Source organism: Chromobacterium sp. LK11 (assembly GCF_001043705.1).
GTDB lineage: Bacteria > Pseudomonadota > Gammaproteobacteria > Burkholderiales > Chromobacteriaceae > Chromobacterium > Chromobacterium alkanivorans.
On record NZ_LDUR01000009.1, the window covers coordinates 1 to 56,805 of the forward strand.

Annotated in this window: 50 protein-coding genes, 1 other RNA gene and 1 pseudogene (1 of these 52 only partly in view); 23 read left to right on the top strand and 29 right to left on the bottom strand. The window is 62.6% G+C overall.

Annotation, left to right across the window (positions count from 1 at the left end):
* Window positions 1-106 precede the first annotated feature (106 nt).
* Window positions 107-3,286 carry an EAL domain-containing protein gene (locus VK98_RS04635; RefSeq protein WP_048412933.1) on the bottom strand — a complete coding sequence of 1,060 codons (3,180 nt, stop codon included), beginning with the start codon at window positions 3,284-3,286 and terminating at the stop codon, window positions 107-109.
* A 106-nt stretch (window positions 3,287-3,392) separates the two neighbouring features.
* On the opposite strand from VK98_RS04635, the gene rnpB reads away from it, so the two are divergent.
* From rnpB to purD, 6 genes are all read left to right on the top strand, one after another.
* An RNA gene (gene rnpB / locus VK98_RS22690) (RNase P RNA component class A) lies at window positions 3,393-3,856 on the top strand.
* Between the two features lie 127 nt (window positions 3,857-3,983).
* Complete coding sequence (dusB, locus tag VK98_RS04640; RefSeq protein WP_048412934.1) at window positions 3,984-5,027, top strand: tRNA dihydrouridine synthase DusB; 1,044 nt, start codon at window positions 3,984-3,986, stop codon at window positions 5,025-5,027.
* 30 nt (window positions 5,028-5,057) lie between these two features.
* Window positions 5,058-5,294: a DNA-binding transcriptional regulator Fis gene (gene fis, locus VK98_RS04645; protein ID WP_019100932.1), complete on the top strand. Its 237-nt coding sequence runs from the start codon at window positions 5,058-5,060 to the stop codon at window positions 5,292-5,294.
* A 73-nt stretch (window positions 5,295-5,367) separates the two neighbouring features.
* Entirely contained in the window at window positions 5,368-6,945 is a 1,578-nt protein-coding gene (purH, locus tag VK98_RS04650) for a bifunctional phosphoribosylaminoimidazolecarboxamide formyltransferase/IMP cyclohydrolase (protein ID WP_048412935.1), read from the top strand.
* 64 nt (window positions 6,946-7,009) lie between these two features.
* On the top strand, window positions 7,010-7,570 hold the full coding sequence (pagP, locus tag VK98_RS04655) for a lipid IV(A) palmitoyltransferase PagP (protein WP_039754322.1): 561 nt from the start codon (window positions 7,010-7,012) through the stop codon (window positions 7,568-7,570).
* Window positions 7,571-7,623: 53 nt separating this feature from the next.
* Window positions 7,624-8,901 carry a phosphoribosylamine--glycine ligase gene (purD, locus tag VK98_RS04660; RefSeq protein ID WP_048412936.1) on the top strand — a complete coding sequence of 426 codons (1,278 nt, stop codon included), beginning with the start codon at window positions 7,624-7,626 and terminating at the stop codon, window positions 8,899-8,901.
* Between the two features lie 69 nt (window positions 8,902-8,970).
* On the opposite strand, the gene rfbC is transcribed toward purD, so the two are convergent.
* The 16 genes from rfbC to VK98_RS04725 form a co-directional block, all read right to left on the bottom strand.
* Window positions 8,971-9,516 (bottom strand): dTDP-4-dehydrorhamnose 3,5-epimerase, encoded by a 546-nt coding sequence (gene rfbC / locus VK98_RS04665; protein WP_048412937.1) that lies wholly within the window; start codon window positions 9,514-9,516, stop codon window positions 8,971-8,973.
* 16 nt (window positions 9,517-9,532) lie between these two features.
* Window positions 9,533-10,420: a glucose-1-phosphate thymidylyltransferase RfbA gene (rfbA, locus tag VK98_RS04670; protein ID WP_048412938.1), complete on the bottom strand. Its 888-nt coding sequence runs from the start codon at window positions 10,418-10,420 to the stop codon at window positions 9,533-9,535.
* Window positions 10,417-11,343: a dTDP-4-dehydrorhamnose reductase gene (gene rfbD / locus VK98_RS04675; RefSeq protein ID WP_048412939.1), complete on the bottom strand. Its 927-nt coding sequence runs from the start codon at window positions 11,341-11,343 to the stop codon at window positions 10,417-10,419. The genes rfbA and rfbD overlap by 4 nt, the downstream gene beginning before the upstream one ends.
* A complete protein-coding gene (gene rfbB, locus VK98_RS04680) occupies window positions 11,336-12,397 on the bottom strand; it encodes a dTDP-glucose 4,6-dehydratase (protein WP_048412940.1) in 1,062 nt (353 codons plus the stop codon). Before rfbB ends, rfbD begins: the two co-directional genes overlap by 8 nt.
* Window positions 12,398-12,642: 245 nt before the next feature.
* On the bottom strand, window positions 12,643-13,875 hold the full coding sequence (locus VK98_RS04685; protein ID WP_048412941.1) for a capsule biosynthesis protein: 1,233 nt from the start codon (window positions 13,873-13,875) through the stop codon (window positions 12,643-12,645).
* Window positions 13,876-13,885: 10 nt separating this feature from the next.
* Window positions 13,886-15,928 carry a capsular polysaccharide biosynthesis protein gene (locus VK98_RS04690; protein WP_048412942.1) on the bottom strand — a complete coding sequence of 681 codons (2,043 nt, stop codon included), beginning with the start codon at window positions 15,926-15,928 and terminating at the stop codon, window positions 13,886-13,888.
* Window positions 15,925-16,797: a UTP--glucose-1-phosphate uridylyltransferase GalU gene (gene galU, locus VK98_RS04695; RefSeq protein ID WP_048412943.1), complete on the bottom strand. Its 873-nt coding sequence runs from the start codon at window positions 16,795-16,797 to the stop codon at window positions 15,925-15,927. The genes VK98_RS04690 and galU overlap by 4 nt, the downstream gene beginning before the upstream one ends.
* Complete coding sequence (locus VK98_RS23200) at window positions 16,781-17,782, bottom strand: acyltransferase (RefSeq protein ID WP_082158752.1); 1,002 nt, start codon at window positions 17,780-17,782, stop codon at window positions 16,781-16,783. Before VK98_RS23200 ends, galU begins: the two co-directional genes overlap by 17 nt.
* A gap of 39 nt (window positions 17,783-17,821) precedes the next feature.
* Window positions 17,822-20,107 carry a CDP-glycerol glycerophosphotransferase family protein gene (locus tag VK98_RS23205; RefSeq protein WP_082158753.1) on the bottom strand — a complete coding sequence of 762 codons (2,286 nt, stop codon included), beginning with the start codon at window positions 20,105-20,107 and terminating at the stop codon, window positions 17,822-17,824.
* A 44-nt stretch (window positions 20,108-20,151) separates the two neighbouring features.
* The gene (locus tag VK98_RS23210; RefSeq protein WP_082158754.1) at window positions 20,152-21,222 is read right to left on the bottom strand and encodes a stealth family protein; all 1,071 of its coding nucleotides are present in this window, start codon (window positions 21,220-21,222) and stop codon (window positions 20,152-20,154) included.
* Window positions 21,219-21,647 (bottom strand): SLBB domain-containing protein, encoded by a 429-nt coding sequence (locus VK98_RS24000; RefSeq protein ID WP_197082961.1) that lies wholly within the window; start codon window positions 21,645-21,647, stop codon window positions 21,219-21,221. Before VK98_RS24000 ends, VK98_RS23210 begins: the two co-directional genes overlap by 4 nt.
* Window positions 21,610-22,716 carry a polysaccharide biosynthesis/export family protein gene (locus tag VK98_RS04705; RefSeq protein WP_197082962.1) on the bottom strand — a complete coding sequence of 369 codons (1,107 nt, stop codon included), beginning with the start codon at window positions 22,714-22,716 and terminating at the stop codon, window positions 21,610-21,612. Before VK98_RS04705 ends, VK98_RS24000 begins: the two co-directional genes overlap by 38 nt.
* A 163-nt stretch (window positions 22,717-22,879) precedes the next feature.
* Complete coding sequence (locus VK98_RS04710) at window positions 22,880-23,998, bottom strand: hypothetical protein (RefSeq protein ID WP_197082963.1); 1,119 nt, start codon at window positions 23,996-23,998, stop codon at window positions 22,880-22,882.
* On the bottom strand, window positions 23,982-24,653 hold the full coding sequence (locus VK98_RS04715) for an ABC transporter ATP-binding protein (RefSeq protein ID WP_048412945.1): 672 nt from the start codon (window positions 24,651-24,653) through the stop codon (window positions 23,982-23,984). Before VK98_RS04715 ends, VK98_RS04710 begins: the two co-directional genes overlap by 17 nt.
* On the bottom strand, window positions 24,650-25,423 hold the full coding sequence (locus VK98_RS04720; protein ID WP_048412946.1) for an ABC transporter permease: 774 nt from the start codon (window positions 25,421-25,423) through the stop codon (window positions 24,650-24,652). The genes VK98_RS04715 and VK98_RS04720 overlap by 4 nt, the downstream gene beginning before the upstream one ends.
* Before the next feature lies 1 nt (window position 25,424).
* Window positions 25,425-26,312 carry an SIS domain-containing protein gene (locus tag VK98_RS04725; protein ID WP_197082964.1) on the bottom strand — a complete coding sequence of 296 codons (888 nt, stop codon included), beginning with the start codon at window positions 26,310-26,312 and terminating at the stop codon, window positions 25,425-25,427.
* A gap of 665 nt (window positions 26,313-26,977) precedes the next feature.
* On the opposite strand from VK98_RS04725, the gene VK98_RS04730 reads away from it, so the two are divergent.
* The 3 genes from VK98_RS04730 (at window position 26,978) to yedA (ending at window position 29,212) form a co-directional block, all read left to right on the top strand.
* Window positions 26,978-27,568, top strand: a complete 591-nt coding sequence (locus VK98_RS04730; protein WP_082158755.1) for an L-threonylcarbamoyladenylate synthase — start codon at window positions 26,978-26,980, stop codon at window positions 27,566-27,568.
* Window positions 27,569-27,603: 35 nt separating this feature from the next.
* Complete coding sequence (tolQ, locus tag VK98_RS04735) at window positions 27,604-28,263, top strand: protein TolQ (RefSeq protein ID WP_368651269.1); 660 nt, start codon at window positions 27,604-27,606, stop codon at window positions 28,261-28,263.
* Window positions 28,264-28,348: 85 nt separating this feature from the next.
* A complete protein-coding gene (gene yedA / locus VK98_RS04740; RefSeq protein WP_048413195.1) occupies window positions 28,349-29,212 on the top strand; it encodes a drug/metabolite exporter YedA in 864 nt (287 codons plus the stop codon).
* A gap of 142 nt (window positions 29,213-29,354) precedes the next feature.
* On the opposite strand, the gene VK98_RS04745 is transcribed toward yedA, so the two are convergent.
* Window positions 29,355-29,882 (bottom strand): cytochrome b, encoded by a 528-nt coding sequence (locus VK98_RS04745; RefSeq protein ID WP_053077229.1) that lies wholly within the window; start codon window positions 29,880-29,882, stop codon window positions 29,355-29,357.
* A 199-nt stretch (window positions 29,883-30,081) separates the two neighbouring features.
* Window positions 30,082-31,245 (bottom strand): lytic polysaccharide monooxygenase, encoded by a 1,164-nt coding sequence (locus VK98_RS04750; protein WP_048412948.1) that lies wholly within the window; start codon window positions 31,243-31,245, stop codon window positions 30,082-30,084.
* A gap of 439 nt (window positions 31,246-31,684) precedes the next feature.
* On the opposite strand from VK98_RS04750, the gene VK98_RS04755 reads away from it, so the two are divergent.
* The 6 genes from VK98_RS04755 to gap all read left to right on the top strand — a co-directional run bounded on the left by VK98_RS04755 (window position 31,685) and on the right by gap (window position 40,192).
* Window positions 31,685-32,419: a GntR family transcriptional regulator gene (locus VK98_RS04755; protein WP_019101073.1), complete on the top strand. Its 735-nt coding sequence runs from the start codon at window positions 31,685-31,687 to the stop codon at window positions 32,417-32,419.
* On the top strand, window positions 32,416-33,537 hold the full coding sequence (nagA, locus tag VK98_RS04760) for an N-acetylglucosamine-6-phosphate deacetylase (RefSeq protein ID WP_156187765.1): 1,122 nt from the start codon (window positions 32,416-32,418) through the stop codon (window positions 33,535-33,537). Before VK98_RS04755 ends, nagA begins: the two co-directional genes overlap by 4 nt.
* Window positions 33,530-34,540 carry an SIS domain-containing protein gene (locus VK98_RS04765; RefSeq protein ID WP_048412949.1) on the top strand — a complete coding sequence of 337 codons (1,011 nt, stop codon included), beginning with the start codon at window positions 33,530-33,532 and terminating at the stop codon, window positions 34,538-34,540. Before nagA ends, VK98_RS04765 begins: the two co-directional genes overlap by 8 nt.
* A 119-nt stretch (window positions 34,541-34,659) precedes the next feature.
* The gene (ptsP, locus tag VK98_RS04770) at window positions 34,660-37,164 is read left to right on the top strand and encodes a phosphoenolpyruvate--protein phosphotransferase (protein ID WP_048412950.1); all 2,505 of its coding nucleotides are present in this window, start codon (window positions 34,660-34,662) and stop codon (window positions 37,162-37,164) included.
* Window positions 37,165-37,309: 145 nt separating this feature from the next.
* Window positions 37,310-38,986: an N-acetylglucosamine-specific PTS transporter subunit IIBC gene (nagE, locus tag VK98_RS04775; RefSeq protein WP_082158756.1), complete on the top strand. Its 1,677-nt coding sequence runs from the start codon at window positions 37,310-37,312 to the stop codon at window positions 38,984-38,986.
* 192 nt (window positions 38,987-39,178) lie between these two features.
* Complete coding sequence (gap, locus tag VK98_RS04780; protein WP_048412951.1) at window positions 39,179-40,192, top strand: type I glyceraldehyde-3-phosphate dehydrogenase; 1,014 nt, start codon at window positions 39,179-39,181, stop codon at window positions 40,190-40,192.
* A 55-nt stretch (window positions 40,193-40,247) separates the two neighbouring features.
* On the opposite strand, the gene VK98_RS04785 is transcribed toward gap, so the two are convergent.
* From VK98_RS04785 to VK98_RS04805, 6 genes are all read right to left on the bottom strand, one after another.
* Window positions 40,248-40,664 carry a PaaI family thioesterase gene (locus VK98_RS04785; protein ID WP_048412952.1) on the bottom strand — a complete coding sequence of 139 codons (417 nt, stop codon included), beginning with the start codon at window positions 40,662-40,664 and terminating at the stop codon, window positions 40,248-40,250.
* Between the two features lie 9 nt (window positions 40,665-40,673).
* Window positions 40,674-41,837, bottom strand: a complete 1,164-nt coding sequence (locus VK98_RS04790) for an ABC transporter substrate-binding protein (RefSeq protein WP_048412953.1) — start codon at window positions 41,835-41,837, stop codon at window positions 40,674-40,676.
* Between the two features lie 11 nt (window positions 41,838-41,848).
* A complete protein-coding gene (locus tag VK98_RS23640; RefSeq protein ID WP_156187766.1) occupies window positions 41,849-42,004 on the bottom strand; it encodes a hypothetical protein in 156 nt (51 codons plus the stop codon).
* Window positions 41,998-43,158, bottom strand: coding sequence for an acyl-CoA dehydrogenase family protein (locus tag VK98_RS04795; protein WP_048412954.1), 1,161 nt, complete (start codon window positions 43,156-43,158; stop codon window positions 41,998-42,000). Before VK98_RS04795 ends, VK98_RS23640 begins: the two co-directional genes overlap by 7 nt.
* A 162-nt stretch (window positions 43,159-43,320) precedes the next feature.
* Window positions 43,321-44,127, bottom strand: coding sequence for an IclR family transcriptional regulator (locus VK98_RS04800; RefSeq protein ID WP_048412955.1), 807 nt, complete (start codon window positions 44,125-44,127; stop codon window positions 43,321-43,323).
* Between the two features lie 242 nt (window positions 44,128-44,369).
* Entirely contained in the window at window positions 44,370-44,813 is a 444-nt protein-coding gene (locus tag VK98_RS04805; RefSeq protein WP_048412956.1) for an Lrp/AsnC family transcriptional regulator, read from the bottom strand.
* Between the two features lie 430 nt (window positions 44,814-45,243).
* Here VK98_RS04805 and phoB point away from each other — a divergent pair, with 430 nt between their 5' ends.
* The 3 genes from phoB (at window position 45,244) to tal (ending at window position 48,485) form a co-directional block, all read left to right on the top strand.
* Window positions 45,244-45,933 carry a phosphate regulon transcriptional regulator PhoB gene (phoB, locus tag VK98_RS04810; protein ID WP_048412957.1) on the top strand — a complete coding sequence of 230 codons (690 nt, stop codon included), beginning with the start codon at window positions 45,244-45,246 and terminating at the stop codon, window positions 45,931-45,933.
* A 6-nt stretch (window positions 45,934-45,939) separates the two neighbouring features.
* Complete coding sequence (phoR, locus tag VK98_RS04815) at window positions 45,940-47,247, top strand: phosphate regulon sensor histidine kinase PhoR (protein ID WP_048412958.1); 1,308 nt, start codon at window positions 45,940-45,942, stop codon at window positions 47,245-47,247.
* 176 nt (window positions 47,248-47,423) lie between these two features.
* Entirely contained in the window at window positions 47,424-48,485 is a 1,062-nt protein-coding gene (tal, locus tag VK98_RS04820; protein WP_048412959.1) for a transaldolase, read from the top strand.
* A gap of 72 nt (window positions 48,486-48,557) precedes the next feature.
* Here the strand turns inward: tal and VK98_RS04825 are convergent, their stop codons facing one another.
* The gene (locus VK98_RS04825) at window positions 48,558-49,091 is read right to left on the bottom strand and encodes a hemerythrin domain-containing protein (protein ID WP_048412960.1); all 534 of its coding nucleotides are present in this window, start codon (window positions 49,089-49,091) and stop codon (window positions 48,558-48,560) included.
* 234 nt (window positions 49,092-49,325) lie between these two features.
* Between VK98_RS04825 and VK98_RS24125 the strand changes: the two are divergent.
* Together VK98_RS24125 and ampD are read left to right on the top strand one after the other, a co-directional pair.
* Window positions 49,326-49,751 (top strand): annotated as a pseudogene (locus VK98_RS24125) (GNAT family N-acetyltransferase); the annotation flags it as partial.
* Between the two features lie 6 nt (window positions 49,752-49,757).
* Window positions 49,758-50,345 (top strand): 1,6-anhydro-N-acetylmuramyl-L-alanine amidase AmpD, encoded by a 588-nt coding sequence (gene ampD / locus VK98_RS24130; protein ID WP_231589216.1) that lies wholly within the window; start codon window positions 49,758-49,760, stop codon window positions 50,343-50,345.
* A gap of 208 nt (window positions 50,346-50,553) precedes the next feature.
* Here ampD and kup read toward each other — a convergent pair whose 3' ends face one another.
* Entirely contained in the window at window positions 50,554-52,419 is a 1,866-nt protein-coding gene (gene kup, locus VK98_RS04835) for a low affinity potassium transporter Kup (protein WP_048412962.1), read from the bottom strand.
* 309 nt (window positions 52,420-52,728) lie between these two features.
* Here kup and VK98_RS04840 point away from each other — a divergent pair, with 309 nt between their 5' ends.
* A complete protein-coding gene (locus VK98_RS04840; RefSeq protein WP_048412963.1) occupies window positions 52,729-54,438 on the top strand; it encodes a proline--tRNA ligase in 1,710 nt (569 codons plus the stop codon).
* 7 nt (window positions 54,439-54,445) lie between these two features.
* On the top strand, window positions 54,446-55,081 hold the full coding sequence (locus VK98_RS04845) for a lytic transglycosylase domain-containing protein (protein ID WP_048412964.1): 636 nt from the start codon (window positions 54,446-54,448) through the stop codon (window positions 55,079-55,081).
* Between the two features lie 92 nt (window positions 55,082-55,173).
* Here VK98_RS04845 and VK98_RS04850 read toward each other — a convergent pair whose 3' ends face one another.
* Window positions 55,174-55,671 (bottom strand): MarR family winged helix-turn-helix transcriptional regulator, encoded by a 498-nt coding sequence (locus VK98_RS04850; RefSeq protein ID WP_043589515.1) that lies wholly within the window; start codon window positions 55,669-55,671, stop codon window positions 55,174-55,176.
* Between the two features lie 132 nt (window positions 55,672-55,803).
* Entirely contained in the window at window positions 55,804-56,232 is a 429-nt protein-coding gene (locus VK98_RS04855) for a carboxymuconolactone decarboxylase family protein (RefSeq protein ID WP_048412965.1), read from the bottom strand.
* A gap of 116 nt (window positions 56,233-56,348) precedes the next feature.
* Here VK98_RS04855 and VK98_RS04860 point away from each other — a divergent pair, with 116 nt between their 5' ends.
* Window positions 56,349-56,805 carry the 5' portion of a LysR family transcriptional regulator gene (locus VK98_RS04860; RefSeq protein WP_048412966.1) on the top strand. It continues 437 nt past the right edge of the window, so the window shows 457 of its 894 coding nt (coding positions 1-457); its start codon is at window positions 56,349-56,351; its stop codon lies off the right edge, out of view.

Here is a 56,805-nt window from a genome sequence, read left to right on the forward strand (position 1 = left end):
AGGCGAAAACTAGCGAAAAAGCGGCGTGTACTAGTGGTGCATGAGCATTTTGAGCGGGTACTCGCCGGCAAGGCTTCACGAAGGGCAGCAGACCTTGAACCGCTTCTTAGACGGACAGGCGCTGCCGCAAGGCATCCATCCTTTGCTCCATCGCCTCGGCGGACAGCGGCGCGCCCAGCAGATAGCCCTGCATCGCCGAGCAGCCCAGCTTGCCCAGATAGGCCTGTTGCTGCGGGTGTTCGACGCCCTCGGCCAGGGTGTCCATGCCCAGCGCGTTGGCCAGGTGGACGATGGCGGAGACGATGGCGGCGTTTTCTTCGTCCTGCGGCAGGTCGATGATGAAGGAGCGGTCTATCTTGATGGTGTCCGGCGCGAAGCGCTTCAGATAGGCCAGGCTGGAGTAGCCGGTGCCGAAATCGTCTATCGACAGCCGCACTCCCATCGCCTTGATCACCGCCAGCTGGCGCGCGGCGAAGTCCGCGTCCTCCATCAGCGTGCTTTCGGTGACTTCGATCTCCAGGCAGTAGCCGGGCAGGCCGCTGCTTTGCAGCGCGTCGCGCACGTCGTCGACGAAGTCCGGCCGCGTCAGCTGCCGCGCCGAGACATTGACCGCCATCCGCACCGGGCGCAGGCCGCTGTCGTACCATTGCGCCGCCTGGCGGCAGGCTTCGCCGAGCACCCAGCGTCCCAGCGGCACCACCAGGCCGGTGTCCTCGGCGATGGGAATGAAGCGGGAAGGCATGATCAGGCCGTGCTCCGGGTCGCGCCAGCGCACCAGCGCTTCGCAGCCGAGCAGGCGTTCGCCGCTCATATTGAATTGCGGCTGATAAACCAGATAGAGCTCGCCGTGCTCGATGGCGCGGCGCAGCCGGGTTTCCAGATGCAGCCGTTCGGCCACCTCCACGTTCATTTCCCGGGTGTAGAAGCGGAAGGTGCTGCGGCCGTGCGCCTTGGCGTGGTACATGGCCAGATCGGCGTTCATCAGCAGGTTCTGCAAATCGCGGCCGTCGTCGGGCATCAGGCTGATGCCTATGCTGCAACTGACGTTGAGCTGGTGGGCGCCGATGTCGAAGGGGCGTTGCATCGCCGCCAGCACGCGCTCGGCCACCTGCGCCGCTTCGCCGGGCTGGTCGATGGACGGCAGGATCAGCACGAACTCGTCGCCGCCGGTGCGGCCGACGGTGTCCAGCGCGCCCACCGCGGTGCCGAGGCGGCCGGCCGCCTGTTTCAGCAACTCGTCGCCCAGGCCGTGGCCCAGGGTGTCGTTGATGTTCTTGAAGTGGTCCAGGTCGACGAAGAGCACCGCCAGCTGGCCCTGACGCAACTCGGCCTGGCGGATGGCCTGCTGCAGCCGGTCGTTGATCAGCACGCGGTTGGGCAGGTCGGTCAGCGCGTCGTACTCGGCCAGGTGCTGCACCCGCGCCTCCTGTTCCTTGCGCTCGGAGATGTCGGTGAACAGCGCCACGTAGTGGCTGATTTCGCCCTGCTCGTTCTGCAGCACGCTGATGTTCAGCCATTCCGGGAAGATGTCGCCGTTCTTGCGGCGGTTCCAGATCTCGCCGGACCACTGGCCGCGCTGGGTCAGCTGCTGCCACATGTTTTCGAAGAAGGCCGGCTCGTGACGGCCGGAGGCGAGCAGGGCCGGGGTCTGGCCCAGCGCTTCGGCCTCCTCGTAGCCGGTGATCGCGCAGAAGGCGCGGTTGACCGCCAGGATGCGGTTGTCCGGGTCGGTGACCAGGATGGCTTCGTTGCTGGATTCGAACACCTTGGCGGCCAGCCGCAGCTGGCGGTCGGTCTGACGGCGCGCGGTGATGTCGCGGCCGGTGGCGCACAGATAGTCTTCGCCCTGGTAGTTGAGCGGGCTGACGGTGACTTCCAGCCATTGTTCCTCGCCGCAGCATTGCAGCCGGGTGTCGAAGGTGTGGGGCAGGGTGTCCGCGGCCGGGCGGAACAGCGCGCGGGTCAGCGCCGCGGCGTCGCAGCCGCAGTCCAGCCGCTGGCGCGCCGCCTGGTTGCAGTAGACGATGTCGCCGGCGGCGTTGCGCAGCGCGATCAGGTCGGTGGCGTTGTCCACCATGAAATGGCTGAGGCGCAGGTCGCGCGAGCGCTGCTCCAGCGACAGGTGGCTTTGCTGCAGATCCTGGCGGTAGCGCTGCACCAGCGCGTTGAGCCAGCGCAGGAAGCACCAGCAGAAGGCGGCGGCGACCAGCAGGGCCGCCAGGGTCAGCAGCAAGGTGGCGGCGATGCGTTCGCGCAGGCTGCGCTCCAGTTCCTGGCGCGCGCGCTGGCTGCTGTCTTCGATGGATTGCACGCGCAGGCTGGTGACCAGGGTCCAGTCCCAGCCGGGCAGCTGGCGCGCGTAGGACAAGTAGCGCTCGCCCTGCGGCGCGTCCAGGCTGCTGATCAGGTATTCCATGAAGCCGCCCTGCTTGCCGCGGCGGATCAGTTCGGCGATGCGGCCGCGGTCGGCGCCGGGCAGGGCGGAGTAGTGCTTGCCGTTCATCGCCGGGTTGGACGGGTCCAGCAGGATCACGCCGTGGCGGTCTATGATCATGAAGTCGCCGCTGTCGTGGCCGAAGCGCATCCGCGCCAGCATCTCCAGGCCCTGCTTCTGCATGTCGGTTTCGACGTTGTTCAGGTACTCGCCGCTGCCTATCAGCCAGTCGTAGGGGCCGAAGCGGCGGGCGTAGGCGACTTTCTCGCTCATCTCGCTGCGGCCCGGCTGGTACCAGCGGTAGGAGCTGAAGCCGCGCTGTTGCGGGTTGTCCACCGATTCGATCAGCGCGCGCATGATGTAGCGGCCCTGGTCGTCGCGATTGGCCAGCAGCGAGCCGCCTTCCAGTTGCGGCGCGGTGGGCAGCAGCACGCAGCGGCCGTCCAGGCCGTCGATGAAGAAATAGCCGCGGCCGTCGAAATAGCGCAGCGGCCGCAGCGCTTCCGCGATCAGCCGCTGCACCTGATGCGGCGGGCGGCGCAGGCGTTCCTGGCGCCAGATGGCGTCGGCCAGGTTCCAGGCCTGGTCCACCTGTTCGCGCAGTCTTTGCTTCAGGGTGTCGTTGGTGCGTTCGCGCAGCGCGGACAGGGTTTGCGCGGCGTGGTCGGCGTAGGACCGCAGGTAGTCGCGCGCGCGCGCGTAAGCGTCCTGGCGTATGGTGTGCTGGCGGGTCTGGAAGTCGTTCCAGCTGCTCAGCAGGAAGTAGCTGGACAAGGTCAGCGCCAGCATGAACACAATGGCGAGCGTGCCAAACAATTGCAGACGGGACAGCTTGGCCTGATTCAACTCCATGTTTTTGTCGTTATCGCTCGGTGGACCCGCCAGTATAAGGGATTATCGCGTTTGTCATGGCAAAATGTCGGGCCGGCCGGGGCGGAATCGGGTAGAATGGCGCCCGGAAGTTGGCCAGGCAGTCGCTGCGTTCGTTCGCAAGAACGGACGGGGAGGAAAGTCCGGGCTCCGCAGAGCAGGATGCCGGTTAATGGCCGGACGTCGTGAGGCGATGGAAAGTGGCGCAGAGAGCTGAACCGCCGATGGCCGGAGGAAGCGTTCGCAAGAACGCGGACTCTTGATTTCGCCGCGCAAGCGGCGGGACGGATCAGGCAAGGGTGAAAAGGTGTACTGGCCGGGCGAGAGTCCGGTCGGACAGATAGGGTGTGGTGCCCTATTCTGCGGTAAGAGCGCACCGCGGACGTGGTAACACGGACGGCAGGCAAAACCCCATCCGGAGCAAGACCAAATAGGGGGAATTGACGTTGCTCGCGTATATCCCCGGGTAGGTCGCTTGAGCCTGTCGGTAACGGCAGGCCTAGAGGAATGACTGTCCAACGACAAGACCCGGCTTATCGGCCAACTTCCACCTCATCCCCGCGCCCCATGGCTTGACGCTATGGGGTTTGCTCAAAAAATAAGCAAAAAAAATCCACGTCCCTGGGAAAAAGCTTTACAATACCGGCCCTTCAGTCAGCTATCCCAGAGTTTCGCAAGCATGCGCATTGGTTCGTACACATTGAAAAACCGGCTGATCGTGGCGCCCATGGCCGGGGTGACGGATAGACCGTTCCGCATGCTGTGCAAGCAATTGGGCGCCGGCATGGCGGTATCGGAAATGATCACCTCCAACAAGGCGCTGTGGACCACGGCCAAGACCTTGCGCCGCGCCGACCACGCCGGCGAGGTGGAGCCGATTTCGGTGCAGATCGCCGGTTCCGATCCGGCGCAGATGGCGGAGGCGGCGCGGCTCAACGTGGAGCGCGGCGCGCAGATCATCGACATCAATATGGGCTGTCCGGCCAAGAAGGTGTGCAATGTGGCCGCCGGCTCGGCGCTGCTGCGCGACGAGGCGCTGGTGGGCCGCATTCTGGAGGCGGTGGTCAAGGCGGTGGACGTGCCGGTGACGCTGAAGACGCGCACCGGCTGGAGTCCGGAGCACCGCAACGCCTTGCGGGTGGCCAGGTTGGCCGAGGATTGCGGCATCGCCGCGCTGGCCTTGCACGGCCGCACCCGCGAAGACATGTACCGCGGCGCGGCCGAGTACGACACGATACGCGAGGTGAAGCGGCAGATCCGGATTCCGCTGATCGCCAACGGCGACATCGATACCCCGCAGAAAGCACAGTGGGTGCTGGAACATACCGGCGCCGATGCCATCATGATAGGACGGGCGGCTCAGGGCCGGCCGTGGATTTTCCGCGAAATCCAGCATTTTCTGGAGAACGGCGAATGCCTGCCGCCGCCGGAAGTGAGCGAGATTCGCCAGCTCTTGCTGGGGCATCTGGATGAGCTATACCAGTTTTACGGCGAATACTCGGGCTGCCGCATCGCCCGCAAGCACATCGCCTGGTACACCAAGGGACTGCAGGGCGGCAACGCGTTCCGCCAGCAGATGTACCAACTCGAGTCTACGGCGGAGCAGCGCTTGGCCGTGGCGGCCTATTTCGACCGTTTGGCCGGGGACTCCGAACGGCTGGTGTATTTGGATGGCGCAGGGGAAGCGTTGGACCACGACCCGGAGACGGTGGTGGATGGCTAATTCCAATCAGACTTGGACAGAATAATAACCATGCAGAACAATGACCATATCTCGCAGTCGGTGAGGCTGGCGATGGAACAGTATTTCAGGGACCTGGATGGCGAGAACCCCTCCGCCATCTACGACATGGTGTTGGCTTGCGTGGAAAAGCCATTGCTCGAGGTGGTGCTGATACACACCCAGGGCAATCAGACCCGGGCGGCGGAGTTGCTGGGATTGAACCGCAACACCCTGCGCAAAAAGATGAAGTCTTATGATTTGATATGAAGACAAACCGGCCATACCGAACAGGGTGGCCGGTTTTTTTTGTGTTTCTTTTTAGTTAACGCGGTAGAGAACCATGAGCAAAATCGAACGCGCGCTGATCAGCGTCTCCGACAAGAGCGGCATTCTGGAATTCGCCCAGGCCCTGGCCTCCCAAGGCGTGCACATCCTGTCCACCGGCGGCACCGCCAAGCTGCTGGCCGACGCCGGCGTGCCGGTGACCGAGGTGTCCGACTACACCGGCTTCCCGGAAATGCTGGACGGCCGGGTCAAGACCCTGCACCCGAAAGTGCACGGCGGCATCCTGGGCCGCCGCGACCTGCCGGAACACGTGGCCAAGATGGCCGAGCATGAGATCGGCAACATCGATCTGGTCTGCGTCAATCTCTACCCGTTCGAAGCCACCATCGCCAATCCGGACTGCGCGCTGGAAGACGCGATCGAGAACATCGACATCGGCGGGCCGACCATGGTGCGTTCCGCCGCCAAGAACTGGGCGCACGTGGCCATCGTCACCGACGCCGCAGACTACGCGGCGCTGGCCGAGGAAATGCGCGCCAACGGCGGCGCCTTGTCCAAGGCCACCCGCTTCGAGCTGGCCAAGAAGGCCTTCACCCACACCGCCGCCTACGACGGCGCGATTTCCAACTACCTAACCAGCCTGGCCGACGGCGCGCTGGCGGGCAAGCCGGAACGCGTGGCCTTCCCCAAACGCCTCAACGCCCAGTTCGTCAAAGTGCAGGACATGCGTTACGGCGAGAACCCGCACCAGGCGGCCGCCTTCTACCGCGATCTGGATCCGGCGGCCGGCTCCATCGCCAATTACCGCCAGCTGCAGGGCAAGGAACTGTCCTACAACAATATCGCCGACGCCGACGCGGCCTGGGAGGCGGTGAAGACCTTCGACGACACCGCCTGCGTCATCGTCAAGCACGCTAACCCCTGCGGCGTGGCGGCTGCGGGCGACACGCTCAGCGCCTACCGGCTGGCCTTCGCCACCGACACCACCAGCGCCTTCGGCGGCATCATCGCCTTCAACCGCCCGGTGGACGCCGCCACGGTGGAAGCGGTGACCGGCCAATTCCTGGAGGTATTGATCGCGCCGTCCTTCACCGAGGAGGCCAAGGCCGTCATCGCCGCCAAGAAAAACGTGCGCGTGCTGGAAATCCCGCTGGAAGCCGGCGCCAACCGCTTCGAACTGAAGCGCGTCGGCGGCGGCGTGCTGGTGCAGACGCCGGACATTCGCAATGTGGGCCTGGACGAGTTGCGGGTGGTGACCCAGCGTCAACCGTCGCCGCAGGAGCTGTCCGATCTGCTGTTCGCCTGGCGCGTGGCCAAATATGTGAAGTCGAATGCAATTGTTTTCTGTAAAAATGGTCAGACTGCCGGTATCGGCGCCGGTCAGATGAGCCGCGTCGACTCCACCCGCATCGCCGCGCGCAAGGCGGCCGACGCCGGCTTGAGCCTGCAGGGCGCGGTGGCGTCGTCCGACGCCTTCTTCCCGTTCCGCGACGGCATCGACGTGATCGCCGAGCAGGGAATCAAGGCCATCATCCAGCCAGGCGGTTCGATGCGCGACGAGGAAGTGTTCGCCGCCGCCGACGAGCACGGCATCGCGATGGTGCTCACCGGGGTGCGTCACTTCCGCCACTGAGTGGTTCCGATTAACCGGAGGAGGCCGGCATGCCGGCTTCTTTGCATGGGTTTGTTGTTTTTCGATGAGAGCAATTGTCTGTTGGCTGGGCGCCGGCTTGTTGGCGTTCGGCAGTCTGACGGCGCGGGCCGAAGAGTCCGCCGCCGAGTCGCAAGGTTTCTGGCAACGCGGCCGCGCCAATATCGAGGCGGCCTGGCGTTCCGACCAGTATGAGCTGTACGTGCCGGCGGTGACGTGGCACAACCGCGCCTTCTACGATAGAGAGAAGATCCAGCAGTTCAACGAACGGCCGTGGGGCCTGGGAGCGGGGCGCTATCGCTACGACGCCGACGGCGACTGGCACGCGGTGTACGCGATGGCCTTTCTCGATTCGCACAATGACGTCGAGCCCTTCGTCGGCTACGCCTTCCAGAAAGTATGGCGTCCGCTGGACGGCTGGCGGCTGGGCGCGGGCTTCACCGCCGGCGTCACCGCGCGCTCGGACTACAGCTATGCGCCGCTGCCGGCGGTGCTGCCGCTGGTGTCGGTGGAATACCGCCGGCTGGCCTTGCAGGCCACCTATATCCCGGGCGGGCACAACAACGGCAATGTATTGTTCGCCTGGCTGCGTTGGCAGTTGAGTTGAGTGAAGAATCCGGCGCGTTGCGGCGCGCCGCAAAAACGAGTGGAGCATCGCACATGAAAGTACTGGTTATCGGCTCCGGCGGGCGCGAGCACGCGCTGGCCTGGCGCATCGCCAAGTCGCGCCGGGTGTCCAAGGTCTTTGTCGCGCCCGGCAACGCCGGCACCGCGCTGGACTCCAACCTGACCAACGTCGAGCTCGGCAGCGTGGCGGAGTGGGTGGCTTTCGCCAAGCAGGAGAAGATCGAACTGACGGTGGTGGGCCCGGAAGCGCCGCTGGCGGCCGGCGTGGTCGACGCCTTCCGCGCCGAGGGGCTGCGGATTTTCGGCCCCACTCAATACTGCGCGCAGTTGGAAAGCTCCAAGGATTTCGCCAAGGCCTTCATGAAGCGCCACGGCATCCCCACCGCCGCGTATGAAACCTTCAGCGACGCCGCCGCCGCCCATGCCTATGTCGACGCCAAGGGCGCGCCCATCGTGATCAAGGCCGACGGCCTGGCCGCCGGCAAGGGCGTGGTGGTGGCGCTGACGCTGGACGAGGCGCACGCCGCCATCGACGACATGCTGGTGGGCAACAAGATGGGCAGCGCCGGCGCGCGAGTGGTGATCGAGGACTTCCTGCAGGGCGAGGAGGCCAGCTTCATCGTGATGGTGGACGGCGACCACGTGCTGCCGATGGCCACCAGCCAGGACCACAAACGGCTGCTGGACAACGATCAGGGCCCGAACACCGGCGGCATGGGCGCGTACAGCCCGGCGCCGGTGGTGACGCCGGCGGTGCACAACCGGGTGATGCGCGAAATCATCCTGCCCACGGTGCTGGGCATGAAAAAGGACGGCCACAGCTATACCGGCTTCCTTTACGCCGGGCTGATGATAGACGCGCAGGGCAATCCCTACACCATCGAGTTCAACTGCCGTTTCGGCGATCCGGAAACCCAGCCCATCATGGCGCGGCTGAAGTCCGATTTCACCGTGCTGCTGGAAGCCGGCGTCAACGGCCGCTTGAACCAGGTGGAAGCGGAATGGGACCGACGCGTGGCCTTGGGCGTGGTGCTGGCGGCCGAGGGCTATCCGGAAGCGCCGCGCAAGGGCGATTTGATCAGCGGCCTGCCGCCGGAAGGCGAGGACGGCATGGTGTTCCACGCCGGCGTCAGCCTGGACGCGGACAAGCAGCTGCGCAGCAACGGCGGCCGGGTGTTGTGCGCGGTGGGCCTTGGCGACAGCGTCAAGATGGCGCAGGGCAAGGCTTACGCGCTGGCCGACCAGATCCAGTTCGCAGGCAAGCAGCTGCGGCGGGACATCGGCGCGCGCGCGATCGGCCGCAAACATTAGCGTTTTGCCGTTTGATAGAGAAACAGCGCCGCTTGCGGCGCTGTTTTCATTTCCGGGCTTGGATCCCGCTCAGCCCAGTTCGGCCTGGCGCAGGCCGGGCGCGGCCGCGTCCTTGGGCGACAGCTGCGGCTCGCCGTCCAGCGGCCAGGCGATGGCCAGCTCCGGATCGTTCCAGGCGATGGCGCGTTCCAGGTCCTTGAACCAGTAGTCGGTGGTCTTGTACAGGAACTCGGCGCTGTCCGACAGGGTGAGGAAGCCGTGGGCGAAGCCCGGCGGCACCCACAGCTGGCGCTTGTTGGCGGCGGACAGGTGCGCGCCCACCCACTGGCCGAAACTGGCGGAGCCGCGGCGGATGTCGACGGCGACGTCGAAGACCTCGCCGGCGATCACCCGCACCAGCTTGCCCTGGGCGTGCGGCGCCAGCTGGTAGTGCAGGCCGCGCAGCACGCCCTTGGCCGAGCGGCTGTGATTGTCCTGCACGAAGGGCGCGGCGCAGCCGACGGCGGCTTCGAAACGCTGTTGATTGAAGCTTTCGAAAAAGAAGCCGCGTTCGTCGCCGAATACGGCGGGTTCGATGATTTTGACGTCGGGAATGCTGGTGTCGATGATGTTCATGTGTCGCTCGTCAAGATCAATAGACCGGCTGATCCAGCATCGCCAGCAGATAGCGGCCGTAGCCGGTCTTCTGCAGCGGTTTGGCCAGTAGGCGCACCTGCTCGTCGCCTATCCAGCCGGAGCGGTAGGCCACTTCTTCCGGGCAGGCCACTTTCAGGCCCTGACGGCTTTCGATGGTGGCGATGAACTGGCTGGCTTCCAGCATGGATTCATGGGTGCCGGTGTCCAGCCAGGCATAGCCGCGGCCCATGGTCTGCACCGACAGCTGGCCCTGCTGCAAATAGACGTTGTTGACGTCGGTGATCTCCAGTTCGCCGCGCGGCGAGGGCTTGATCGCCTTGGCGATGTCCACCACCTGCTCGTCGTAGAAGTACAGGCCGGTCACCGCGTAATTGGACTTGGGCTGCGCTGGTTTTTCCTCGATGGACAGCGCCTTGCCGTCGGCGTCGAAGGCCACCACGCCGTAGCGCTCCGGGTCGTTGACGCGGTAGGCGAACACGCTGGCGCCGCTGCGCTTGGCGTTGGCGTCTTGCAGCAAGGCGGAAAAGTCGTGGCCGTAATAAATGTTGTCGCCCAGCACCAGCGCCGACGGCGCGCCGGCCAGAAAGTCCTCGCCGATGATGAAGGCCTGGGCCAAGCCGTCCGGGCTGGGCTGCACCGCGTATTGCAGCCGCAAGCCCCATTGGCCGCCGTCGCCCAGCAGCTGTTCGAAGCGCGGCGTGTCCTGCGGGGTGGAGATGATCAGGATCTCGCGGATGCCGGCCAGCATCAGCGTGGTCAGCGGATAGTAGATCATCGGCTTGTCGTAGATGGGCAGCAATTGCTTGCTGACCGAAATGGTGGCCGGGTAGAGCCGGGTGCCGGAGCCGCCGGCCAGGATGATGCCTTTGCGTGCCTGAGTCATTGGATGTCTTTCTGTTGCGGCTGGGCGCCGAGTTCGGCCAGCACTTGTTCAACGCCGCTTTCCCAGCGAGGCAGCGCGAGGCCGAAGGTTTGCTGCAGCTTGGCGCAGTCCAGCCGGGAGTTGGCGGGACGGGGCGCCGGCAAGGGATAGTCGGCGGTGGCGATTGGCGCGATGTCGGCGGGCGACAGCCGCAGCGCGTAGCCTAGTCTGCCGGCCTCGGCGACCAGGAAGCGGGCGTAGCCGTGCCAGCTGGTTTCGCCCTGCGCCGCCAGGTGGTAGCTGCCGTAGGCGAAGCCGGCCGGATTGCGCAGATAGTCGCGCAGCAGCGCCGCGGTGACTTCGGCGATCAGCGCGGTGGAGGTGGGAGCGCCTATCTGATCGGCCACCACTCTCAGGCTGTCGCGCTCTTGCGCCAGACGCAGGATGGTTTTCAGGAAATTGCCGCCGTGGGCGCCGAACACCCAACTGGTGCGCAGGATCAAATGCCGCGGCGCGGCGGCGCGCACCGCCTCTTCGCCTTCCCATTTGCTCCGACCGTAGACTGAGCGCGGCCGGGCCGGATCGTCCTCGCGCCAGGGCCTCTCGCCGGCGCCGTCGAACACGTAGTCGGTGGAATAGTGCAGCAGCAGCGCTTGCCGTCGCGCCGCCCATTGCGCCATCAGCGCCGGCGCGGCGGCGTTGACCGCCAGGGCTTGCTCCGGCTCGCTCTCGGCGCGGTCCACCGCGGTGTAGGCGGCGGGGTTGACGATGATGTCGGGCTGATGGCGTTCCAGCGCCTCAAGGATGCTGTCGGCGCGGCTCAGGTCCAGTTCGTTCCGACCCAGCGCGACGAGCGCGCCCAGCGGCGCCAGCGCGGTTTGCAGCCGATGGCCGAGCTGGCCGTTGATCCCGGTCAACAGTATGGTGGGCGCGCGCTCAGCCATAGTGCTGGTTCACCCAGTCGCGATAGGCGCCGCTGCTGACATTGGCGACCCAGTCCTGATGTCGCAGATACCAGGCCACGGTTTTGCGGATGCCGCTGTCGAAGGTTTCCTGCGGCTTCCAGCCCAGCTCGCGTTCCAGCTTGCGCGCGTCTATCGCGTAGCGGCGGTCGTGGCCGGGGCGATCGGCGACGAAGGCGATCTGCTCGGCGTAGCGTCGCGACGGGTCGGCGTGCGGCGCCAGTTCGTCCAGCAGCGCGCAGATGGTCTTGACCACGTCCAGATTGGTCTTCTCGTTCCAGCCGCCGACATTATAGGTTTCGCCGGGAACTCCGGCCTCCAGCACGCGGCGGATGGCGCTGCAATGGTCTTTGACGTAGAGCCAGTCGCGCACTTGGCTGCCGTCGCCGTAGATGGGCAGCGGCTTGCCGGCCAGCGCGTTGAGGATGACCAGCGGGATCAGCTTTTCCGGGAAATGATAGGGGCCGTAGTTGTTGCTGCAATTGGTGGTCAGCACCGGCAGGCCGTAAGTGTGGTGCCAGGCGCGCACCAGGTGGTCGGACGCTGCCTTGGACGCGGAGTAGGGGCTGTTGGGCTCGTAGCGGTGGTTCTCGGAGAACGGCGCGTCGTCGAGGCCCAGCGTGCCGTAGACCTCGTCGGTGGACACATGCAGCAAGCGGAAGCCGAGCCGCTCCTCGGCGGGCAGCCGGTTCCAGTAGCCGCGCACGCTTTCCAGCAGATTGAAGGTGCCCACCACATTGGTCTGAATGAAATCGCCCGGGCCGTGGATGGAGCGGTCGACATGGCTTTCCGCGGCGAAATTGATCACCGCTCGCGGCTGGTGTTCGGCCAGTAGGGCGTCGACCAGTGCGCGGTCGCCGATGTCGCCGCGCACGAAGGCGTGGCGCGGGTCCTGCTCCAGAGTTTTCAGGGTATCGAGATTGCCGGCATAGGTGAGCGCGTCGAGATTGACGATGCGTTCATCGCTCTGCGCCAGCCAGTCCAGCACGAAATTGCCGCCGATGAAGCCGGCGCCGCCAGTGACCAAAATGCTCATATTGTTCTTTCAGTGTTGCTGCGTGCTCAAAAATAGATATGGAGAGGGCGGCTGTTTGTCATGCATGGAGAACTTTCGGCCTTATCGCCCCTCAATTGCCAATTCTGAGTTTAAAGCCCTTGGAGTTCAATACGTTTTCTGTGATGTCCCGTTTACGCAAAACCGGCAGCCGAGGCCTAACAGGCCGCGGCTGGAATGCGCCGGGAATCAGCCGCGTATACGTCGCCTAGCGCGACGGCGCAGCGCTAACCGAGGATTTGATTCGTCGCCGGGCGGGGGCCAAGGGGAAAACGTTGCTCCAACCAAGGCGAGTGACCAAAGTAAGCGCCGTTCAATTGGGTATGTTTGACCAGATAGGCGCGTAGCTTCCGGTACAGCCTGGCTTGGGGCGGAGTGGGCTTGCACCAGAATCGATGGAGTTCGGTTTGGCAAGTCAGACCCGGGATATCGTAGAGCGCGCGCCCCATCGTGATCAAAGGCTTGTCGTGATGCAAGGCGGACAAGCCGACGGTGCTATTGATGGTGACCACGCCCAGACTGTGTTTCAGCAAGCTGGGCAAATGGCCGTCATGCATATAGAACACGCGGGATTCGACATGATTTTTGCGCGCCAACTCGCCGATATAGGCTGAATAGTTTCTGTGTCCTCGATCCAGCGGATGATGTTTCAACACCAGGGCGGTATGTTCGGGAGCGTGTTGCGCAAATGAAAAGATCAGTTCCGCGATGAAGTCGCGCACATCCTGATAAGGGCTGTGATACAGCACTTGGCTGTCGTTGAAAACTTGCAAGGGAACCAGAAAGTAGCGCTGGTCCCATTCCTGTTGAATATGAAGGCGCAGCTTGTGTTCCAGCACGTGATACAGCGCTTTGCGCCAGCCGGCGCGCAGCCAGAAGAAACCCTCGCGGAAAGGAGAAAAATCCTTATGGTGCCGATAATGCGGGTAGCGCGAGCGCCAAAGCCTGGCTGCGACATAATAGGAGGCGGCGCTGCCGGCCATCCGGCGAAAGGAGGCCCTGGTGGGCTCGGGGGCCGTGAGTTTGCCTGCCTCATAGCGCAGCATCGCGGTCGGATTGGCGGCCAGACGGGAGTGGGCGTTGACTCCGTCCTGCTCCAGGGTGATGTAGTCGGGCCGCAGATAGCCTTCTTCGAAGGCGTAGAAGGCCAATGCCCATTCCTTGCAGACTTGGGCCGCCACGCGGTGGTAATGGCGGCAATCGCCGAAACAGACGACGGCGTCGATGCGATGGGCCAGTAAAAACGCCTGCAGCCAGGCGGCGAAATCCTCCGGCTGTCCGCGGTAGTCGGTGGCGTTCAGCCGCCGGTGATAAAGCCGGTCTCCGCCGTTGAAGTTGATTTTGGTCACGTGCACGCCATGGCGGCGCAGCCAACTGGCCAACTGGTTGAAGAAGTTGCCCATCGGCCCTTGCAAGAGCAGCAGGCGTTGATGGGAGAGCAAGGCTTGAGCGGCGAGCATGGGGCGGCGCTCAATGCAAGGTACGCAACAGACCCAGACCCTTGCGCCACTGTCTCGCCAGCCAGTGCGAGCGGGTGCGTCCAGGCTTGAGTTGCTGTTTGCGCCGCCATAGGTGTTCAACCACGGCTTCGGCTCTGGCGAAGCCCGGCTGGCCCGGGATCACGTAACGGGGATAGGCAATCAACACGCCGTAGACCAACTGCTCCAGCGTGAGCCGGCGTTGTCTATGGGGGATGGGCAGATGATCGTGAGTCAGGCCCCAGCCGGCGTAGAAGGGCATGCCGTAGCAATGTACCGGCTTGCCGCGCAGCAGGGCTTCGAAACCGGCCTGGGAGGTCATGGTGTGGACTTCGTGCGCGACGCTCAGGCAGGCAATGATGTCGGCGTTGTCCGCCACTTGGTCCGCCAAGCAGGCAAGCTCCTGCTCGGAGACCGCCCCATGCCGGTTGCCGGACGAGACATCGGGATGCGGTTTGTAGATCAACCAGGCGTGCGGCCGCAGCCGGCGTACCTCCCGCAGCAGCGACAGATTGCTGTTGAGCCAAGGGGAGGCTTCGCGGAGGGAGGCGTCGTCTTCCACTTGGCCGGGAACCAGGACTATGGTTTTCCCGGTGGCCGCTGCGGCGAGCTCGAACGCCGCGCCCACATTGTATTTGCTGAGTCGCAGCTCCAACAGCCGTAATCTGAGGCGTTGGGCGCGAAGAAGCTGCTGCGGGTCCAGCTCGAGTTCGCAGAGCAAGCGTTCCAGGCGCGAGGCCGGCGTTGGGGCGTAATAGAGGCCGGCGTCGTCCACCACCACGGACAAGGGCGGCTGCAAATCGGAGCCCAGTCCCCGCGAGCGTACAAAGCCGTCCTCCATCCTCAGCAAAGGCAAGCCATGCCGCGCCGCCAGAGAGGCGGCGTCCGGCGCCATGCCCCAGGCCACCAGCTTGCTGTCTGGAGGAAGCCGCGGCGGCAGCTTGCCTGGTTTCGAGATAAAGCGGACTTGGTTGCCGGGGTGCTTCAGGAAGGGCCACACCACCGCGCGTTTCCACCAGCTCATGCCGATGCACCACAGCACGCCGCCGGTTTGCTGCCGCAAGCTCCGGTTTAGATGAATCCACTCCGCCACGTCGAAGAAGGTGCCGGGTTCCCCGGTTTCCGGATGAATGTAGCGGGCGTATTGCAGATAGGCGGCGTGAAACAGCTCCTCCAAGGTCCGGCGACAGTACCGGCGCAGCTTCAGCGTGGGCATTTCCGGGTGGCGGTCATCGGTCAGCCCCCAGCCCGCATACCACGGCATGCCGAAGCAGACGACCTGGCAGCCGGCGATCAAGGCTTCGAAGCCCATGTGCGAGGTGGCGGTGTAGACCACATCCACCTGGGACAGCAGCGATTGGGGACAGGCGTCCTCAGCGATCAACTTCACGTCGGGCGGAGAGAGAGGCAGATAGCCTCGTTTTTTGCCGGCGATCACGTCGGGATGCGTTTTTACCCAGATTTCCGCTGCGGGATGCTCGCGGTAGGCGGCTTCCAGCATGGCTTGAAAAGTGCATGTGTCCGCACCGCCCAGTCGCACGGACACGTCGCCTTTGGTTTGATCCAGCACCAGCACGCGCGGGCGTCCGCTTCGTGGAGGCAGGGCAATAGTTGGTGCGTGGTTGTATTTGGAAAGCCGGTCACGGCGCATCCGTTCCAGACCGCTTTGAGCGTCCTGCTGCTCGGAGTCGGATAGCGATGTCGAAGCAATCAGCTGTTCCAATTGAGATGGGCGGGTGGCGTCGTAGTAGATGCCTAGCTCGTCGATCAGCAGCGACACCGGCGGCTCGCCGTTGACGCCGAGGCCGAGCGAGCGCAGGAAGCCGTCTTCCAGCGCGATATAGGGCAGGCCACATCTTTGTGCAAAGGCGCGGGCGCGACGAGTGGATGAGCGTAAGCCCCAGCCGGCTACGGCCGTTAGGGAACTGGCTGCGGGTTGCGGCGACCAGCGGCGGCAATGGCATACCGGTTGGCCGATCAGTTCCCTGAGATAGGGAATGCGGGCAATGCCGGGCGAAAGAATGGCAATTGTCACTGTTGGTTTTCAGCCAGAAAAGCAGAGAAGGCTTGATGCGTCTCTGGATGTTTCAAGCCAAAGTTGACCGTAGCCTGCAGATAACCCAGTTTGGAGCCGCAATCATAGCGAATTCCTTCCAGCTGGAGCGCTAATACAGGCTCATTCTTTATTAGTGCGGCAATACCGTCGGTCAGCTGAATTTCACCGCCGACTCCGGGTTTAAGGTGTCTGAGCTTGTCAAAAATACTTGGGGTCAGGATATAACGTCCCACCACGGCCAGGGTGGAGGGTGCTACGGAGGGGTGAGGTTTTTCCACAATGCCGGTGATACGTCGCACGCCCTCATCCTGCATGGATGTTTCCACAATGCCGTAAGAACTTGTGGCTTCGCGCGGCACGTTTTCCACGCCCAGGATGGAGGTGGGGTGCTGTTCATATAGCTTTACCATTTGTGCCAAGGCACCGGGCTCGCTGTCTATCAGGTCATCCGCCAGAATCACGGCAAATGGTTCATTGCCTACCGCTGGCTGTGCGCACAATACGGCATGCCCCAGTCCTAGTGCCTCGGCTTGGCGAATATATAGACAGGAGACCTGCGGTGGCAGGATATCTTGTGCCAGTGACAAAAGTTTGTGTTTGTTGCGCAGCTCCAGTTCGGTTTCCAGCTCGTAAGCTTTGTCGAAATGGTCTTCGATGCTCCGCTTGTTGCGGCCGGTAATGAAAATCAGCTCAGTCATGCCGGCTGCAATGGCCTCCTCCACCGCGTATTGAATTAGCGGCTTGTCGACAATCGGCAGCATTTCCTTGGGGCTGGCCTTGGTGGCAGGTAAAAAGCGAGTGCCCATACCTGCGACGGGAAAAATGGCTTTTCTAATTTTTGATTTCATGCTTTAACCTATATAGTAATGATTTGCCCGTGTTGTTTTTTTCAATGATTGATTGCTCAATGGTCGTGTCCATGTTGATGCTTTCACCTAAAGCAATGGTGAACGCACCAGCAGGGATATTGCTGTTTTTAGATATTTCAAAACATAGTTTGAAAATAGAATAGATGTCTTGACGTGTGACGAGTATTCCATTAATGATTGTTTTTGAGTTGGTGCGCAGATGTTCGTAATATATGGCGCAGGCCAAATAATAAAATATGGAATAATTTTCAATGGAGCATTCTCTCCATAAATGAATATATTTAATTCCTTGTGAGATTGCACTTTTATATTTTTTGTTTTGAGAGTCAGAGAGGAAATTTGATATTGAGAAATCATCTTCAAATTGTAGCGGTGCATGATGACAGAGTGCTCGGCTCCAAACAATGCCATGCTTGATGGTCTGTGCAGGTTGTCCAGCAATAACACAGTTGCTCTCATGAGAGCGAGTAACGATAGCACCTGTGGAAACCACGCAGTCAGAACCAATCGTGCAGCCTTTTAATATCATGCTGTTTTTTGCAGCCCATACCCTATTTTTAATTTTTATAGATTTGGCAAAATTTAATCGAGTGCCGGTTTGCAAGTCGAATATGCTGTGAAAATCAGTTGTGCTGATTATTGTGTTGTCGAATAAACAGTCGTTTCCAATGTTTATGTCGCTACATTCCCGTGCCGTTATGGATACGTTGCCGTTGCAGACAAGTCCATGGCCGATTTCTATTTTTGATGATTGAGAAGCATTGAAGCTGCCTTTGATTTTACAAGCGTTGCCAAATTTGACAAAACTGTTTTCTTTTATTGAAATGAATCCATTTAAAATAAAGCCATCACCGCATTCAAAGTGACTGTTGGTGTCAATTTCGATGTGGCCATGCTCTATTTTGCAATTGATTCCAATGGATATATTGGCTGGGAGGTTTGAAAATGATTTTATGGTTGTCATAGTGTTTTGTATAGTGATTGATGTAATTAAAAATTAAATTTAGGTGTGCTCTAGTATTAAGCCGGAAACGGTTTTTTCTATGCGCATAGAGTTATTGTTGTCTATGTGTGAAAAAAATTTACGGGAAGTGCGTAATTGCGCTTCAGAGATTTTAAAATTATTACTCTTATACGCTATGATGGTTTCTATTAAGTCGTTGGCATTGTTGAATATAGGGCCAGGTATGCCATTGATAGGGCATACTAAAGGCCCTCCACGAGAGGCAAAAAATTGTTGCTGATCGAACCAATAAAAGAGGACTGGTTTCTTTTGATATAGCATGTCAAATGATGCGGATGAGTAATCTGTCACCATTAAGTCGGAGTTTATAATTAGCTTTTGAATGTCAGTGTTGTTCATTTGCACCATTTCTATTTCAGTGCTTTTGTCGAGCATGTTGAGATGCTTGTCCATCTTGTGATGCAAACACATAATTATTTTTGTTTTATGAGTTTGGATGAATGAAATTAATTTTGGATGCGTTGTCAACTCGTATACTTTTTTGAAATACTGAGATTTTTCGAACTCGGTAGCGTTTTTTTGGGATAGCCAGTCTCGCCACGTCAATAATATTAAAATTTGATTGTTTGTTTTTTTTCTGAATTTTGGCAGGCTGTCAAATCTTGATAAACCAGTCACGGATACTTCACTGTTCTCAAATCCAAACTGCTCACAAATGAGTTTTTTTTCAAAATCGGAACTGACAATAAACCTATCAGGTAGTTCATTTCTTCTTTGCATAGAATTTTTGTCGTAATAACCTTTGGCACGGTTGGTGGCGAATACTCCATGTTGTAAAAATACTTTCTTTTTGTCGGAAAATTGATGGCTGACGCGCCTCCATTGATGCAATATATCTCTCATAGAGTCACTAAATATATAGGCGGCGGCTTTGTGAAAAATAATAAAATGCTTCAAACTGCCATAGTGGACAACGTTTTTGTATGGAGCCAAATTTTTTATTGTTTCGGCATTTTTTTCTATGACGAAGTAGTGCTCTAAATCGGTGGATTTTTTTTCTTGCGTGTGTTTGAAATAGTAGTAGCTGGTGTCGTTTGCAGTTTGGCCAAGGCGCTCTCCAACTAAGACGATATTTTTCTTCTGTACGGACTTGACCGCAATGAATTTTGCGATATTGAATTTTAACCACCATCCTAGTAAGCGGTATATGTTTAGAATATTGGTTTTTATTTTTCTTGTTAGAGTGAGTCGCTTTTTTCTTACTATGCTTAAGTAATCTTTTATGATAGTGGTGTCGTTTATTTTCTTGCCTCGTCTCAAACAGCTTCTCTGCAGTTTCTCGTTTGCAACCCGATAAGCCTCACTGTAAAAACCATGAAATATCAAAGTGAGTAATAAGCGCCGTTCAGGAGTAAATATACCTATCATTGAATAACCAATTTCGTTCTTTATGAAATTTCTAATAGACTTGTAGATAGGTTTTGTGACTGTAAAGCTATTGTCCTTTGAAAACTTTCCCAGTCGATATAGTAAACTTTTTAATATAAAAATCTTTATATATCGAATTTGAGGGTCAGGCAGATTGAATTGCTTGGTTAGATCGTAAACAATGAGTAAGTCGTTGAAAACCTTTTCATTGACAATTTGTGTACACGAAGGGTTGTTTTCATCGTCTCTACCTTGGTAGAGATAGGTAATGTCTGGAGTTGTCGAAATGTGATTTGCACGATACAGTGCATGGATGACAAAAATCCAGTCCTCAGCTAGTTTGATCCCTTCAGGAAAAGTAATGTTGTATTTTTCTATAAGTTTTTTCTTGAATAGCTTTGCCCATGGTGGACTTGTTTTTATTAATATGGATCTATGAGTGAATTTGACCTTTCGGAATGCCGCACTTGCAACTTCGGCATGATCATCAATGAACCAGCTACGTCTATTGTTGAAAGCCTTACTTTGTGCAATGACGACTTCAGATTGAGTTTCTTTTGCTAATTTATACAACGGTGTTAGCGCATTGGGTGGAAGTAAGTCGTCAGAATCCAGGAAGTAGATGTACTCGCCGCTGGCAATTTTTAATGCATTGTTTCGGGCTGAGGATTGCCCGGAGTTGGGTTGCCGTAATAGTGTTATATTTTTATATTTTCGAACGTACTGTTTAATGATATTTATGGAGTCGTCAGGTGTGCCATCATCTACGACGATAATTTCGATGCACTCTTCTGCTGGACGACCTTCTAGTTTTTGAGAAATAACGGAGTCTAGACATTTGGCAATGTATTTTTCCACATTGTATACGGGGATGATGACGGAGATTGCGTAGTTCATTTTATGGTCCGGAATAATGGTGATTTAATGGAATATAAAGTATGCTACGATTGCCAGTATTGCTTGATGGCAAGGTGATGTTTATTTGCTTGGGAGTTGAAGTCATTTGCGCAAAATGAATGAGGTGAGTATGGTGTTCCTTTTCTTTTTTTTAATTCTAGCCAAAAAGAATTTGCACTCGCGGAGTTTATATTGAAATAATAGCAAATGTCTCTAGCTGGCGACGCCTGAGCTTGGGTGTACATTAGCCAAGGCACAAGAAAGGTTGCTAAATTTAAATCATTGTTTTGCCGAAATCGGTTGTTAAGAAATTGAAGAATTTGATAATTAAATAGGTGCCATGATTCTTCAAATGTGCTTTTTCTTAAAGGTATGTAGCTATGAATGAGAGGGGTGTCTACTTTTAAGCCAAATGTCATTTCCAATAATGCGGCACACTGCGTGGCAGCATGTAAAGTTGGTGTCGATATACCTCGTGCCCACATGGCCTTGAGGCTTTTGTGTGATAGGAAAAGTGATGCGATGCCGTTGCTACGAAAAAAATGACCGGGGGGAAGTGGACGTGCGACAAAAACATCATCGTTGAAATAAATGAAGTGTTCGCTTAACTCAGGAATACGGTGCAAGTGCGCTTCAATCACATGAGAGTTGAAGGTAGGCAGGTAACAGGCTGATATCAGATCCTGATGGTCTATTACGCGGACACGGTTATTTGGAGTCAGCCATTCTGGGCATTGTTGGTCAGTGATGATGTAAATGCGGCGAACCCATGGAAGGTAAGTCTGAACGCTGTACAGGGAATATCGCAGTTCGTCATGATTGTTGAAGCGGGCAGGATCGTTGGCGTATAGCCCTAGGTGTTCAGGGCTATAGCTTGCCAATGTTTTTGTGCGGCGGGCTTGCCACTGGGGGTCGTCACCGTTGACCCAAGTAAAGACCACATCAATTTCCAATGTATTGTCCAGCAAGCTTTCCAGTGCCAAGTCGTGCTTGAGCAAGATGGTTTCTTCATCTTGCGGACAGGCGATCTCGTTGCGAATGATTGGATATTTTTTGTTGAGATAGTCTCGAACAAAAAGACCGGGATGCCGTAGCAATTTCTTTAGTTTTCTCATAGATTGAAAATCACTTTCGCCGCTACTGCGATCTGGTAAAGAATCTGCGTAATGCCGCGTGTTATTTCAATATTCTTGGTTTCGAGCTTAGGCATGACCATGACTTCGTCACCGGCATCCACTTGGGCGCGTTCACCGACAGGGAGAGCGCTGCCGTTTTGCTTCATCAAGACTAATCGGGACTTATCCGCAGTTTGGTTGTAGCCGCCGACGCGTGCGATGTAGTCGCTTACAGTCAGACCTACTTGCCAATTGACGGCGTTGGGAAACAGCACGTCGCCATGGATCATAACGACGCTGGTTTTTTCGGGTATTCTGATGACATCGCCATCTTCCAGCAGAGTGGTCGGCAGGTTTTTCTCGTCAAGCACGACCTGTCCACGTGGTTCAACCTTGCTGGCCTTGGAGATGAAGCGTTCGATCAATTCGGCTTCGCGGGTGCGCAGGTCCGCCTCTTCCTTGGTGGAGGAACGAGCGGAGAACGCGGTTTCTTGCAGTTTTTGCAAGGACAAGGTCAGCATGGTTTTCTGCTGTTCGGCCACAGATTTGCGGAACAGCTGTAGCGCGTCCACCCGAGACATGCTGTTGGTGAATCTTGGCCAGCACGTCGGCCATGCTGGCGCCGTAAGGCAGTACGATGGCGTGTTCACCGGAATGGGCGCCTTCCACTCGCACCTGGATGGTGCCGGCGTAGCGGTCAGCGCTGATCAGCAACTGGTCCCCGTCCTGCAGAACCACGTTCTCAGCCTGTTCCAGCGGGTAGTATTCGCTGCGCTTCTGCGTGCCTTGGCGACGGATGATGCTGGCGTGGGTGGCGCCGGGCTTGGGGCGAGAGACTTGCAAGGCTTGTTGCAGGCTGATGCTGCTCTGCCCGAATTCGAAGTCATAGGCGTTGAATACCTGACCGCTGACTGAGAAGGTATGTTGGCGCGGGCCAACCACGATGACGTCGCCATCGGAGAACTGCACCATATCCATCCTGCCCTGAAGCAGGAAATCGTAAAGGTTGACGCGTTGGCGCAGGATGTCGCCGCGCTTGATCTGAATGTCGACATAGCTGCCGCGCTCGGCGTCGACACCGCCTGCCTTGTCCAGATAGCTGAGCACGCTGTCTGCGGCAATGCCGCCATAGAGGCCGGGTTGCTTGACGAAACCGGTGACGAAGACCTTGACCGGCTGGGCGACGTCCAGCGCCGCGTAAATGTTGACATTGGCTTTGTAGACGCGGCGCACGCGGCTTGAGACTGCTGCGTTCAGTTCGCCGTTGCGGATGCCGGCGACCGGCACAGGACCGATGTTCGGAATGAAGATATTGCCCTGGGGGTCGACGAGCAGCTGCGCGTCGAAGTTGAAGGCGCCCCACAGGCGCAGCGCGATGCGATCACCGATGCTGAGCTGATAGTTGGGGTTGAAGCCCTGGCCCGCGCTATTGCGGAAGGCGCCGCCAAAGAGTTGCGAGCCGAACATGCGGCCAGGCGGCTGCGGGGGGACCATGAATGGGACCTCCTGCGACGTAGCCGGCGCTGGGAGCTCGGCGGCTTGTTGCCGCGAGAGCGGCTCCGGCTCCGCCTGCGTGCTGGACAACAGGGAAACCGCATGGGCCTGGCCCAAGACCAGGCAGAGAAGTGGGAAGAGCTTGGCGCGTTGCATAGTGGGGCTAAATCTTGTGGTCTTCGATGATGGACATGGCCAGGCGAGCGCTGCCGTAAAGCAGGCCGCAGACGATCAACAGCGTGGCCAGGGTATAAAGTTTGCGCGGGTATTCCGCATCTTCGGCCAGTTGCGGCGAGGTCACGACGGCGAGGCTCTTGCGCTTGTGGCTGGCTTCCACGCGGCTTTTCTCCAGAGCGGTCAGCGCCAGCTTGTACAGGTCGGCCTGAAAATCGACTTTGGCCTTCAGTTCCTGATACTGGGCGGCTTGACGGTTTAGCCGTCCGTCCTCAGGAGCGGCCAGCTTGCTTTTTTCATGGAGAATCTGGGCTTTCAGCGCCGCCAGCGCGCCGGCCAGAGCCGTGATCTGGGGGGCGTCGCTTTGCAGATAGCTTTGCAAATTGCGCAATTCGGCCTCCAATTGCGCCTGCTTGGCCTGTAGCTCCGCCAGCAGCTGGCCTGCCGCCTGGGCCTGGGCGATAGGATCGAGTTGGCCATGGCTGTTCTGATACTTCAGCAAGGCCTCTTTGGCCGTGTTCAGACTTTGATAGGCGCGTTCGGTCTCTTGTTGGGCAAAGGCAAGCTCATTGCGACTGATGGCTTGCGACAGTCCATTGATGAAACGCTCACTTTCTTGCAGGATGGCGAGGTTCAGGCCCTGGGCGAACTGAGGGGTGAAGCCTTGGCTGCTTATCGTCAGCAAAGAAGTCTTATCGTCGAACTGGACAGCGACCTTGCCGCGATAGAAGGCCAGCGTGTCTTCTCTGCTGGCCGATTCGGATAGCCTATGCGGCCAGTCAAGTCCGGCGGCGTCGAACGCTTTCTTGAATGCCAGCCGTGCTTCCAGTTGTTGCAGCATGTCCGGAGAATGGATGTATTGCTGCAACAGCATGGCGTCTTCCCGGGCCGTTGAGGCGCCGGCGCCTAACAGAGTGCCAAGGTTGAGATCCCCGCTGCCGTCGCCGGAGCGTTTGACGATGACTTTGGATTCGCTGACGTAGCGATCCTGGGCGATCAGGGAATAGTATCCGCCGCATAGCGCCAGCGGCAGAACGATGCAGACCCATGGCGAGATAAGGCGCGCAAACGGGATTTGGGGCAAGAAACGGTCAAACCACTTCAACATCTTCTTCTTCCCGGTAGGCCTGAATGGCGTCGTCAATGCGCTGGAAATAGCGGACTTGGGAGCGGCCTAGCAATAGCCCGGCGTCGCAGAATTTCTTCAGCTCGGACATGGAGTGGGACACCATCAGGAACTGGCTGTGCCGCCGGCGCTCTTGCATCAGCGCCGCGCTTTTGCGTTTGAAGGCGGCATCGCCCACCGCGGTGACTTCGTCGACCAGGTAGTAATCGAAGGGGAAGGCCATCGACAGGGCAAAACCAAGCCTGGAGCGCATGCCGGAGGAATAGGTCTTGATCGGCATGTCGAAATAGTTGCCCAACTCGGCGAAGTCCTCGACAAAAGCGACCTTGTCGTTTAGCTCGTGTTTGCGGGCATAGAGCCGCGCGACGAATTTGACGTTTTCACGTCCGGTCATGCTGCCTTGAAAGCCCGTGGCCAAGCCCACCGGCCAGGAGATTTTGTGTCGGGTGACGACATTGCCGCTGTCCGGGCGATCCATGCCGCCGATGATGCGGAGCAAGGTTGATTTGCCTGCGCCGTTGCGGCCGATCAGGCCGACGCTGACATTGGACGGGATCGCGAGGTTCAGGTCTTTGAAGACATGGAACCGTCCATTTGGCGTCTTGTAGGACTTGTTGAGTTTGTGTATTTGGATCATGAGCGCAACATGGCCGGTTCCCGGCCTTTATAGAGTGATAAGCCGGCAAACAGCAGAGCCAGAGTCCAGGCGGATAGTTTGGCCAGGCTGGAGTCGTTCAGTGGGTAGCCGGGAATGACCGCGTGCCGTATCAATTCAAAGGCATGCAGCAGGGGATTCCACTCCACCAGCCAGCGGTATTCGGCGGGGATCAGGCTGGGGGGAAACATGACCCCGCTGATGAAGTAAAGCGGCTTCATCAGGATGGGCAATAGTTTGTTGGCGATCTTGAACGCATGCCCCAGAACCATGTAGACCATGCCCCAGGCCAGGGCCAGCAAGCTCAGCAGCAGCCAGGCCGTGGTAAACAGCGGCAAACTGCCTAATCGGAGGGTTTCGCCGGCAAACCATAGACAGACCATCAGCATGGCGTAAACCAGCGCGTAGATCAGGCTTTCAAGCAAGGCGCGAGTAAGCACCGCGTCTAGCGGGCGTACCGGGCGGTAGCTGAACAGGCCGCGATTCGCTTCTATGGCGTTCAAGGAGCGCAGGGCGATATTGTTGAACAGCATATAGGGCACGATGCCGCTGATCAGGAAGACCGGAAACGAAACGCCGGGCATTGCGCGGCGCATGATGAAGCCAAGCACCAGCAACAGGATGGCCATATGCGCAGCCGGCTCCAGCAACGCCCATAGATAGCCCAGCCGATACTCGCCGAAGCGGGTTTTCAATTCTCTCAGCAGTAGCGCGTGCACGGTGGCGCGCATGATGTCGAAGCCGCTGCGCATATCAGATATCGAACGATTTGATGATGCCGACTGTCCGTCGTCTTTCGTCGGTAACCAGCAAGGCGGTGATTTTGCGCTGGTTCATCAGCGCTTCCGCGTCTGACAGCAGGGCGCTCGCGGCAATGCAAAAGGGCGACGGGCTCATGATGTCGCGCGCGCTTAAAGACTTGAGGTCTTCGTGCTGTTCGATGGCGCGGCGCAAATCGCCGTCGGTGATGATGCCGACGGCGGGCGCGCCGGGCGCGCCAACCACGCTTAAGCCCAGGCAGCCTTCGGTGATGGTGCTGACGACGGTGGTGAAGGTGTCGTCCGGCAGGTTGAAAGGAACGCGCGCATGCATCGCGTCCTTGGTCTTGGTCAGCAGCTTGCGGCCCAGCGAACCGCCAGGATGAAAACGGGCAAAGTCTTCGGCCTGGAACTGGCGTTTCTCCATCAGCGCCACGGCCAAGGCGTCGCCCATGGCCAGAGCGAGCGTGGTGGAGGTGGTGGGCGCCAGATTGTTGGGGCAGCTTTCGCGCTCCACCGGGATGGGCAAGGATAGGTCGGCCTGCCGCGCCAAGGTGGATTCCGGTTTGCCGGTGATGGCGATGACTTTGGCCCGGATGTGTTGGAGGTAAGGCAGCAGACGCAGCACCTCCTCGGTTTCTCCGCTATTGGAGATCAGCAACAGGCAGTCATTGGCCATGATCATGCCCAGGTCACCATGAAAGGCTTCGCCGGGATGGACAAAAAAGCTGGGGGTGCCGGTGGAGGCCAGAGTGGCGGCGATTTTGCGTCCAATGATGCCGGACTTGCCCATGCCGGAGACGATGACCTTGCCGGTAGTGGCATACATGAAGTCGATGGCGCAGGAGAAAGAAGCCGACAGCGTGTCCGCTTGTCGAATCAACGCGTGCCCTTGGGTGCGTAAGACGTGTACTCCGGTTTTAATGGCATGCATGTGGCTAATCCAATAGGATGTGCGGCGCAACAGCCTTATTTTTCTGGCGCGCTCGCTGTATCAGCTTTCACCCGGCACCGGGCTAATAATTCGTCATGATGCTAGCATCGACTTGAAATATCCTCATTAGGAAAAGTCCTAAAAAAATCCGAGGTTTCCGCCAAATTTTGCCGGGGTGATGTTTGTTTGATAATTAATTAATATATTTATTCAAATGTATTTTTTCTTTTCTTTTATAAAAATAAAGGTTATTTAAACTCTATATTTGCATATGCTTTTGTAGGCTCTTTCCATCAAGTCCGAATTGCCGGCTTGGGCCGCGGCGCTTGCATGGACGCGGCGCATATCCGCTGGGGAGGTGTTATGGCTGAAACGGAAGAGGACGCGGAGTCCGGGAGTTGGCGTCGTCGACTGGCGCAGCGCTTACGCCATGAGCGCCGCCGCTGGCGTCGGCTGGCGTATTGGTTGCAGCAGTTTCGCAGCGACAGGCCGTCGTTGCGCTGCTACGCTTGGCGGCCGGCGCCGGAGGATGTCGACGACGCGGCGTCGAAGCGCTAGGTCGTCGCCGCGGACAGCGGTACAATGCGGCTTTACTTTCGCCATCGCCGTCCATCATGAAGTTCACGCCAGGCCGGGTGCGGCCTCTGCCCCGTCTGCCCGGTCGCGCCCTGCAACAGCAGGCCCGCGCCGCCTTGAAGCAGGGCGAGGTCATCGCTTATGCCACCGAGTCCTGCTACGGCTTGGGCTGCAGTCCGCTGGATGTGCGGGCCATCCGCAAAATTCTGGCGATCAAGGCCAGGCCCAATCACAAGGGGCTGATCGTGATCGCGGCCGACGTTTCCCAGATCCGCCACCTGATCCGCCCGCTGAGCGCCGCCCAATACGCGGAACTGGCGCGCTACTGGCCGGGTCCATATACTTTTTTGCTGCCGGCCTCGCGCCGGGTGCCGCCGGCCTTGCGCGGCAAACACGACAAGATCGCCGTGCGCGTGACCGCGCATGGCGAGGCGGCGGCCTTGTGTCGCAGCCTGGGCACGGCGCTGGTGTCCACCTCGGCCAACCGCGCCGGCCAGCAATCGCTGAAGACCGCGCGCGCCTGCCGCGAGGCGTTCCGCCAGCGGGTGCTGACCCTGCCGGGCCGCATCGGCAAGCGGCGCAAACCGTCCACCATCATTGATTTGGAAACAGGCCGCGTGTTGCGCTGAGCCTGGCGATTACAAGAGGAGTTGCCGTGCAACAGATTTCCTTCCTGAGCCTGATCCTGGACGCCAGCCTGATGGTGCAACTGGTGATGGCCGGCCTGGCCTTGATGTCGGTGCTGTCCTGGGCCTTGATCTTCAACAAGATAGCGGTGCTGCGCGCGGCGCGGCGCAATAGCGACGAGTTCGAGCGCAATTTCTGGAGCGGCGCGGATCTGAACCGCTTGTACGAGGACGCCAGCCGCCGCAGCGACACCGTGGGCATGGAGCGCATCTTCCAGTCCGGTTTCGCCGAGTTCCTGAAGCTGCGTGGCCGCAACGGCACCGAGCTGTCCGACATCATGGCCGGCTCGCGCCGCGCGATGAAGGCGGCGGCGCAGCGCGAGCTGGACGCGCTGGACAGCCATACATCCTTCCTCGCCACCGTCGGTTCGGTCAGCCCCTATATCGGTTTGTTCGGCACGGTGTGGGGCATCATGCATGCCTTCATCGGCCTGGGCAACGCCGGCCAGGCCACCTTGTCCACGGTGGCTCCGGGCATCGCCGAGGCGCTGGTGGCCACCGCCATCGGCCTGTTCGCGGCGATTCCGGCGGTGGTGGCCTACAACCGCTTCGCCACCGACGTCGACCGTCTGGCCACCCGCTTCGACAGCTATATGGAAGAGTTCTCCAACATCCTGCAGCGCCTGGCCACGCGTTAAGCCTGGCCCGTCCGCGGCAAAATTGGACTTGCCACGGACATTCCCATACGGCATGGTATCCGGTTCCACTTTCCCGAGCCGCACCATGCCGTTTTCGCGCATCCCCCCGCTGACCTTAGCCGCTTTCTTCGCCCTGTACGTGATCTGGGGCTCCACCTATCTGGGCATCCGCATCGGCATCGAGTCCTGGCCGCCGATGATGATGGCCGGCTTGCGCTTCTCCCTGGCCGGCTGGCTGATGTTGGCTTATTTGTGCCTGCGCAAATACCCGATGCCGAACGCGCGCGAACTGGGCGGCGCCGCCTTGCTCGGCGTGCTGATGCCGGCGGTGGGCAACGGTCTGGTCACCGTGGCGGAGAAAGACGTGTCCTCCGGCGTGGCCGCCTTGGTGATCGCCACCGTGCCCTTGTTCACCCTGTTGTTTGCGCGACTGTTTGGCCAGAAGGCGCGCAAGGTGGAGTGGGCCGGCATCGGACTCGGCGTCTGCGGCATGGTGTTGTTGAATATGGGCGCGAATCTGAAAGCCAGCCCCAGCGGCGCGGCCTTGCTGCTGCTGGCCTCGGCCGGCTGGGCCTTGGGCTCGGCCTGGAGCCGGCATCTGACCCAGCCCAAGGGGCCGATGGGCAGCGCCTGGATGATGATCTTCGGCGGCGCCGCCTTGTTGCTGGCTAGTCAGGCCTATGGCGAGAAGCTGCAGGGGATGCCGACTCTATCCGGCTGGCTGGCCTTGCTTTATCTGGCGGTGTTCGGCTCCATCATCGCTTACAGCGCCTATCTGCACCTGCTGAAGACCGTGTCGCCGGCCGCCGCCACCAGCTACGCCTACGTCAACCCGGTGATCGCGGTCTTGTTGGGCGTGGTCTTCCTCGGCGAGCACATCGGCCTGCACGAGATGCTGGCGATGAGCGTGATCGTGGCGGCGGTGGTGTTGATCAGCTGGCGGCGTTAGAGCCTGCTCAAAGTCTCGCGAGCAAGGGCGAGACAAGGCGAGAGCGAGCGAAAAAGCGGAATGTACACGTGGTGCATGAGCATTTTGAGCTGGTACTCACCGTGCAAGGCTTCACGAAGCGCAGCAGACTTTGAACAGCTTCTTAGCCCGTCAGCGGCGACATGCGCCGCAGCAGGCGGCGTCCCTGGCGTTGGTGCTGGATCACCGCGCCGATGTGGCCGGTCAGCAGCAGGGCCAGCGCAACGTTGCTGGCGAAGTGCAGCTTGGCCAGCGCACGGGTGGCCACGCTCGGCTCCAGGCTGGGCGGCAGCGTGAGCAGGCCGAACAGGTCGACCGGTCGCTCCATCATCAGCCAGCCGCTGGCCAGCGATAGACAGGACAGCAGATAGAGCAGCGCGTGCGCGCGGCGCGCCAGCCGGTGCTGAGCCGGCGCGATGCCGGCCGGCGGCGGCATGCGGAAGCTGGTGCGGTAGACGATGCGCAGCAGGAAGACCGGCATCAACAGGGTGGTCAGTGCAACGTTGAACGGCGGAATCGCCGCGGCGACGGCGGGCGGCAGCGCGCCGGAGGCGAGGGCGAAGCCGCTGAGCATCGCCCACAGGATCACGGCTGCGCAAATCCAGTGCAGCCAGGCGGCGAGGGGCGGATAGCTTCGGGTCGAGGTTTCCATCGGAATCGACTTTCTTGCGAATCCCGGCAGGCGACGCGCGGCAGTCGTCCCGCCTGCGTTGCGGGCACGGCGTGGCCGCCGTCCAAGGCGGGAGCCTGCGGCAGGAGGAGTGGGAGGAGGCCGGCCTTCCCGGGAGGAGAAGGCCGGCGGTTCAGCGCCTCAGACGTTTAGTCCGCGCGCCGAGAGCGGGGCGAGAGGCTTAAACCGGCGCCCACAAGGCGGGTTGGGTGGACGGGGTCCAGCCCGCGCCGGCCCAGGCGGTGTGCGGCTGCAGGCAGCGGTACTTCTTGCCCTGATAGCTGACGATCTGGCCGGCGGTGTAGGACAGGCCTTCTTTCCAAGTGTCGCCCACCGGCGGCGGGTTGATGCCGCCGTCGCCTTTCTTCAGGTCGATCTGGTAGGTGTAGCCCTTGTAGCTGTCGTTCAGGTACACGCGGTTGGCGGTGGCGCTGCGCTCCGGAGTGATGGTCACCGTGCGTTGTTTCTGGCTCATCACGCCAATGCGGATCGCCTTGGAGGTGGCGTTCACCTTCACGCCCAGCTCGTACGGCCAGTTGGCCATCTGGCCGCTGACGGCGTCCAGCGTGACCGGAATGGTTTCCGCGTCGCGGCCGCCGGCGTCGAAGACGCGCAGGGTGGCGGTGCTGTTGTTCGGCAGGTTTTCATAGGCGGTCACCTTGCCGACTTCTTTCCACGGATTGGTTACCGGCGGGGGTTCCGGCGGGTTGGTGCCGTCGCCGAAGACAACGTCGGAGCACGAGTAGAACGCTTCCTCGCTGTCCGCGCGTTTCCAGACATTGAAGATGATGTGCGGGCCGCTCTTGCCGGTCGGCAGCTTGGCCACCATGTGGTAGCGCTTGTTGGCGTCCAGCGGCGGGTTGCCGGTGACGGTGTGGAACGGTTGCGGATCCAGATCGGACCACTTCAGCGGCTTGGTCTGATCCCAGCCGTTCTTGGTGACGTAGAACTTGAAGTACTTGGTCGAGTGCGGCGCGGTGGCGTGGTAGACGAACTCGTAGTTGCCGTTGGCGTCCGGCACCAGCTTGGTTTTCGGCCAATCGGTGCGTCCCAGGTTGAAGCCCTTGAACTTGTCCTGGCCGCCGGCGCACAGCTTGCCGTCCGGCACCACCGCTGCGTGATTGTCGCCCTGCGGGTTCTGATTGATGCCGTTCCAGTCGTACATGGCCTGGGTGCCGCCTACGCGACGGGCTTCTTGGCAAGCGGCGGATTTCGGCGATTCCGCGCCCTCCTTGAAGCAGTTGTAGGTGCGGTTGATCGGCACTTCCATGGTGCCGTGGGCCCAGAGCGGTGCGCTGAGGCAGGCCAGGGCGAGAGCGGCGGGAAGGCGCAGTTGTGGTTTCATTCTGACTCCTTTGAGCTACGAGTGGTATGCAAGCGCCCAGCAGTGCACCGGGCAGTCCAATCATCATATGAATGACATATGATTTAAAATGAGACGACTATTTTTAATGTAAGTTTGGCGAAAGGTACTATTGCCATACTTACTGTGTGGTCTTGTATCCGCTTGATTCTTGCAAAAAATGCTCATTCCCAGACCTGTCCCGCCGGTCACGGCGTATCGATTCCAAATTTTCCCCTGCCAAATCATCCGTTTGTCGTTTTGCTGCCATGCAGCAAGCCGCCAATAATGCGCGCAAATAAAATGGTATTGACGTGGTATTAATGTGGTATTAACGTTCGCGGTAAGCCGGAAGGCCGGAATCGACGCGCGTCGGCGCGGAAGATGCCAGCCGGGGAGACAGGTTATACACTGGGGTTTTCAGACCACTTGCAGACAACCCATGGAAAATCGCTGGCTTGCATTGAAACCGGATGAAACCCTGACCACGCCGCTGTATCTGCAGCTGTCGCGGAAACTGGCCGACGCCATCAACGCCGGTTGGTGGCAAGCGGACGAGGCGCTGCCGTCGGAGCGGACGTTTTCCGAAGAACTGGGCATTTCGCGCGTCACCGCGCGCAAGGCGATGGACGTGCTGCTGGAGCAGGGCCTGATACGCCGGCGCCAAGGCTCGGGCACCTTCATCACGCCGCGGCTGGAGCAGCCGCTGTCGCGGTTGACCGGCTTTACCGAACAATTGCGCCAACGCGGTTTCGTGCCGTCGTCGGTGTGGCTGGAGCGCGGCGTGTTCGCACCCAGCAATGAAGAAGTGATCAAGCTGGGGCTGTCGCCCACCTCGCAGGTGTCGCGGCTGAAGCGCCAGCGTCTGGCCGACGGGGTGGTGATGGCGATCGAGATGACCACCTTGCCGGTGGCCTATCTGCCGGAGCCGCAGCAAGTGGGCACCTCGCTGTACGCCCATCTGGACGCCAGCGGCCACTCGGTGGTGCGCGCGCTGCAGCACATCCGCGCGGTGAACGCCTCCGGCGACATCGCCACGCTGGCCGGCATCCGCCCCGGCGAGGCGATGCTGCTGATTACCCGCATCGGCTTCAACGCCGAGAACATCGCGATTGAATTGACCGATACCTATTGCCGTAACGACTACTACGATTTTGTTGCCGAACTGAGACGATGACCCAACACCGAGTGCTGCAAGGACGCATCCTGACCGAATCCGGCTGGATGGACGGCGAATTGAAACTGGCCGCCGACGGCCGCATCGAGGCCATAGACGCGCGTTTGGCCTCCGGGCGAGCGGTGGAGCGCTATCTGCTGCCCGGCTTCATCGACCTGCACGTCCACGGCGGCGGCGGCGTGGACATCATGGAGGGCGGCCGCGCCGCCGAGCGCGTGGCCAAGCTGCACGCCCGCTTCGGCACCACCTCCTTGCTGGCCACCACCATGACCGCGCCGCCGATCGACATCGAGCAGGTGCTGCGCGCGCTCGGTCCCTCCTGTCGCGAACGCCAGCCCGGCGGCGCCCGCATCCTGGGCGTGCATCTGGAAGGCCCCTACATCAACCCCGGCAAGCTGGGCGCCCAGCCCGACGACGCCTGCCGCGCGGTGATGGAGCAAGTGGACTGGTACCGTTCGCTGGCGCCGGTGTCGCTGATCACGCTGGCGCCGGAAATCGCCGGCCACATGGACATCATCCGCCAGCTGGCTGAGCAGGGCGTCAAGGTGCAGCTGGGCCACACCCTCGGCAGCTACGAAGACGGCGTGCAGGCGCTGGAGCAGGGTGCGTCCGGCTTCACCCATCTGTTCAACGCGATGAGCGGCCTGCACCACCGCGCGCCCGGCATGGTGGGCGCGGCGCTGGCGCACGCCGAATACGCCGAACTGATCCCGGATCTGCTCCACGTCCACCCGGGCGCGATCCGCGCCGCCCTGCGCTCGATTCCGCGCCTGTACTGCGTTACCGATTCCACCGCCGCCGCCGGCATGCCGGACGGCGAATACAAGCTGGGTTCGCACTCGGTGACCAAATGCATGGGCGGCGTGCGCCTGGCCGACGGCACCCTGGCCGGCAGCACCCTGACCATGGATCAGGCGCTGCGCAACCTGGTGTCCATCGGCCTGCCGCTGGCGGACGCGTCGAACCGGCTGTCGCTCTATCCGGCCGACTACCTGGGCCTGGCCGACCGCGGCCGGCTCGCCGTCGGCGCCTGGGCCGACATCGTCGCGATGGACGCGGATTTGAATTTGCAGCAAGTCTATGTAGAGGGAGAAAAAATTGGCCTCGTTGATGCTTGAAGAAGCGCTGTACGCCGCCGAAGCGGTGGCCGCGCAACACATGTACGCCGATGAAGCGCTGGCCGCGTTGGGACGCGCGCTGGCGGTGGAGCGCCCCAGCCTGGCGCTGACCGTGGCCCGCGGCAGTTCCGATCACGCCGCCAACTACTTCGCCTATCTGGCGATGCAGCGGCTGGGCGTGCCGGTGGTGTCGCTGCCGATGTCGCTGGTGACGCTGCACCGCGCGCCGCTGGCGGTGAAGGGTCAGCTGGCGGTGGCCCTGTCCCAGTCCGGCCAGAGCCCGGACCTGATCGACACCATGAAGGCGCTGGGCGCCGCCGGCGCGCGCACCGCGGCGCTGGTCAACAAGCATCAATCGCCGCTGGCCGCCGCCTGCGAATGGGTGGTGCCCTTGTGCGCCGGCGACGAAAAAAGCGTGGCCGCCACCAAGAGCTACATCACCTCGCTGTCCGCGGTGGCGCGCCTGGTCGCCCACTGGCAGGCGGACGACGCGCTGCTGGCCGCGCTGGCCAATCTGCCGCAGCGGCTGACCGAAGCCACGCGCCAGGACTGGAGCCTGGCGGTGGACGCCTTGCGCGACGCCGAACGCATCATGGTGGTGGGCCGCGGCCTGGGCTTCGCCGTGGCGCTGGAAGCCGCGCTCAAATTCAAGGAAACCTGCGCGATCCAGGCCGAGGCCTTCTCCGGCGCCGAAATCAAGCACGGTCCGATGGCCTTGATCGACGACGGCTATCCGCTGCTGATCTTCGCGCCGCGCGGTCCGGAGCAGCAGGGCCTGATCGAGCTGGCCGAGGAAATGCGCGGCCGCGGCGCCAAGGTGCTGCTGGCGGCGCCGGAAACGGTGCCCAGCCGCGACCTGACCCTGGCGCTGGCCGACGACGAGGCGCTGGACCCGTTGCTGGCGATCCAGAGCTTCTACCTGATGGCGGCGCGCCTGTCCGAAGCGCGCGGCCTGAATCCGGATGTGCCGCGTCATCTGTCCAAGGTGACCTGCACGCGCTGAGTCCGGCAACGCTTGAAACCGCGCCCCGATCTGCGATGCGAATCGGGGCGCGCCGCGAACGGCGCCCAGCGGAACCCGCGCCGGTCGCGGAGACGACATATAAGAATGGAGACGTCCCCATGTCCGCTACGCTCGAACTCCTGGCCCCGTTTGACGGGCCGACCGTGCCGCTGAGCCGCGCGCCCGATCCGGTATTCGCCGGCTTGATGATGGGCGACGGTCTGGCGATCGAGCCGCTGTCCGGCATCCTGTTGGCGCCCTGTGACGGCGAGGTGGCGCAACTGGCGCGCACCGGCCACGCCCTGACCCTGCGCGCGGCCAACGGCGCGGAAGTGCTGATCCACGTCGGCATCGACACCGTCAAGCTGGAGGGCGAGGGCTTCAAGCCGCTGATCAAGGCCGGCGACGCGGTGCGCCAGGGCCAGCCGCTGATCGAAGTGGACCTGGACGCGGTGGCGCGGCGCGCGCCGTCGCTGCTGACCATGGTGGTGATCGCCAACGGCGAGGCTTATGCGCTGGAGCAGCGGGCGACCGGCATGCAGCAGGCCGGCCGCAGCGTGTTTCTGACGCTGTCCGGCGGAGCTGCCGCCGACGACGGCCCAAGCGCAAGCGGCGCGGAAAGCCGTGGTCAGGCCACGGTGCGTCACGCCGGCGGCCTGCACGCGCGGCCGGCGGCGCTGGTGCAGAACGCGGCGCGGCAATATCGCGCCAGCGTGCGAGTGGAATTCAAGGGCCAGGCCGCCAACGCCCGCAGCGTGGTGGCTTTGATGGGGCTGGGCGTGTCCGAGGACGACGATGTGGCGGTGTTGGCGCAGGGCGAAGACGCCGCGGCCGCCGCCGCCGCGGTGATCGCCGCGCTGCAGACCCGCACCGAATCCGGCCACGGCGCGTCCGCGCCCTTGGCCGGCGCGCCGGCGCGCGCGCTGCCGGCCGGCTGGATAGGCGGCGTGTGCGCGGCGCCGGGCCTGGCCATCGGCCAGGTGGTGCGCCTAGACGCCTTCGAGCCGCAGGTGGCCGAGTTCGCGGTCAACGCCGATAGCGAGCGCGAGCAGCTGCGCCGCGCGCTGGCCGAGGTCAGCGCCGGCATCGCCGCCGCCATCGACGAGGCGCTGCGCCGCGGCCAGACCTCGCAGAGCGACATCTTCGCCGCTCACCTGGCCTTGGTGGACGATCCGGAGCTGCGGGACGCGGCGGAGCGGGACATCGCCGCCGGCCACAGCGCCGGCCACGCCTTCCGCCAGGCGGTGCGCGCGCAGTGCCGCGTGTTGTCCGGCCTGGGCAGTCCCTTGCTGGCCGAGCGGGTGGCCGATCTCAAAGACATCGAGCGCCAGGTGCTGAAAGCGTTGCTGGGCGACGCTCAGAGCGAGCCCGAGCTGTATCCGGCCTCCATCCTGGTGGCCGAAGACCTGGCGCCTTCCGAACTGACCCGGCTGCCGCGCGAGCGGGTGGCCGGCATCCTGTCCGCCGCCGGCGGCGCCACCGGCCACGTGGCCATTCTGGCGCGCGCGCTCGGCATTCCGGCGCTGGTGGCCTGCGGGCCGCAAGTGTTGCGGCTGGACGCCGGCGGCGAAGTGCTGCTGGACGCGAGCCAAGGCGGTTGCGATCCGGCGCCGAGCGCCGCCGCGCTGGCCTCCGCGCGGCAGACCATGGCCGAACGCGAGCGCCGCCGCGCCGACATGCGCGCCGACGCCGACGGCGCTGCGGTGACGCTGGACGGCGTGCGCGTCGAAGTGGCCGCCAACATCGCCAACGAAGAGGACGCGCGCGAAGCGGTGCGCCACGGCGCCGACAGCGTCGGCCTGCTGCGCACCGAATTCCTGTTCATCGATCGCCGCGACGCGCCGGACCGCTACGAACAGGCCAACGCCTACCAGGCGGTGCTGGACGAGTTGCAGGGCCGCGTCGCCATCATTCGCACGCTGGACGTGGGCGGCGACAAGGAAGTGCCCTATCTGACCCTGCCGCCGGAACCGAACCCGGCGCTGGGCCTGCGCGGCATCCGCACCGGCTTCGCCCACCCGGAGATGCTGGACGAACAACTGCGCGCGCTGCTGATGCTGCGCCCGCTGTCCTTGCTGCGCGTCCTGGTGCCTATGATCGCCGATCTGGGCGAACTGCGGCGCCTGCGCCGGCGCATCGACGCTTTGGCCGCGGACATGGGGCTGAGCGAGCGGCCGCAGCTGGGCGTGATGGTGGAAGTGCCGTCCGCGGCGCTGCTGGCCGACCAACTGGCCGCCGAGGCGGATTTCCTGTCCATCGGCACCAACGACCTGACTCAATACACGCTGGCGATGGACCGTTGCAACGCCTCGCTGGCCGCCAGCCTGGACGCGATGCATCCGGCGCTGCTGCGGCTGATCGAACGCACGGTGGCCGGCGCCAGCCAGCACGGCAAATGGGTGGGCGTATGCGGCGCGTTGGCCTCGGACCCGCTGGCCGCGCCGGTGCTGGTCGGCCTCGGCGTCGCCGAACTGTCGGTCAGTCCCGGCCTGGTGCCGGAGATCAAGGCCAGGGTGAGAACGCTGGATCAGCAGGCTTGCCGCAAACGCGCCGAGCAGTTGCTGACGCTGGACTCCGCCGCCGCGGTGCGCGCGCAGGCCGCCGCATGGTGGCCGGAGAACTGAACCGGTCCGGCGCGTAAAGCCGCGCCGGATCCTGAAGTAATCGCATGCCGCGGGGACACGCGGCAGCGAGCGGTACCGACACACAAGAAGGTAGCAGCCTGGAGCGCCATGCCCCCATCGGCGTCCATACACTGGGAGACGAGACGTGAGTACCTCTGACAATAAATTCGCTGGCATTCAGCAGCTGGGCCGCGCCCTGATGCTGCCGATCGCCGTTCTGCCCGTGGCGGGCTTGCTGCTGCGCCTGGGCCAGCCGGACCTGCTCAACATCAAGATGATGGCTCAGGCCGGCGACGCCATCTTCGGCAATCTGGCGCTGATCTTCGCCATCGGCGTGGCGGTGGGCTTCGCCAAGGACAACAACGGCACCTCCGGCCTGGCCGGCGCCATCGGCTATCTGGTGATCACCGCGGTGCTCAAGGTGATAGACGAGAAGCTCAATATGGGGGTGCTGTCCGGCATCCTGTCCGGTCTGGTGGCCGGCGCGCTGTACAACCGCTACAAGGACATCAAGCTGCCCAGTTATCTGGCCTTCTTCGGCGGCAAGCGCTTCGTGCCCATCGTCACCGGCTTCTCCATGCTGGTGTTGGGCGCGGTGCTGGGCTATGTCTGGATGCCGGTGCAGATCGGCATCGACAGCGTCGGCCGCTGGCTGATCGGCGCCGGGGAAATCGGCGTCTTCGTCTACGGCGTGCTCAACCGCGTGCTCATCGTCACCGGCCTGCACCACATCCTCAACACCATCGTCTGGTTCCAGGTGGGCGATTTCGCCTCCGCCGCCGGCAAGGTGGTGCACGGCGATCTGACCCGCTTCTTCGCCGGCGACAAGACGGCCGGCATGTTCATGTCCGGCTTCTTCCCGGTGATGATGTTCGGCCTGCCGGCCGCCTGCCTGGCGATGTATCGCACCGCCAAGCCCGAGAACAAGCAAGCCGTCGGCGGCCTGCTGTTCTCGATGGCGCTGACCGCGATGCTGACCGGCGTCACCGAGCCGGTGGAATTCGCCTTCATGTTCCTGGCCCCGGCGCTGTACGCCATCCACGCCGTGCTGACCGGCCTGGCCATGGCCTTGATGCACGCGCTCAACATCAAGCTGGGCTTCGGCTTCTCCGCCGGCCTGTTCGACTACGCGCTGAACTTCGGCCTGTCCACCAACCCGCTGCTGCTGGTTCCGGTGGGCATCGGCTACTTCGCGCTCTACTACGTGCTGTTCGTGTTCTTCATCAAGAAGTTCGACCTGAAGACCCCGGGCCGCGAAGACGCGATGGTGGCCGTGGCGGCGGTGGCCGCCGGCAGCGAGCGCGCGCGCGCCTTCATCGCCGCTTTGGGCGGCGCCGCCAACCTGAAGTCCGTGGACGCCTGCACCACCCGTCTGCGCCTGCAAGTGGCCAGCAACGACAAGGTGGGCGAAGCCGCGCTGAAGGCGCTGGGCTCGCGCGGCCTGATCAAGCCGGCCGCCGGCAGCGTGCAAGTGGTGCTGGGACCGGAGGCGGACCTGATCGCCGACGAAATCCGCGTCGCGCTGGGCCGCCCTGACGCCGCTGTCGCGCCGGCCGCCGCCGCGCCGGCGCAAGCCTTGGGCGAGGTGGTGGGCATAGACCGCGAACGCTGGCTGACGGCGCTGGGCGGCGCCGCCAATGTGCGCAAGGTGGAAGCCGTGGCCGGCAGCCGGCTGCGGGTGGAAGTGGCCGACGCGGCCTTGGTGGACCAGGCGGCTTTGCAGCTGCTGGGCGCCAGCGGCGTCACCGCCTTCTCCGGCACGCTATTGCATATAGTATTGAATAGCGACGCCGGCGATTACGCCGCCGCGCTGCAGGGCTGAGACGCTGTTCGACGCCACATCGGCCGGCGGAATTTGACGCACGGCAAGCTTGGACGGAATTTCCGCACTGCCGATGTTGGTAATTCGCCCACTACTTATGTAGCGAGTTGATTACAAGCCGAATCAGGCGGACAGTGGTGGCGCAGGGCACGGGAAGATGACCTTGCGCCATTTCAACTTGGAGGATGCATCATGACGTTGCGAGTTGCTATCAATGGTTACGGCCGCATCGGCCGCATGATTGTGCGTGCATGGCAAGAGCGCTATGCCGATCAGGACATCGAGATTGTCGCCATCAACGATCTGGCCTCGCCGGAGCTGCATGAACACCTGACCCGTTACGACAGCGTGCACGGTCCGTTCGCCGCTTCCGTGGCGCTGGACGGCGATCACCTGGTGGTCAACGGCAAGAAGATCAAACTGCTGGCCATCCGCAACCCGGCCGAGCTGCCGTGGAAAGAATTGAACGTGGACGTGGTGATGGAATGCACCGGCTTGTTCACCACTCGCGAAAAAGCCGGCGCTCATCTGCAGGCCGGCGCCAAGAAAGTGCTGATCTCCGCTCCGGGCGGCGAAGGCGTGGACGCCACCGTGGTTTACGGCGTCAACCACCAGCAGCTGAGCAGCGCGATGACCATCGTCTCCAACGCCTCCTGCACCACCAACTGTCTGGCCCCGATGGTGCAGCCGCTGATCGACAGCATCGGCATCGAGCGCGGCCTGATGACCACGGTGCACGCCTACACCAACGACCAAGTGCTGCTTGACACCGATCACAAGGATCTGCGTCGCGCCCGTTCCGCCGCCGTGTCCATGATCCCGACCAAGACCGGCGCTGCCGCCGCGGTGGGCCTGGTGCTGCCGCAGCTGAAAGGCAAGCTGGACGGCTTCGCCGTGCGCGTGCCGGTGAGCAACGTCTCGCTGGTGGACCTGACCTTCACCGCCGGCCGCGACACCACCAAGGAAGAAGTGAACCAGCTGATCAGCGACGCCGCCAAAGGCCCGCTCAAGGGCGTGCTCGGCGTCAACACCCTGCCGCTGGTGTCCTGCGACTTCCTGCACAACCCGGCGTCCAGCACCTTCGACGCCACGCTGACCCGCGTCATCGGCGGCCGCGAAGTCAAAGTGCTGGCCTGGTACGACAATGAGTGGGGCTTCTCCAACCGCATGATAGACACCGCGGTGGCCTGGCAGGCTGCCAAGTAAGTCCGCCGGCTGTTGCACCGATCAGGCCATGGTTCTCCGGAACCATGGCCTGATTTCATTCCGGCGCGCCGCGATAGCGCAGGCAGGCTTCGCCGAAGGCCAGCAGCCGCTGCTGCTCGTCCAGCACTTCCGCGCTGGCGTGGTAGATGCGCCGCCCCTGGCTGCGTCGGGTGGCCACGGCGCAGATGCGGCCGGCGCTGATCTGGCGGGTGAAGCTGGTGGTCAGCGACAAGGTGACGCAGGCGCGCGGCGTTTCGCCCAGCGGCCGCCAGGTGCCGCACAGTCCGCAGGCCGCGTCCAGCAGCGCGGCGTAGACGCCGCCATGCAGCACGCCGGCGGCGTTCAAGTGTTGCGGGCCGATTTCCAGCTCGATGGAGGCGCGGCCGTCCCCCCAACTGAGCACGCGAAAACCCAGCAGGGAGCGAAAACCGTTGTCGGGCGGCAGCAGTGGGGCGAGCGCGGGATGGGACATCAGGCTTCCTTACCAGGGCACGGCGGGGAGATTCAATTTGCCGGTCGCCTTTTGTCGCGGCGAAACCAGCTCCACGCGGCCATTGCCCTGATGCTGGCCGATGTATTGGGTGAAGTTGGGGTTGTCGCCGTTGGCGTCGAAGCTGACCGGGCCGATCAGCGTGTCGCGCCGGGTGGCGCGCAGCTCGGCCACGAGTCCGCCCGGCTGCCGCAGGCTGCCCTTGTCGGCGGCGCGGGCGATGGCCTCGAACAGGATCTGGCCTTGCACATAGCCAAGCTCGCTGAGATAGTCCGGGTCGCGCCGGTAGCGGGCGCGGTAGGCGGCGGCGAAGAGATTACCCTCCTCCGAACTGAAGCTGACCGGATAGGGCAGCATGGTGGTGCCCAGCACATTGTTGACCAGTTCGGGGAAGTCGACGGCCATTTTCGGCGCCGCGATGCCCCAGGCGCCTATCATGGCCTTGACCGGCGGCCTCAGCAGCCGGGCGGCGCGCAGAATGCCGACATAGTCGTTTTCATAACCCACCATCACGATGACGTCGGGCCTATCCCGCAGCCGCACCTTGTTGACCAGCGGCTTGAAGTCCTTGAGGCTGGGGTCGAAGGGATGCATGGAGATCCGGACCTCAGGGTTGCGCCGGCGGATGCCTTCGGCCAGCTCCAGATTGGCATCCTTGGTGGAGTGGATGATGGCGGCGGAGGCGACCTTGAGTTCGGCCAGCAGATGGCTCAGCGCCACAATGTAGCCCTTGTTGTCGTTCAGCCGGAAAAAGGTCTTCAGGCCGCGCTGGCTGGCGCTCAGCGTGGCGCTGCCGGTGGTCAGGTAGACCAGGCCCAGCTTGTTGGCGCTGTCCGCGGCGGGGCTGATGATATTGGTGCTGTAGCCGCCGGTGATGGCCAGCGCGCCCTGGCTGGCCATTCGTTCGACCGCGGCCACCGCCTTGGCCGGCGAGGATTCGTCGTCCTGGATCAGCAGCTTGATCTGGTGCCGGTTTTGAGCCTGGTTGAACAGGGCGGCGGCGGTTTCGATGCCGCGTCCGGTTTCGCCGCCCACGCGCGCCAGATTGCCGCTGAGCGACAAGGGCACGCCAACCAGGAACTCGGCCGCGCCGCTGTCGGCGGAGAACAGGAGCAGGGCGGCGGTGAACAGCAGGGCGGATTGTCGCGGGCGCATGGCGAGACTCCTTATTCATGGACCAGGCCGCGCAGCTTGGCCTTGAGGATTTTGCCGGTGGCGGAAGCCGGCAGCGGGTGGATGGCGCTGGGGCATTTGTAGGCGGCCAGCCGCCGGCGCAGAATGTCGTCGATGCGTTCCTGCGCGGGGGGAGCGGGGCTCAGCATGCCATGCTCCCGGCCCGTATCATATTGCGGGCAATCACCAGCTGCTGGATCTGGCTGGTGCCTTCATAGATGCGGAACAGCCGCACGTCGCGGTAGAAGCGCTCTATCGCGTAGTCGTCGACATAGCCGGCGCCGCCATGGATCTGCACCGCGCGGTCGGCAACGCGGCCGCACATCTCGGAGGCGAACAGCTTGGCGCAGGCGGCCTCGGTGGCGATGTCGCCGCCGGCGTCGCGGCGGCGGGCGGCGTCCAGCACCATGCAGCGCGCGGCGTAGATTTCAGCCTGGCTGTCGGCCAGCATCGCCTGGATCAATTGAAATTCGGCAATCGGCTGGCCAAACTGGCGGCGGTTCAAGGCATAGTCCAGCGCGTCCGCCAGCATGCGTTCGGCGGTGGCGACGCAGACCGCGGCCAGGTGCAGGCGGCCCTTGTCCAGTACCCGCATCGCAATCTTGAAGCCTATGCCTTCCTCACCGCCCAGCAGCTGGCTGGCCGGCACCCGACAGTTGTCGAAGATCACGTCGCAGGTTTGCGAGCCCTGCTGGCCCATTTTCCGGTCCGGCCGGCCCAGGCTGAGTCCGGGAGTTTCCCGCTCCACCAGAAATGCGGATACGCCGGCGGCGCCGGCGCGCGCCGGATCGGTGCGGGCCAGCACGGTGAACAGCCCCGCTTGCGGCGCATTGGTGATGAAGCGCTTGCTGCCGTTGAGCACGTAGTGGTCGCCGTCGCGGCGGGCGCTGGTTTTCAAGGCGGCGGCGTCTGAGCCGGAGTCGGGCTCGGTCAGGCAGAAGGCGCCGATCAGTTCGCCGGAGGCCAGCCGCGGCAGATAGCGCTGCTTCTGTTCCGGGCTGCCGTGCAGGATCAGACCCTGGGAGCCGATGCCGTTATTGGTGCCGATGCGCGAGCGGAAGGCCGGCGAGGTACGGCCCAGTTCGAAGGCGACCAGCACTTCCTCCTCCGTGCTCAGGCCCAGGCCGCCGTAGTTCTCGGGAATGCACAGGCCGAACAGTCCCAGCTCGCGCATCTGCTGGATCAGCGGTTCCGGAATCTGGTCGGTCGCGGCCACCAGCCGCTCATTGGGCAGCAGCGCCTGGCTGACGAAGCGCCGGATGGCCTCCAGCAGGCTGTCCAGGGTGTCTTGGTCTCGAATCATCATTGACTCCTAGTGAGTGAGGGGGCCGGGGCCGAGGCCGATGGCGCTTAGAACCGCTAACAAAACCACGCAGAGAACCTGAACCAAGGCGCGCCGACGCAGGCAGTACCCGTAGTACGACAAGGAGGCGCAACTCAGGATCAGGGGTTTTGTTAGCGGGTCTTAGCACACCGCCTCCAGATTGCGCACCATGTCCACCAGCCGAGGCCCGATGTCCTCCTCCAGCTGCCGTGGCTTGAGCTGAAAGCCGGGGCCGCCGCAGCTGAACACGATCAGGCCATGGCTGGGATGGCGCATTGGCACGCCGACGGAATTGACGTCGCGCTGCCATTCCCCCAGGGACAGGCAGAAGCCGCGTTCGGCGTGGTCGCGGAAGGCCTGCTCCAGCGATAGGCGGATGGCGGACCAGTCGTCGCGGAAATGCTGGCCGATGTGGTCCAGCACAAAGGCCCGTTCCGGCTCCGGCATCGCCGCCAGACAGGCCTTGCCCATGGCGGTGCTGTGCAGTGGAATGCGCGAGCCGATCTGGCGGCGCATGGTGAGGTGGGTTTCGCTGTGCGCGACATCGAGATAGACCATGTTCAGGCGGTCGCGGGCGCCAATCGCCACCGAGGCCCGCGTCAGGCGCGCCAGTTCCGTCATCCGGGTTTGCGCGGCATTGCAGATCGACAGATTGCTGAGCAGCGCGTAGCCAAAGGCCAGCACGCCGATGTCCAGTTGATATTTGCCGGAGGCGGCGTTGCAGCGCAGATAGCCCAGCTGGGTCAGCGTATGGGTCAGCCGCGTCACGGTGGGGCGCGGCAGGCCGGTCAGGCGCGCCAGTTCCTGATTGCCCAGTTGTTTGCCGTCGGGAGTGAAGCAGCGCAGCAGTTCCAGGCCGCGGGCCAAGGCGGTGACGAATTGCCGCTTGTCGTGATCGTCGGCCACGCTTGGCGTCAGCAGCGGCCAGTCGGGAGGGTTGGGCTTCATGGCGTCCCCTTCGCTTGCGGGTGGCTGGCAGGCCGCCACCCGTTCGGTGAGAATGCGATGGCCCACTGTAAGCACTGGCGCGGGGGGCTGGGATTATTTCGAAATTAAGTTTCGCTGTGCGAAATTGACCGCCAGCCAAGGCAGGCTGTCAGGCGCGGCGTCGTTTGGTAAAGCCATTTAAAATCAGATGGATGGGGTATTTTGACGGCGACGGGGCGTTGTCGCCATTTGGACACAGGCGCTTAGTCGTCCTGCTGTAAGTCCGGCAGCCGCGGCGGCACCGGCACCTCGATCACGATCGAGGTCTTGGTGTCGCCGAACTGCATCAGCCGCGCGATCAGCGCCTGCAGCGTGGGCATATTGTCCACCACCACCTTCATCATCAGCCCGCTGGTGCCGGTCACCGACATGCATTCGATGATCTCCGGCATGGTGCGGATCTCCTCTATCACCGCGAAGTACTCCAGGTGCTTGACCGTCAGCTCTATCATGCAGCAGATCGGCATGCCCACCTTGTTGGGATCGATGGTGGCGCGGTAGCCGGTGATCACGCCGCCGCGCTCTAGTTTGCCTACCCGATCCGCCACCGCCGGCGGCGACAGATTCACTCGCCGAGCCAGTTCCGCGAAGCTGATGCGGGCGTTTTCGTGCAGTGCGGCGATGATTTTTCTATCAAATTTATCCATGTTTCGATTATAAGGAAATATGACGAAACAAACTTATAAAAAAAGGCTAAATGGCTGAAAATCCAATCAACCATCTGATCAAAACGTCTGTTTGCTACGTAAAATGCTGGCCGTATCAGGGTTGGCCGCACTGTCCCGCGGCCCGCCTGTCCAGATCCGTTGCGTATGAGAATTGTCCCAAAACACTCTCATTTGAAACTGTCCTGGTGATCTCTTTGTCCCTGGTCTCTAGTCAGATCAAATCTGTATTGACGACGACCATTCCGGGCCTGTTCACAGCAACAGGCCCGTTTTTTTTGGGCTGCCGAGGCGTCTACGGCTGGCGCGTTGAAATAATCTGCGCCAAAGTGGGAAAGTTTGACGAAATGTCATATTTTTGTAATCACCCGTTTTTATCCTTGCCACACACTCAAACGGGAATGGATCAACCATGCCAGCCAATATCTTGCTTGTTGAAGACGAACCGGCAATCCAGGAGCTGATTGCCTTCAACCTGGCGCAGGCCGGCCACCACGTGCTGCGGGCCAGCACCGCCGAAGCGGCGCTGACGCTGGTGCGCAACGCGCTGCCGGACCTGGTGCTGCTGGACTGGATGCTGCCGGGCGCCAGCGGCGTGGACATCGCCAAACGGCTGCGCGCCGACGAGCGCACCCGCCATGTGCCCATCATCATGCTGACCGCGCGCTCGGACGAGCAGGACAAGATCACCGGTCTGGAAACCGGCGCCGACGACTACATCACCAAGCCCTTCTCGCCGCGCGAGCTGCTGGCGCGCATCAAGGCGGTGCTGCGCCGCCGCGCGCCGCAGATGACCGACGACGCGGTGGACGTGCAAGGCCTGCGGCTGGACCCGGTCACCCACCGCGTCACCGGCAACGGCGGCGTCATCGATCTGGGCCCCACCGAATTCCGCCTGCTGCACTTCTTCATGACCCATCCCGAGCGCGTGCATTCGCGCTCCCAGTTGCTGGACCAAGTGTGGGGTGATCATGTGTTCGTGGAGGAGCGCACCGTGGACGTGCACATCCGCCGGCTGCGCAGCGCGCTGGAAGGCACCGGCCACGACACCCTGATCCAGACCGTGCGCGGCACCGGTTACCGCTTCTCCACCCAGCAGTGAGGCCTGATGCCTGAATTTCTGAAGCGCACGCTGGCCTCGCTGCTGGCGACCGCCGTCATCGGCCTCGGCTTCTGGCTGGGATCGTCGGCGGAAGACGGACTGATCGCGGTGGCCATCTGCCTGGGCGGCTGGCTGGCCTTCAATCTCTACCATGTGGCGCTGCTGCTGCGCTGGCTGCAGCGCCCCACGCCGGAGCGGGTGCCGGACGGCTTCGGCGTCTGGCACACCATCTTCATGACGTTGTACCGCACCACCCGCACCCAGAGCCAGAGCCAGAAGAAGCTCACCCACGCGCTGGAGCGCTTCATCAACGCCGGCGAGGCGATGCCGGACGGGGTGGTGGTGCTGGACGAGCACGACCGCATCGAATGGATCAATCCGACGGCGGTGGAGCACCTGGGCCTGGACCGCAAGCGCGACGTCGGCAACCAGATCCTCAACCTGATTCGTCAGCCGGCCTTCCACGCCTATATGAACGAGGCGCGCTTCAGCCAGCCGCTGGTGCTCAACTTCGTGCAGCCGCGCGAGCTGGTGATCTCGCTGCAGATGGTGCCCTTCGATTCCACCCGCAAGCTGCTGCTGACCCGCGACATCACCCAGCTGGAACGGGTGCAGACCGTGCACAAGGATTTCGTCGCCAACGTCTCGCACGAGCTGCGCACGCCGCTGACCGTGGTGGGCGGCTTCCTGGAGACGCTGGGGGACATGCCGCAAGTGGACGACGCCACCTTCCGCCAGTTCCTGCCGATGATGATGGAGCAGTCGCGACGCATGCAGAGCCTGGTCGAGGACCTGCTGACCCTGTCCAAGCTGGAGAACAGTCCCAAGGCGACGGTGTCGGAGCGCGTAGACATGCAGGACATGCTGGACACGCTGATGGTGGAGGCCGAAGGCCTGTCCCACGGCCGCCATCAGGTCAAGCTGGACCGGCACAGCGACGCCTGGCTGTGGGGCAGCCCGCAGGAGCTGCATTCGGCCTTCGGCAATCTGGTGTCCAACGCGGTGCGCTACACGCCGGAGGGCGGCTGCATCACCCTGAGCTGGAAGGAGGAGGGCGAGCAGTTGCGCTTCTCGGTGGCGGACACCGGCATCGGCATCCCGCGCGAGCACATCCCGCGGCTGACCGAGCGATTCTACCGGGTGGACCGCGGCCGTTCTCGCGGCAGCGGCGGCACCGGTCTCGGCCTCGCCATCGTCAAGCACGTGCTGGCGCGCCACCACGCCCGGCTGGAGATCCGGAGCGAACCGGACAAGGGCAGCGTGTTCTCCGCGGTGTTCCCGCGCGACCGCCGCAGCGGCTCTCAGGCCGCCTGAGCGCCGCGTCGCGGCGCTCATTGCGGCGTATTGTTGCAAGCTTGAGCCGGGCGCTCTTGGCGCGCCGGTTCAGGCGGGTTAGGATGTTTGTTTTAGCCCGTCGACTCCGGCGCGGCAGCCACCGGCCGGCTCGGCGACGCCGGGCCCGTCCCGACTTTATTCTGGATCGTTCCACCATGAATCGACTGCAATCCATCCGCCCGTTCGGCCAGCGCATCTGGCTGGACAATCTTTCCCGCGAACTGATCGCCTCCGGCGAACTGGCGCGCCTGCTGGCCGACGACGGCATCGCCGGCGTGACCTCCAACCCGGCGATCTTCTACAAGGCGATCAGCGGCGACGCCAGCTACCAGGCCGACCTGGCCCGTCTGAAAGCGGACGCCGGCTTGTCGGCCGAGGCGCGCTACGAAGCGCTGGTGGTGCCGGACATCCAGGCCGCTTGCGATCTGCTGCGCGGCCAATACAACGCCAGCCAGGGCAACGACGGCTACGTCAGCCTGGAAGTGTCGCCGGAGCTGTCCAACGACGAGGCCGGCACCCTGGCCGCGGCGCGCCGGCTGTGGGCGGAAATCGCCCGTCCCAACGCCATGATCAAGATCCCGGCCACCGCCGCCGGCATCCGCGCCTTCCAGACGCTGACCCGCGAAGGCGTCAACGTCAACATCACCCTGCTGTTCTCGCTGCCGCAAGTGGAAGCGGTGTGGGACGCCTACATCGCCGGCCTGTCCGCTCGTCACGCAGACGGCAAGGACGTGTCCGGCGTCAAGGCGGTGGCCAGCTTCTTCCTGTCCCGCGTCGACAGCCTGCTGGACCCGCAAGTGGCGGCCGCCCATCAGGGCAAGGTGGCCATCGCCTTGTCCAAGGCCGCTTACGCCCGCTACCGCGAACGCTTCCACGGCGCCGAGTTCGCCGCCTTGAAAGCCGCCGGCGCGCGTCCGCAATACCTGCTGTGGGCGTCCACCGGCACCAAGAACGCCGCTTACTCCGACGTGCTCTACGTGGAAAGCCTGATCGGCGACGAAACCGTCAACACCGTGCCGGACGGCACGCTGGCGGCCTTCCGCGACCACGGCCAGGCCGCGTTGACGCTGCCGGAAGGCATGGACGACGCGCAGACCCTGCTGCACGCGGTGGGCGCCGCCGGCGTGGATCTGGCGGCGGCCGGCGAGAAGCTGCAACAGGACGGCCTGAAGCTGTTCGAAGACGCGTTCGAGCAGTTGTTGAAACTGACCGCCTGAGCGCGGAAAGACAAAAAGGCTGACCATTGAGGTCAGCCTTTTTTGCGTTTGCGATTCGAGGGCGGCAGCCGTTCAGGCCGCCTGCTGCATCCGGCGCGCCGCCATGCGCTGCCCGGCGGCGCTCATCTCCTCGGCGCTGATGGTCGAGGCGGCGGTGGGAAACAGCCAGCTTTCCTCGGCGGCGGCGTGCTCGCGGTACTGGCGCGCGAACTCCTCCAGCTCATTGCGGCTGATGCTGCTGATCTTGCCGTCGCGCAGCGCCAGCAGATCGTCGCGGATCGCGTTCCAGCAGGAATGCAGATAACCGTGTTCCGCGCTCAGTTGCTCCAGCCGCGAGGCGGCGGTGGGCATTCGTTCCAGAATCAGCGGAAACAGCTCGTCTTCCTCGTCGCTGTGATGGGCGGGGCCGGCCAGGTCAAAATAGCGGACCACGCCGTCTATCGTGTTGCGGGCGGCCTCGTTGACGCCGTGCTGCTCGATGTAGGAGGGCAGTTGATCCAGTTGCTCGCAGAAGCGGCGAATCTTGTCGTGACAGGCTTGCAGCATTTCCAGCGGCTGTTCGAAGCTGGGCGCGGCGGCGTTGCTAAGAGAGTCCAGAGTCAGCATCGGCGTTCTCCTGTGATGGGTGACGGCCTGCATTCTGCGGCATGGCGCGGGCCGCGGCCATGATCCGGCTCAAGCCGCGCAAGCCTTCCGCCGGGCGGTAGCGGTAGAATGCCGGGTGAGCGCTTGTCCGCCCCGGTTGTTCTTGATACCGCGTCGGGCCTCAGAAAACAAGTGCGATATTGGACCGTTCCCGTTACCGGATTGTTGCATCGGCAACGCGCGCAGGGAGAGTGAATGCAAGCCCCGTTTGAAGTGAAACGCCTGGATCTGAGCGACGCCGGACTGGCCGCGCGCGCCTTGGATTTGCAGCTGGACGCCCACCGCCTGGAGGCGGAGTGGCTGTCCTATCCGCATCTGCCCGTGCTGTGGGCCGACCTCGCCGCCGCGCAGGCTTGCGCCGACGCGGTCTGGGGCGCGTTCGAAGGCGAGCGCCTGCGCGGCGTGCTGGTGGCCTCGCGCCGCGAGGACGGCGGCCTGCATATCGAAAGAGCGGTGGTGGATCCGCAACAGCTGCGCGCCGGCTGGGGCTACCGCTTGCTGAACCGGGCGCTGGTGGGCGAGAGCGAGGTCAGCGTCGACACCGCCGAGGTCAATATCGCCGCGCTGTCCCTGTACCGCAAGGCCGGTTTCGTCGCCGAGCAGCGCTGGTCCACGCCGGACGGGCTGATGCTGTGGCGTTTGAATTATCAGCCGGCTTCGCCGCCGGCTTTCCAATTATCGGAAGACGGCTGGCTGGACGGCGCGCGCCGGTTGCCGTCGCCCAATCACGATGAGCGCGGCGAGGGCATGGCGCCGGAACTGCTGGTGATCCACAACATCAGCCTGCCGCCGTATCGCTACGGCGGCTTGGGCGTGGAGCAGCTGTTTCAGAACCGGCTGAACCCGGACGAGCATCCGTTCTACGCCGAAATCCAGCATCTGCGCGTGTCTTCCCATTTCTTCATCCGCCGTTCCGGCGAGCTGCAACAGTTCGTGCCGGTGACGCGGCGCGCCTGGCATGCCGGCGTCTCCAGCTGGCAAGGGCGCGAGCGCTGCAACGACTTTTCCATAGGCGTGGAGCTGGAAGGCTGCGATTTCGAGCCGTTCAGCGAGGCGCAGTACCGGACGCTGCAAGCGCTGGCGCGGGCATTGCGGCGCCAGCTGCCGCTGCGCGCCGTCATCGGCCACGAGCACATCGCGCCGGGGCGCAAGACCGATCCCGGCCCGTTCTTCGATTGGGCGCGGGCGGAGGCGGACAGCGGCCTGCAACGCTAGAGTCAGGCGCGAAAAAGCCGGACGGGCGGGGCCGGTCCGGCTTGGAAGCGGGGCGAGGAGGCTTAGAGCCTGTTTACGATCAGCTGCGCGTCGTGAGACGTGACACGGTGAGTACGTCTTCGAAATGCTCATGTACCGTATGTACATTCCGCTTTCTCAGCCGTTTCCGCCTTGTCTCGCTCTAGCTCGCGAGATCGTAAACACGCTCTTACAGCTCGACTTGCGCGCCCAGCTCCACCACTCGGTTGGTCGGCACCTGGAAGAAGTCGGTGGCGCGCATCGCGTTCTTGCTCATCCACACGAACAGCTTCTCGCGCAGTCGCGACATGCCCGGACGCTCGGTGGACACGATGGTTTCGCGCGACAGGAAGAAGGAAGTATCCATCAGCTCGAAGGCCAGGCCCTGGGCGGTGCAGTCTTCCAGCACCTGCAGCACGTTCGGGTCTTCCTTGAAGCCGTAGCGGGCCACCACGCGCCAGAACGAAGCCGACATCTGCACGATCTCCAGCCTGTCCTCTTCCGCCACATAGGGCACGTCTTCGGTGCGCACCGTCATCAACACCACCCGCTCGTGCAGCACCTTGTTGTGCTTGAGATTGTGCAGCAGCGCGTGCGGCACGCCGTGCAAGGTGCTGGTCAGGAACACCGCGGTGCCCTGCACCCGCGTCGGCGGATAGGCTTCCAGGTTCTCGATGAAGCTGTCCAGCGGCAGCGCCTGATCGCGCAGGCGCGTGAACAGCAGCTCGCGGCCCTGCTTCCAGGTGCTCATCAGCGTGAAGATCACCATGCCCAGCACCAGCGGCAGCCAGCCGCCGTCGGCCACTTTATGGATGTTGGCGCTGAAGAAGCCCAGGTCTATGGTGGCGAACATCAGGGTGACGCCCAGCGCCAGCGGCAGCGGCCAGCGCCAGTTGACCCGGGCCACCACGAAGAACAGGCAGGTGGTGATCAGCATGGTGCCGGTGACGGCGATGCCGTAGGCGGCGGCCAGGCTGGACGAAGTCTTGAAGGTCAGCACCACCACCATCACCGCGATCAGCAAGGCCCAATTGATGAAGGGCATGTAGATCTGGCCGATCTCTTTTTCCGAGGTGTGCTGCACTTCCAGCCGCGGGCAGTAACCCAGCTGGATGGCCTGACGGGTCAGCGAGTAGGCGCCGGAAATCACCGCCTGAGACGCGATTACCGTGGCCAGCGTCGCCATCACGATCAGCGGCAGCAGCGCCCAGTCCGGCGCCAGCAGGAAGAAGGGGTTCTTGATCGCCGCCGGGTTCTGCATCAGCAGCGCGCCCTGGCCGAAATAGTTCAGCGCCAGGCCGGGCAGCACCAGGCTGAACCAGGCGCGGCGGATCGGCGAGCTGCCGAAATGGCCCATGTCGGCGTACAGCGCCTCGGCGCCGGTCAGCGCCAGCACCACCGAGCCCAGGGTCAGGAAGGAGCCCCAGCCGTTGTGGCCGATGAAGTGCAGCGCGTGGTAGGGGTTGAGCGCCTGCAGCACCTGCGGCGCCTGCACGATCTGGTGCAAGCCGAGCAGACCCAGCACGGAGAACCAGATCAGCATGATGGGGCCGAACAGCAGGCCGACGCTGGCGGTGCCGAAGCGTTGCAGCAGGAACAGGCCGGTCAGCACGCCTATGGCCATCGGCAGCACATAGCTTTCCATCGCCGGCGAAATCAGCTCCATGCCCTCGGCCGCGGACAAGACTGACACCGCCGGAGTGATGATGGCGTCGCCGTAGAACAGCGCCGCGCCGAACAAGCCCAGCAGCACGATCTTCCAGCGCGCGGCGTGGGTGGTGTAATGACGGGCCAGCGCCATCAGCGCCATGATGCCGCCTTCGCCGCGGTTGTCGGCGCGCAGCACGAAGGCCACGTATTTGATGGAAACCACGAAAATCAGCGACCAGAAAATCAGCGACAAGATGCCGAAGATGTTTTCCGGGGTGGTGGGGATGCCCTGGCCGGTGAAGCATTCGCGCAGGGTATACAGCGGGCTGGTGCCGATGTCGCCGTATACCACGCCCAAGGCGGCCAGGGTCAGGCCAGCCATGGCCTGTTTGTTGTGATCCTGCATAAGCATCCAATGGAATTGTTCGTCACCGTATATTGCTGCACAGCAATATCGGTGGTTCTTGAGCGCGCAGATTACTCCAGAGGTCTGGGTAAGCCAAGCAAAGGCCGCGCAAGAGCCGAGATGTGTTCTTGTAAAACGACAGAGTCCGGGCTGTCGGCTTGCGCGGCGGCCGCTTCTGGGGTAGCCGGCGGGAGGCGGGGCACGCATCTTTATAGCGCAAATAGACTATGCCGGCGCAAGGCTTGGCCGCGAGGCGCGGCAAACGCTACAATCAAGCCCTCAATTACACCGTATTGCCAAGGACGCATCATGCGCGCATCGCAGTTTTTCATTTCCACCCTGAAGGAAGCCCCCGCCGACGCGGACATCGCCAGCCAGAAGCTGATGATGCGCGCCGGCTTCATCCGCAAAGTGGCCGCAGGCATTTACTCCTGGATGCCGATGGGCCTGCGCAGCGTGCGCAAGGTGGAAAACATCGTGCGCGAAGAGATGAACCGCGCCGGCGCGATCGAAGTCAGCCTGCCGGTGGTGCAGCCGGCCGGCCTGTGGCAGGAAACCGGCCGCTGGGACAAGATGGGCGAGGAGCTGCTGCGCTTCAAGGACCGCCATGAGCGCGACTTCGCGCTGCAGCCCACCGCCGAGGAACTGATCACCGACATCGCCCGCAACGAGCTGCGCAGCTACCGCGCGCTGCCCAAGAACTTCTTCCAGATCCAGACCAAGTTCCGCGACGAGCGCCGCCCGCGCTTCGGCGTGATGCGCGGCCGCGAGTTCACCATGAAGGACGCCTACTCCTTCGACCGCAGCGCCGAAGCCGCCGGCGTCAGCTACGACAATATGTACGCCGCCTATTGCCGCATCTTCGACCGCCTGGGTCTGAGCTACCGCGCCGTCGCCGCCGACACCGGCGCGATCGGCGGCGACCGCTCGCATGAATTCCAGGTGATCGCCGACACCGGCGAGGACGCCATCGTTTACTGCCCGGACTCCGACTACGCCGCCAACATCGAGTTGGCCGAAGCGGTGGCGCCGGCCGGCGAACGCGCGGCCGCCGGCGCGGCCATGGCCAAGGTGCATACGCCCAAGGTCAAGACCATCGCCGATCTGGTGGGCTTCCTGAACGTGGACGTCAAGCAGACCGTCAAGGCGGTGGTGGTGGACGGCGACGAAGATCAGCCGGTGCTGCTGCTGGTGCGCGGCGATCACGAGCTGAACGAAGTCAAGGCCGAGAAGATCGCCGGCATCAAGACGCCGCTGACTTTCGCCGCCCCGGCCGCGATCAAGGCCGCCTTCGACGCCAACCCCGGCTCGCTGGGCCCGGTGGGCTTCAAGGGCCGCGTCATCGCCGACCGCACCGTCGCCAAGATGGCCGACATGATCACCGGCGCCAACGAGGACGACCAGCACTACACCGGCGTCAACTTCGGCCGCGACTGCGCGGAACCGGAAGTGATGGACATCCGCAATGTGGTGGCCGGCGACGCCTCGCCGGACGGCAAGGGCGAACTGGCGATCCAGCGCGGCATCGAAGTGGGCCATGTGTTCTATCTGGGCACCAAGTACTCCGAAGCGATGAACGCCACCTTCCTGGACGAGGACGGCAAACCCAAGCCGTTCGAGATGGGCTGCTACGGCATCGGCGTCACTCGCATTCTGGGCGCGGCGATCGAGCAGAACTTCGACGACAAGGGCATGATCTGGCCGGACGCCATCGCGCCGTTCGCCCTGGTGATCTGCCCGGTGGGCTATGACCGTTCCGCCGAGGTGAAGGCCGCCGCCGACGCCTTGTATCAAGGCCTGCTGGCCAAGGGCGTGGACGTGATCCTGGACGACCGCGGCGAGCGCCCGGGCGCGATGTTCGCCGACTGGGAGCTGATCGGCGCGCCGCATCGCGTCACCATCGGCGACCGCGGCCTGAAGGAAGGCAAGGTCGAGTACCAGCACCGCCGCGACGCGGAGGCCAGCGCGCTGGCCGCGGATGCTATGCTGGAACAAGTGTTGGCCAAACTGGGGCTGTGACCGTCTTATGATCCGATCCGGCATCGTCGTATTGTTGGCCGCGCTGGCAGCGATGCCGGCGTGGGCCGGCGCGCAGAAGGAAGAGGCGTTGGCCGCCAACGTCGCTTCCACCATGCGCCGTTCGGTGTCGGACGCCAACGCGCCGCGGCTGGTGTTCGACGACCAGCGCGAGGCCGACGCCTGGCTGGGCGAGATGTCCAGCCGGCTGGTCAAGCGGATCCCGGACAAGTGGACGCGCGAGCGCCTGCTCACCGCCATCCACTACGAGGCCACCCGCGCCGGCCTGGACCCGCAGCTGGTGCTGGGCCTGATCCAGGTGGAAAGCGGCTTCAACAAGTACGCGATCTCCGGCGCCGGCGCGCGCGGGCTGATGCAGGTGATGCCGTTCTGGGTGCGCAGCATAGGCAACGCGCAGCACAATCTGTTCGATCTCACCACCAATCTGCGCTACGGCTGCACCATTCTGCGCTACTACCTGGATATCGAGCGCGGCAATCTGTTCCGCGCGCTGGGCCGCTACAACGGCAGCCTGGGCCGCGCCGAGTATCCCAATCTGGTGGTGGGCGCCTGGAAAGGCCGCTGGCACTGGGTGGCGCCGCTGCCGGTGAAAACGGCGGCGGTGGCGCCGCCGCTGCTGCGCTGAGCCCGCTCGGCGCAGACAAAAAAACCGGCCCTGGAATCCAGGCCGGTTTTTTTTGCGCTCAGCGCGGCAGGCTACAGGAGGACGCGCGCATCTCAATCCTCCTGGGTTTGCAGCATCTTCTTCAGCAAGCGCGCCAGCGTGGCGCGTTCCTCCGCGTCCAGCATCTCGATCAGTTCGGCCTCGGCCGACAGATGGTTGCCGACGGCGTCCTCGATCACCTCGAAGCCTTTGGGCGTCAGCGTCACGATCACGCCGCGGCGGTCCGCGGGGTCCGGCGAGCGGGTCACCAGGCCGGCTTCCTCCAGCCGGTTGATGCGGTTGGTCAGCGCGCCGGAGGAAATCAGCACCATGCCTTGCAGTTGATTGGGGGACAGCTGGAACGGTTCGCCGCCGCGGCGCAGCGCGGCCAGCACGTCGAATTCGCCGACATTCAGATTGTGGCGCGCCAAATCGTGCAGCACGCGGCGGGTGACGAAGTACTCCATCCGCACAATGCGGCCGACCACTTCGGTGGAGGACGGGTCCAAGTCCGGGCGAACCTCGCGCCACAGGGCGACGATACGGTCAATCTGGTCTGGTGCTTGTTGCATCACTGACGGTTCCTGATGTGTGGGTGACAACTGGATGACTACCGGGCGCAGAGATTAGCACGGCTTGAAGTTAGTTTATCTTCACGTGAAATAATAGTCCTCAGTCGTCACCCGCACCAGCGGGAACCGCGTTTACTGGCGCATGCTGACCGCCAGCCGGTTGAAGGCGTTCATCAGGGCGATGGCGAAGCTCAGATCGGCCACTTCCTCCGGGCTGAAGTGTTCCTGCAAGGGCAGGTAGTGTTGGTCCGGCGCTTGGGTGACGGCGATGTCGGTCAGCGACTCCGCCCATTCCAGCGCCGCGCGTTCGCGGGCGCTGTACAACTCGCTGACGCGCCAGCCGGCCAGGGAGTCGATGCGTTCATTGCTTTCCCCTCTGGCGCGCAAGGCCGACGCGTGCATTTTCAGGCAGAAGGCGCAGCCGTTGATCTGGGACACGCGCAGATAAACCAGCTCGATCAGGGGCAGGCCCAGGCTGCTGTGCTGCAGGCTGGCTTTGACGCCGGCCAGCCCTTGGTAGGCGGCGGGGGACAGTTGGGTGTAGGGCAGGCGCAGGGACATGGCAATTCCTTTCAAGAGAGAGATCGTCGCAGCGGCGAGCTGCAAGGCCAGTCTAGGCAAAAATCATTTATGTAAATAGACTTAAAATATCGAATTCAAATTCCAAAAATGAAATCATGCTGGATGATCTGCAGTTGTTCGTGAGCATTGTCGACGCCGGCAGCCTGAACGCCGCCGCCCGGCGGCTGGGCGTGCCCACCGCCACCCTGTCGCGCCGTTTGCAGGCGCTGGAGCGGGAACTGGGCTGCCGCCTCTTGCACCGCAGCGCGCGGCGGATGGAATTGACGGCGGAAGGCGGGCAGTACTACGAGCAATGCCGGCCCTTGCTGCAGTCCTTGAGCCAGACCGCCGCGACGCTGGCGGACTCGCTGCATCAGGTCAAGGGCGTGCTGCGGGTGCTGTCGCCGCTGAGCCTGGGCAACGACGTGCTGGTGCCGGTGTGGCGGCGGATGCTGAGAGATTACCCGGAGCTGCGGCTGGAGCTGCACTTGAACAACGCCATCGACGACCTGCTCAGCGGCATGGCGGATCTCGCCTTGAGGGTGGGGGAGCAGCCAGACTCCAGTTTGAACC

Excerpts from the sequence above, each read along its gene's own strand:
- VK98_RS04805 (WP_048412956.1), bottom strand. The coding sequence starts at position 44,813 with ATGGATAAATTTGATAGAAAAATCATCGCCGCACTGCACGAAAACGCC.
- VK98_RS04790 (WP_048412953.1), bottom strand. The coding sequence starts at position 41,837 with ATGCGCCCGCGACAATCCGCCCTGCTGTTCACCGCCGCCCTGCTCCTG.
- gap (WP_048412951.1), top strand. The coding sequence starts at position 39,179 with ATGACGTTGCGAGTTGCTATCAATGGTTACGGCCGCATCGGCCGCATG.
- rfbB (WP_048412940.1), bottom strand. The coding sequence starts at position 12,397 with ATGAGCATTTTGGTCACTGGCGGCGCCGGCTTCATCGGCGGCAATTTC.
- VK98_RS04720 (WP_048412946.1), bottom strand. The coding sequence starts at position 25,423 with ATGCGCAGCGGCTTCGACATCATGCGCGCCACCGTGCACGCGCTACTG.
- VK98_RS04705 (WP_197082962.1), bottom strand. The coding sequence starts at position 22,716 with ATGGTCCCCCCGCAGCCGCCTGGCCGCATGTTCGGCTCGCAACTCTTT.
- VK98_RS04730 (WP_082158755.1), top strand. The coding sequence starts at position 26,978 with ATGAAGTTCACGCCAGGCCGGGTGCGGCCTCTGCCCCGTCTGCCCGGT.
- VK98_RS04795 (WP_048412954.1), bottom strand. The coding sequence starts at position 43,158 with ATGATTCGAGACCAAGACACCCTGGACAGCCTGCTGGAGGCCATCCGG.
- fis (WP_019100932.1), top strand. The coding sequence starts at position 5,058 with ATGCAGAACAATGACCATATCTCGCAGTCGGTGAGGCTGGCGATGGAA.
- VK98_RS23210 (WP_082158754.1), bottom strand. The coding sequence starts at position 21,222 with ATGAGAAAACTAAAGAAATTGCTACGGCATCCCGGTCTTTTTGTTCGA.
- VK98_RS04765 (WP_048412949.1), top strand. The coding sequence starts at position 33,530 with ATGCTTGAAGAAGCGCTGTACGCCGCCGAAGCGGTGGCCGCGCAACAC.
- VK98_RS04685 (WP_048412941.1), bottom strand. The coding sequence starts at position 13,875 with ATGCTCGCCGCTCAAGCCTTGCTCTCCCATCAACGCCTGCTGCTCTTG.
- VK98_RS04750 (WP_048412948.1), bottom strand. The coding sequence starts at position 31,245 with ATGAAACCACAACTGCGCCTTCCCGCCGCTCTCGCCCTGGCCTGCCTC.
- VK98_RS04850 (WP_043589515.1), bottom strand. The coding sequence starts at position 55,671 with ATGCAACAAGCACCAGACCAGATTGACCGTATCGTCGCCCTGTGGCGC.
- galU (WP_048412943.1), bottom strand. The coding sequence starts at position 16,797 with ATGAAATCAAAAATTAGAAAAGCCATTTTTCCCGTCGCAGGTATGGGC.
- VK98_RS04745 (WP_053077229.1), bottom strand. The coding sequence starts at position 29,882 with ATGGAAACCTCGACCCGAAGCTATCCGCCCCTCGCCGCCTGGCTGCAC.
- purH (WP_048412935.1), top strand. The coding sequence starts at position 5,368 with ATGAGCAAAATCGAACGCGCGCTGATCAGCGTCTCCGACAAGAGCGGC.
- VK98_RS04715 (WP_048412945.1), bottom strand. The coding sequence starts at position 24,653 with ATGATCCAAATACACAAACTCAACAAGTCCTACAAGACGCCAAATGGA.
- VK98_RS04785 (WP_048412952.1), bottom strand. The coding sequence starts at position 40,664 with ATGTCCCATCCCGCGCTCGCCCCACTGCTGCCGCCCGACAACGGTTTT.
- VK98_RS23200 (WP_082158752.1), bottom strand. The coding sequence starts at position 17,782 with ATGACAACCATAAAATCATTTTCAAACCTCCCAGCCAATATATCCATT.
- VK98_RS04710 (WP_197082963.1), bottom strand. The coding sequence starts at position 23,998 with ATGTTGAAGTGGTTTGACCGTTTCTTGCCCCAAATCCCGTTTGCGCGC.
- VK98_RS23205 (WP_082158753.1), bottom strand. The coding sequence starts at position 20,107 with ATGAACTACGCAATCTCCGTCATCATCCCCGTATACAATGTGGAAAAA.
- VK98_RS04755 (WP_019101073.1), top strand. The coding sequence starts at position 31,685 with ATGGAAAATCGCTGGCTTGCATTGAAACCGGATGAAACCCTGACCACG.
- VK98_RS04800 (WP_048412955.1), bottom strand. The coding sequence starts at position 44,127 with ATGAAGCCCAACCCTCCCGACTGGCCGCTGCTGACGCCAAGCGTGGCC.
- kup (WP_048412962.1), bottom strand. The coding sequence starts at position 52,419 with ATGCAGGATCACAACAAACAGGCCATGGCTGGCCTGACCCTGGCCGCC.
- pagP (WP_039754322.1), top strand. The coding sequence starts at position 7,010 with ATGAGAGCAATTGTCTGTTGGCTGGGCGCCGGCTTGTTGGCGTTCGGC.
- VK98_RS04840 (WP_048412963.1), top strand. The coding sequence starts at position 52,729 with ATGCGCGCATCGCAGTTTTTCATTTCCACCCTGAAGGAAGCCCCCGCC.
- VK98_RS04635 (WP_048412933.1), bottom strand. The coding sequence starts at position 3,286 with ATGGAGTTGAATCAGGCCAAGCTGTCCCGTCTGCAATTGTTTGGCACG.
- rfbD (WP_048412939.1), bottom strand. The coding sequence starts at position 11,343 with ATGGCTGAGCGCGCGCCCACCATACTGTTGACCGGGATCAACGGCCAG.
- nagA (WP_156187765.1), top strand. The coding sequence starts at position 32,416 with ATGACCCAACACCGAGTGCTGCAAGGACGCATCCTGACCGAATCCGGC.
- VK98_RS04825 (WP_048412960.1), bottom strand. The coding sequence starts at position 49,091 with ATGCTGACTCTGGACTCTCTTAGCAACGCCGCCGCGCCCAGCTTCGAA.
- rfbA (WP_048412938.1), bottom strand. The coding sequence starts at position 10,420 with ATGACTCAGGCACGCAAAGGCATCATCCTGGCCGGCGGCTCCGGCACC.
- ampD (WP_231589216.1), top strand. The coding sequence starts at position 49,758 with ATGCTGTGGCGTTTGAATTATCAGCCGGCTTCGCCGCCGGCTTTCCAA.
- tal (WP_048412959.1), top strand. The coding sequence starts at position 47,424 with ATGAATCGACTGCAATCCATCCGCCCGTTCGGCCAGCGCATCTGGCTG.
- purD (WP_048412936.1), top strand. The coding sequence starts at position 7,624 with ATGAAAGTACTGGTTATCGGCTCCGGCGGGCGCGAGCACGCGCTGGCC.
- ptsP (WP_048412950.1), top strand. The coding sequence starts at position 34,660 with ATGTCCGCTACGCTCGAACTCCTGGCCCCGTTTGACGGGCCGACCGTG.
- VK98_RS04855 (WP_048412965.1), bottom strand. The coding sequence starts at position 56,232 with ATGTCCCTGCGCCTGCCCTACACCCAACTGTCCCCCGCCGCCTACCAA.
- phoR (WP_048412958.1), top strand. The coding sequence starts at position 45,940 with ATGCCTGAATTTCTGAAGCGCACGCTGGCCTCGCTGCTGGCGACCGCC.
- dusB (WP_048412934.1), top strand. The coding sequence starts at position 3,984 with ATGCGCATTGGTTCGTACACATTGAAAAACCGGCTGATCGTGGCGCCC.
- rfbC (WP_048412937.1), bottom strand. The coding sequence starts at position 9,516 with ATGAACATCATCGACACCAGCATTCCCGACGTCAAAATCATCGAACCC.
- VK98_RS23640 (WP_156187766.1), bottom strand. The coding sequence starts at position 42,004 with ATGCTGAGCCCCGCTCCCCCCGCGCAGGAACGCATCGACGACATTCTG.
- yedA (WP_048413195.1), top strand. The coding sequence starts at position 28,349 with ATGCCGTTTTCGCGCATCCCCCCGCTGACCTTAGCCGCTTTCTTCGCC.
- VK98_RS04845 (WP_048412964.1), top strand. The coding sequence starts at position 54,446 with ATGATCCGATCCGGCATCGTCGTATTGTTGGCCGCGCTGGCAGCGATG.
- phoB (WP_048412957.1), top strand. The coding sequence starts at position 45,244 with ATGCCAGCCAATATCTTGCTTGTTGAAGACGAACCGGCAATCCAGGAG.